Origin of the sequence: Streptomyces globisporus C-1027, assembly GCF_000261345.2 — a bacterium.
GTDB lineage: Bacteria > Actinomycetota > Actinomycetes > Streptomycetales > Streptomycetaceae > Streptomyces > Streptomyces pakalii.
Window position 1 is genome coordinate 2,333,849 of the sequence record NZ_CP013738.1, and the last position, 57,086, is coordinate 2,390,934.

Here is a 57,086-nt window from a genome sequence, read left to right on the forward strand (position 1 = left end):
CTCACTTGAAGACGGACATCTGATCGCGCCTCCGGCAGTCAGCACCCATCGCTTTTCCTGTCCCGTACCTCGAAAGGATCGCGTTGTCTCCCCGCAGATCTCTCCGGCGTCACCGGCTCATAGGCCGGGCCGTCTCCCTGACGGCCGCCGTCGCTCTCGCCGCCACCCTGTCGGCGTGCTCCGGCGACGAACCGCCCAAGAAGGCGTACACCGTGCCCACGTCCCTGTGCGGGATCACCGTGGACCCCGCCTTGGTCAAGGACGTCCTGCCCGGCGGGGACTCTCTCGCGACGGCCACCGTGAAGCCGAACGGGGGAACGGTGCGCTGCAACCTGTCCGTGGACGGCAAGGAGGCTCTCAGCCTCGCCCAGGCCTGGTGGGGGGATAGAGACAGCGCGGCGGGGGTCGCGCAGGCATACGCCCACACGGACAACGGAACGTTGTCGGAGGACGAACGCTTCGTCCACACCGGGAGGGCCGGCGTCGGCCAGACCGTTTCGTCCTGCGAGGTGTCGGAACACCCGGAGCAGGACCTCTACATCGTGGTCGAAACCCGCGACACGGGCATCGACGACCCCGAGGCCATCGAGAAGCTCCTCACCGCCTACACCAAGGCCGTCGAGGGATCAGCGGCCTGCCGGGAGCCTGCCGCCGGATCGTGATCTGAACGGATGAACGGGGGCCGCCACTCTGGAGTGGCGGCCCCCGTTTCACGTTCCCGCGGGTAGAAACGGTTCTCCACGAGACCGAACGGTGGGGCGGGTGGGACTCGAACCCACGGCCGACGGATTATGAGTCCGCTGCTCTAACCGGCTGAGCTACCGCCCCGTTTCGGCGTGGCGCGTACAAGTGTGCGCACCGTCTGCCGCAGCATAGCCGGTCATACGATCTCTCGCTTCGGTTGACCGACTTCAGCTGATCTTGAGGACGCCGCTGCGTGCTGCCCGGTTGCAGGGAAGATCGAGAAGACCCGAAAGAGTCACCCCGAGGCCCCGTCCTCCGCCCTGGAGGGGATCAGGCCGCACACGCGAAAGAGGACCCCGAAGGGTCCTCTCCCGTTCTGCTCCCCCGACTGGACTCGAACCAGTAACCCTCCGGTTAACAGCCGAATGCTCTGCCAATTGAGCTACAGGGGATCGCGCTCCCCCGACTGGACTCGAACCAGTAACCTGCCGGTTAACAGCCGGCTGCTCTGCCAATTGAGCTACAGGGGATTGCTGCGTTGCTTCGAAATCGTACCTGCCTGGCGGCTGCCGGGCGGCGCGCGTTCGCTGCGACACATACATTAGCGCAAGCAGGGGGGTGCTCCGCCAATCGGTATCGCCCGGGGTGATCTCGGGTGCTCGCGGGTAGGCGGGCTGCACACGTCGCACCAAGCGTAGGAAGGGTGGCAGCCATGCGGTACCGGCTCACGTTCATCGCCGGAGTGGCCCTCGGTTACGTGCTCGGCACACGAGCCGGGCGCGAGCGTTACGAGCAGTTGAAGAAGTCGGCCCAGCGGTTCACGGAGAACCCCGCCGTGCGCAACGCCGCCGAGAGCGCCGCCCACAGCGGGCGGGACATCGCCGGCAAGGCGTACCACTCGGTCAGCGACAAGGTCGGGGACAAGGTGCCCGCCTCCGTCGCCGAGCGCGTCCGGTCGCTGCGGGACCGCAGCAGCCAGAACGGCTTCGAGGACGACTGGGGGACGACCAACACCTGAGGGGCCCGTGGGGCGCCGGTGAGTTACGGGATGGTCCCGCGGTGCGGCAGAATCTCCCTATGGGCATAGTCGCGGGGCTGGACAGTTCTTCCGCCTTCACTCACATCGTCGTCTGCGACACGGATTCGGGCGCCGTGCTCCGGGAGGGGTACGCCGCCCATCCGGTCGAGGCCAAGGCCGCCGAGGTCGATCCGCAGGCCTGGCTGCTCTCGCTCGGCGAGGCGGCCTCCGGCGGGCTGCTCGAAGGCGTGCAGGCCATCGGGGTCTCCGCCCAGCAGCACGGGCTCGTCCCCCTGGACCAGCAGGGCAATCTCGTACGCCCGGCCCTGCTCGGCAACGACCGGCGGGCGCAGGTCGCCGCGGCCGATCTCGTCGACGGGCTGGGCGGGCGGCAGGCCTGGGCCGAAGCCGTCGGGGCCGTGCCGAGCGCCGCGCAGCCGGTGGCGAAGCTGCGCTGGCTGGCGCGGACCGAGCCGGAGAACGCCCAGCGGGTGGCCGCCGTGCTCCAGCCGCACGACTGGCTCGTGTGGCAGCTGCTGGGCCGGCCCGCCCGGCGGACCACGGACCGGGGCGCCGCCTCGGGCACCGGCTACTGGTCGGCCGGGTCCGGCTCCTATCGGCCCGATCTGGTCGAGCTGGCCCTCGGGCACTCCGCCGCGCTGCCCGAGGTGCTCGGGCCCGCGGACTCCGCCGGGATGACCCCGGAGGGGCTGCTGATCTCCGCGGGCACCGGCGAGACCATGGCCGCCGCCTTCGGGCTCGGGGTCGCCGTGGGCGACGCGGTGGTGTCGCTGGGGGCCTCCGGGTCCGTGATGGCGGTCCACCACGAGGCGCTCGCCGATCCGAGCGGGATGATCACCTCCTTCGCCGACGCCACCGGCATGCATCTGCCGGTCGTCCACCTCTCCAACGCCGTACGTGCCCTGCGCGGCACCGCCGAGATGCTGGGGCTGGACGGGCTGGAGGAGTTGTCCGCCCTCGCCCTGAAGTCGACGCCCGGAGCTTCCGGGCTCGTCCTGCTGCCGTATCTGGAAGGTGAGCGCACTCCTCAGCTTCCCCACACCGCCGGCACCCTCTGCGGGCTGCGGCGTGAGTCGATGAAGCCGGAGCATCTGGCGCGCGCCTCGTTCGAGGGCATGCTGTGCTCGCTCGCCGACGCCCTGGACGTGCTGCGCGGGCGGGGCGTGGAGGTGCGGCGGGTGTTCCTGCTGGGGGCCGCCGCCGAGCTCCCCGCCGTACAGGCGCTGGCTCCGGCGGTGTTCGGCACGCAGGTCGTGGTGCCGCAGCCCGCCCAGTACGCGGCGATCGGCGCGGCCCGGCAGGCGGCCTGGGCACTCGGGGTCTCGCAGGGCGCCCTCGATCCGCGCACTCCCCCGGCCTGGCAGGGTGCGGCCGCCCAGGTGCTGGAGCCCGGCGACGAGCTGGCGGTGGGCGGGGCGGTGCGGCAGCAGTACACGGCGACGCGGGACCAGATCCACCCCGGAGCCTTCGGCGGCCGGCCCCCGGCGTAGGGCCCGCTTCTCGGTCAGCGGCCCGCACCGCGCAGGTCCCGTTTCCCGCGCGGCGGCGCGCACCCGGCGCCGTCCTGACACCGGGTGCGCCTCGCCGTGAGCCCGGGCGCGGGGGCCTCCCCCGCGCTCCAGGTTTGACCCGGGCTTGGGGAAAACGGTTCGCTCGTGGAGTACGGCGTACGCGAAACTGGGTCGCCCTCTGCCTGCCGCCGATTCCGAGAGACCCGCGTGCTCATAAAACTCCTGCGGGCCCATCTGGGCCCGTACAAGAAACCCATCGTGCTGCTGGTGCTCCTGCAGCTGCTCCAGACCTGCGCCACCCTGTATCTGCCCAGCCTGAACGCCGACATCATTGACAACGGTGTCGTCACGGGCGACACCGGCTACATCCTGGAGTTCGGCGGTCTCATGATCGCCGTCAGCGTTCTGCAGGTGCTGTGCAATGTGGGGGCCGTGTATTACGGGGCCCGCACCGCCTCCGCCCTCGGGCGTGATGTGCGGGCCGCCGTCTTCGACCGGGTGCAGTCCTTCTCGGCCCGGGAGCTGGGGCGCTTCGGGGCGCCCTCGCTGATCACCCGGACCACCAACGACGTCCAGCAGGTCCAGATGCTGGTGCTGCTGGCGTTCACGCTGATGGTGTCGGCCCCGATCATGTGCGTCGGCGGGATCATCATGGCGCTCGGCCTCGATGTGCCGCTCTCCGCCGTGCTGCTGGCGGTCGTGCCGGTGCTCGGTGTCTCGGTCGGCCTGATCGTGCGGAGGATGGGACCGCTGTTCCGCACCATGCAGGAGCGGCTGGACGGTGTGAACCGGGTGCTGCGCGAGCAGATCACCGGCAACCGGGTCATCCGGGCGTTCGTCCGGGACGGGTACGAGGAGAAGCGCTTCCGGCACGCGAACACCGAGCTGACCGATGTGTCGGTGGCGACCGGGCGGCTGATGGCGCTGATGTTCCCGACCGTGATGACGGTGGTGAACCTGTCGTCGATCGCGGTGGTGTGGTTCGGCGCGCACCGCATCGACAGCGGCGGGATGCAGATCGGTGCGCTGACCGCGTTCCTCGCCTATCTGATGCAGATCGTGATGGCCGTGATGATGGCCACCTTCATGTTCATGATGGTGCCGCGCGCCGAGGTCTGCGCCGAGCGCATCGAGGAGGTCCTCGGGACCGATTCGAGTGTCGTGCCGCCCGTCGCGCCCGTCACCGAGCTGCGCCGGCACGGGCATCTGGAGGTGCGGGGCGCGGAGTTCCGGTACCCGGGTGCGGAGGAGCCGGTGCTGCGGAACGTCGATCTGGTGGCCCGGCCGGGTGAGACCACCGCGGTCATCGGGTCGACGGGCAGCGGGAAGTCCACGCTGCTCGGGCTCGTACCCCGGCTCTTCGACGTGACGGACGGCGAGGTGCTGGTCGACGGCGAGGACGTGCGGACGCTGGATCCGGCGCTGCTGGCGAAGACGGTGTCGCTGGTTCCGCAGAAGCCGTACCTCTTCTCGGGGACGGTGGCGACGAACCTGCGGTACGGGAATCCGGACGCCACCGACGAGGAGCTGTGGCACGCGCTGGAGGTGGCGCAGGCGAAGGAGTTCGTGGAGGCGCTGGAGCACGGGCTGGACGCGCCGATCGCGCAGGGCGGCACCAATGTGTCCGGCGGTCAGCGGCAGCGGCTCGCGATCGCGCGGACGCTGGTGCAGCGGCCGGAGATCTATCTCTTCGACGACTCGTTCTCCGCGCTGGACTACGCGACCGACGCGGCGCTGCGGGCGGCTCTGGGCCGGGAGACGGCCGGGGCGACCGTGGTGATCGTGGCGCAGCGGGTGTCCACCATCCGTGACGCGGACCGGATCCTGGTGCTGGACGAGGGCCGGCTCGTGGGCACCGGCACCCATCACGAGTTGATGGACGGCAATGAAACGTACCGGGAGATCGTGCTCTCCCAGCTGACGGAAGCGGAGGCCGCGTAATGGCCGGTCCGGGCGGACGGATGATGGCCGGGGGCGCGCCCACCGACCGGTCGATGGATTTCAAGGGGTCGAGCAAGCGGCTGCTGAAGCGGTTCGGGCGGGAGAAGACCACGCTCTGGCTGATGCTGGGTGCGGTGGCGGTGAGCGTCGCGCTGTCGGTGGCCGGGCCGAAGATCCTGGGCAGGGCGACCGACCTGATCTTCGCCGGCGTCGTCGGGCGGGAGATGGCCGAGGGCACGACGAAGGCGCAGGCGATCGAGGGGCTGCGGGAGAACGGCCGCGGGTCGATGGCCGACATGCTGTCGGCCGTGGACTTCACCCCGGGCGAGGGCATCGACTTCGGCGCGGTGGGGAACGTCCTGCTGCTGGCCCTGGTGGTCTACGTCGGGGCCGGGCTGCTGATGCTGGTGGCCACCCGTCTGTCGATCCGGGTGATCAACCGGATCGTGTTCCAGCTGCGTGAGGACCTGCAGACGAAGCTGGCGCGGCTGCCGCTGTCGTACTTCGACAAGGCCAAGCGCGGCGAGGTGCTGAGCCGGGCGACGAACGACATCGACAACATCTCGCAGACGCTCCAGCAGACGATGGGCCAGCTCATCAACTCCCTGCTGACGATCGTCGGCGTGCTGATCGTGATGTTCTGGATCTCGCCGCTGCTGGCGCTGGTCGCGCTGGTGACGATCCCGCTGTCGGTGGTCGTGGCCACCCAGGTCGGCAAGCGGTCCCAGCCGCAGTTCGTGCAGCAGTGGCGGGTGACGGGCACGCTCAACGCCCATATCGAGGAGATGTACACCGGGCACACCCTGGTGAAGGTCTTCGGCCGGCAGGAGGAGTCCGCGCGGGACTTCGCCGAGCAGAACGAGGCTCTGTACGAGGCGGGCTTCAAGGCCCAGTTCGCCAGCGGGATCATGCAGCCGCTGATGTTCTTCATCTCGAACATCAACTATGTGCTGGTCGCGGTGGTCGGCGGGCTCCGGGTCGCCTCGGGCGCGCTGTCGATCGGTGACGTGCAGGCGTTCATCCAGTACTCGCGGCAGTTCTCGATGCCGCTGACACAGGTCGCCTCGATGGCCAACCTGGTGCAGTCCGGTATCGCCTCGGCGGAGCGGGTCTTCGAGCTGCTGGACGCCGAGGAGCAGGACGCGGACCCGGAGCACGGGGAGCGCCCGGCGCGGCCGGAGGGCCGGGTCGCGCTGGAGAAGGTGTCCTTCCGCTACGAGCCGGACAAGCCGCTGATCGAGGGCCTGTCGCTGAGCGTGGAGCCGGGGCAGACCGTCGCGATCGTCGGTCCGACGGGTGCGGGCAAGACGACGCTGGTCAATCTGCTGATGCGGTTCTACGAGGTGACCGGCGGGCGGATCGCGCTCGACGGGGTCGACGTGGCGAGGATGTCCCGGGACGACCTGCGGTCCTCCATAGGGATGGTCCTCCAGGACACCTGGCTGTTCGGCGGGACGATCGCGGAGAACATCGCGTACGGCGCTTCGCGCGAGGTCACCCGTCAGGAGATCGAGGAGGCGGCGAAGGCGGCGCACGCGGACCGGTTCATCCGGACGCTGCCCGACGGGTACGACTCGGTGATCGACGACGAGGGGACCGGGGTCAGCGCGGGCGAGAAGCAGCTGATCACCATCGCGCGGGCGTTCCTGTCCGACCCGGTGATCCTGGTGCTCGACGAGGCGACCAGCTCGGTGGACACCCGGACCGAGGTGCTGATCCAGAAGGCGATGGCACGCCTGGCCCACGGGCGTACGTCGTTCGTGATCGCGCACCGGCTCTCCACGATCCGGGACGCGGACGTCATCCTGGTGATGGAGAACGGGTCGATCGTCGAACAGGGCACGCACGACGAGCTGTTGGCGGCCGGTGGCGCCTATGCCCGGCTGTACGCGGCCCAGTTCGCGGAGGCGCTGGCCGAGGTGGACTGACTCCGCTCGCGCGGATCAGTCGAGGTAGCCGCGGAGTTGGTCGGCGAAGGCGTGGTCCCGCAGCCTGCTGAGGGTCTTGGACTCGATCTGGCGGATACGTTCGCGTGTCACGCCGAAGATGCGTCCTATCTCCTCCAGGGTGCGGGGCCGCCCGTCGTCCAGGCCGTAGCGCAGTTGGACGACCTTGCGTTCGCGCTCGCCGAGGGTGGAGAGCACCGCCTCCAGGTGCTGGCGCAGCAGCAGGAAGGCGGCGGACTCGACGGGCGATGCGGCGTCGCCGTCCTCGATGAGGTCGCCGAAGGAGACGTCGTCCTCCTCGCCGACGGGGGCGTGCAGGGAGACCGGTTCCTGGGCCAGGCGCAGGACTTCGGTGACCCGCTCGGGCGTCAGGTCCAGCTCGACGGCGATGTCCTCGGCGGTCGGCTCGACACCGCGCTCCTGGAGGAGGCGGCGCTGGACGCGCACCACGCGGTTGATCAGCTCCACGACGTGGACGGGGACGCGGATGGTGCGGGCCTGGTCGGCCAGGGCGCGGGACATGGCCTGGCGGATCCACCAGGTGGCGTACGTGGAGAACTTGTAGCCCCGGGCGTAGTCGAACTTCTCCACCGCCCGGATCAGGCCGAGGTTGCCCTCCTGGACGAGGTCGAGCATGGTCAGCCCGCGGCCCACATACCGCTTGGCGACGGAGACCACGAGGCGGAGGTTGGCCTCGATGAGGCGGCGTTTGGCGGTGCGGCCCATCACCACCAGCCGGTCCAGGTCCACGGCGAGGCGGGAGTCGAGGTCCGGGGTGCCCGCGAGGCGCTCCTCGGCGAAGAGCCCGGCCTCGACGCGGCGGGCGAGCTCGACCTCCTCGGCGGCGGTGAGCAGCGGGATGCGGCCGATCTCGCGCAGATACTGCCGGAACAGGTCGGAGGTGGGGCCGCCGGAGTCCGCCCGGTTCCTGGGGTCCGGCGGTTCGGGGAGGTGCGTCGCTTCCACCATGACTGCCTCGGGTGCGTGTCCGGGCGGGCCGGCTGCGGTCTCCGGGTGGTGCAGGGCCCTGTTCTGCGCGGGGATGGCCGCCATGGGCGCGGTCGTGGTCGTCACGGTCCGGGTCTGCACGGGGGCGACCTCCAGGTGATCGCTGCCGGATGACGGGGTGGAAGCCTGTCCGGGCCCGGGTGTTCCCCTGCGGACCGGTGTGCTCCGATGACTCAGACATTCCCCAGTGTGGGGTACGACACACGGCTGTCACGAGGGGCGTGCGGGGACTTTCTGATTCCGGTCCGTCACCGGGCGGTTACCGGCCCGGCGGATCGGCGGGAGCTTCAGAGCGCGGCGGCGCCGTGGGCGCGCAGGGTCTGGGCGTACTGCTGGAGGACCCAGACCTCGTTCTGCGCGGCGGCCAGATCCTGGGGTGCGACGTGGTTGCCGAGGCGGGCGAGGCTGCTCTGTACGTCGGCGATGCGGCGGTCCACCGCGCGCAGCCGGACGTGGACGAGGTGCATGCCCGCGTAGGTCTCGTCGATGGTGCGGCCGTGGAAGACCTCGACGGCCAGTTCGGTGACGAGGTTGCGGACGGTGTTGTCGGGGGCGGCGTCCAGGACCGCGCCCAGATACGCCCGGTCGTCGGCGATCCCCTGCTCGGCGCCGCCCGCCTCCTCGATGCAGCGGCGCACGGCGGCGTAGGGCGGAGCGGTGAACTCGTCCACGCCGTACGCGTCGAAAGCCGGGGAGACCAGGGCGGGCTTCTGGAGGGCGAGCTTGAGCAGTTCGCGCTCGGTGCGGTGGGCGGGGCTGCGGAGGTTGAGCGCGGGGCCGGAGAAAGCGGGCGCCGGGGCGGGGGCGGTCTGCTGCGGGGCGCCGCCGCGCGGGCCCCGGCCCTGGGGTCCGCCCCGGCCGCCCCGGTCCCCGTGGTCGCCGCCCTTGTCGCGGGCCCAGCGGGCGAGCTGGGCGACGCGGCGGACGACGAACTCCTGGTCGAGGATGCCGACGAGACCCGCGAGCTGGACGGCGACCTCGCGCTGCACGCTGCTCGTCTTGATCTTGGCGACGACGGCGGCGGCCTCGTCGAGGGCGGCGGCGCGGCCGGCCGGGGTCTCCAGGTCGTAGCGGCCGACGATCTGGCGCAGCGCGAACTCGAAGAGCGGGGTGCGCGGCTCGACCAGGTCGCGCACGGCGTCGTCGCCCTTGACGAGCCGCAGGTCGCAGGGGTCCATGCCGTCCGGGGCGATGGCGATGTAGGTCTCGGCGGCGAACTTCTGGTCGTCCTCGAAGGCGCGCAGGGCGGCCTTCTGACCGGCCGAGTCGCCGTCGAAGGTGAAGATCACGCGGGCGCTGCCGTTGTCCATGAGGAGGCGGCGCAGGATCTTGATGTGGTCGTTGCCGAAGGCGGTGCCGCAGGTGGCGATGGCGGTGGTGACCCCGGCGAGATGGCAGGCCATGACGTCGGTGTAGCCCTCGACGACGACGGCGCGGCTGGCCTTGGCGATGTCCTTCTTCGCCAGGTCGATGCCGTACAGCACCTGGGACTTCTTGTAGACCGGGGTCTCGGGGGTGTTCAGGTACTTGGGGCCGTTGTCGTCGTCGCGGAGCTTGCGGGCGCCGAAGCCGACGATGTCGCCCGCGGTGTCGCTGATCGGCCACATGAGCCGGCCGCGGAAGCGGTCGATGGGGCCGCGTCGGCCGTCCTGGGAGAGGCCGGAGGTGATCAGCTCCTTGTCGCTGAAGCCCTTGCCGCGGAGATACCGGGTGAGGTGGTCCCAGCCGGCCGGGCTGTAGCCGACCCGGAAGTGGGTGGCGGCCTCCTGGTCGAAGCCGCGTTCGGCGAGGAACGTCCGGCCGATCTCGGCCTCGGGGCTCTCCAGCGCGCGGACGTAGAACTCGGCGGCGGCCTGGTGGGCCTCGATCAGCCGGATGCGTTCGCCGCGCTGGTGGGAGGGGTTGTAGCCGCCCTCCTCGTACCGCAGGGTGATGCCCGCCTTGGCGGCGAGGCGCTCGACCGTCTCCGAGAAGGAGAGGTGGTCGATCTTCATCACGAAGGCGATCGTGTCGCCGCCCTCCTGGCAGCCGAAGCAGTGGAACAGACCCTTGGAGGGGCTGACCTGGAAGGAGGGGGACTTCTCGTCGTGGAAGGGGCAGAGGCCTTTGAGATTCCCGCCGCCCGCGTTGCGCAGCTGGAGGTACTCGGACACGACGGCGTCGATCGGGACCGCGTCCCGTACCGCCTTCACATCGTCGTCATTGATCCTGCCAGCCACGTGTGAAGTCTACGGGTGGGCTCGGACAGCCCGGGTCGCGGCGGGCGGCCGGCCGGGGTGCGGGCGGTGCGGCCCGCGCCCCGGCCGTACGTCTCAGAGCAGGGAGTCCAGCGGGACCGACGGGTCGGCGAGGGCCTCCGGGTCGTGCTGCTGACGGGCCCGGATCAGCTCCTGGATGGTCTCGGTGACATCCCACACGTTGACGTTCATCCCGGCGAGGACGCGGCGGTCCTTGAGCCAGAACGCGATGAACTCCCGCTTCCCGGCGTCGCCCCGGATGATCACCTCGTCGTAGGAGCCGGGCGGGGCCCAGCCGGAGTATTCGAGGCCCAGGTCGTACTGGTCGGAGAAGAAGTACGGGATCCGGTCGTACGTCACGTCCTGGCCGAGCATGGCGCGGGCGGCGGCCGGGCCGCCGTTCAGGGCGTTGGCCCAGTGCTCGACGCGCAGCCGGGTGCCGAGCAGGGGGTGCTGCGCCGCGGCGACGTCCCCGGCGGCGTAGATGTGCGGGTCGGAGGTGCGCAGCGAGGCGTCCACGGCGATGCCGCCGCCGTGGGCCCGCTCGGCCAGCTCCAGGCCCGCGGCCTCGGCGAGGGCGGAGCGCGGGGCGGCGCCGATCGCGGCGAGCACGTCGTGGGCGGGGTGCTCCTCGCCGTCGTCGGTGCGGGCGGCGAGCACCATGCCGTCCTGGCCGGTGATCTCGGTGAGGCGGGCGCCGAAGTGGAAGCGGACGCCGTGCGAGCTGTGCAGCTCGGTGAAGATCTGGCCCAGCTCGGGGCCGATGACCTGGTGCAGCGGGGTGGGCTCGGCCTCGACGACGGTGACCTCGGCGCCGTAGCCCCGGGCGGCGGCGGCGACCTCCAGGCCGATCCAGCCGGCTCCGGCGATGACCAGGTGGCCGTTGTCGCGGCCGAGGGCGGCGAGCACGTTGCGCAGCCGGTCGGCGTGGGCGAGGCGGCGCAGGTGGTGGACGCCGGCGAGGTCGGTGCCGGGGATGTCGAGGCGGCGCGGTTCGGAGCCGGTGGCCAGCAGCAGCTTGTCGTAGTGGATGACGGTGTTGTCGCCGAGCTGCACGGTCTTCGCGTACCGGTCGAGCGCGGTGACCGGCTGGCCGAGGTGCAGCTCGACGTCCGCGCCCGCGTACCAGGGGCGTTCGTGGGTGAAGACGCTGTCCCGGTCGGCCTTGCCGTCCAGGTATCCCTTGGAGAGCGGCGGGCGTTCGTAGGGGTGGTCGCGCTCGTCGCCGATGAGGATCACCCGGCCGGTGAACCCCTCGGCCCGCAGTGTTTCGGCGGCCTTCGCCCCTGCGAGTCCTGCTCCGACGATGACGAACGTCTGGTGTGCGTCGACCACTTGATGCCTCCTCAGTGCTGTGCTGCGCGGCGCCCCCACAGCTGCGAGCGTCCCGCACGCAGCGTGATGGCGAAAGAGGGTGTGCCCCGGACAGGTCACACCCAGTGGTCAAAAAGTCCGGCCCCTTCCAGTCTGCCCCTCAGCCGTGGCGCGCTGTGAGCGCGGCGTGCAGGGATCGTGCGGAGGCGTCGGTGAGGGCGGCGATCTGGTCGATCAGGACCCGCTTGCGGGCGTGGTCGTCGGGGGCCTGGTCGAACAGGGCGCGGAAGTGCGGCTCCAGGCCCTCGGGGGCGCGGGCGGTGAGGGCGGCGGCCAGCTCGGCGATGACGATGCGCTGGTCGGCGCGGAGGGTCTCCTGCTCGGCGCGCTGCATCACGTAGCGGTCGGCGACCGCCTTGAGGACGGCGCACTCGTTGCGGACGGTGCGCGGGACGACCAGCTCCGCGCCGTACCGGCCGAGGCGGCCGGGGCCGTACACCGCGCGGGTGGCGGTCTCGGCCTCGGTGCAGAAGCGGCCGATGAGCTGGCTGGTGGCGTCCTTCAGGCGGGCCTGGGCCACGGCGGAGCCGTCGTAGCCGTGCGGCCACCAGTCCTGGTCGATCAGCCGGTCCAGGGCCTCGGCCAGCTCCTGCGGATCGGTGCCGGCGGGGACGTAACGGCCGATGGCGACCGCCCAGATCTCCTCGCGCTCCGGCTCCGCGTAGAGGCAGTTGGGGTCGATGTGCCCGGCGTGCAGCCCGTCCTCGAAGTCGTGGACGCTGTACGCCACGTCGTCGGACCAGTCCATGACCTGCGCCTCGAAGCAGGTGCGGTCCTCGGGGGCGCCCTCGCGGGCCCAGGCGAAGACCGGGAGGTCGTCGGCGTACACCCCGAACTTCACCGAGTGCGGGTCGGTGGGGTGCGCGCCGCGCGGCCAGGGGTACTTGGTGGCGGCGTCCAGGGCGGCCCGGGTGAGGTTGAGGCCGACGCTGACCAGCTCGCCGGTGCGCGGGTCGTGGACGAAGCGCTTGGGCTCCAGGCGGGTCAGCAGGCGCAGCGACTGGGCGTTGCCCTCGAAGCCGCCGCAGTCGGAGGCGAAGTCGTTGAGCGCCTGTTCGCCGTTGTGGCCGAACGGCGGGTGGCCCATGTCGTGCGAGAGGCAGGCCGTCTCCACCAGGTCGGGGTCGCACCCGAGGACCGCGCCGAGCTCGCGGCCGACCTGGGCGCACTCCAGGGAGTGGGTGAGCCGGGTACGGGGGCTGGCGTCCCAGACGAGGGAGCGGGTGCCGGGCGTCACCACCTGGGTCTTTCCGGCGAGCCGGCGCAGGGCGGCGGAGTGCAGGACCCGGGCGCGGTCGCGCTGGAAGGCGGTGCGGCCGGGCCGCTTGTCCTCCTCGGTGTCGAAGCGCTCGGTGTCGGCGGGGCCGTAGGGGCTCGCCCCCGTACCGCTCTGTGCGCTTCGTGTGCCGTGCGTGCCGTGTGCCGGTTCTGCCCCGTGTGCGCCCTGTGTGCCGTCCATGGTCCCGACAGTAGCGACCGGGACGGACAGCGGGCGTGAGCGGGCCGGGATGTCAGGCGGAAGCGAGCAAGCTCACGGCGTCGGCGGGGGCGACCGCTGCTCGTGCCTGGTCGTAGCGGTGCAGGACGAGGCGGGCCATCGCCGGGTGGGCGCCGAGCGGGGCGGCGGCCCGGTGCGGTACGGCGTCGGCGCAGGCGCTCGCGAAGCGGCCGGGGGCGGTGAAGTACGAGGCGACGAAGGCCCGGTGGCGTCCTCGGGCGGCCAGCGCGCGCAGGGCGGCCGGGACGGTGGGCGTGGTGGCGGAGGCGTACGCGGGCACGACGGGCACGCCGAGGCGCATCGCGAGCAGGCGGGCGGTGCGCCGGGTGTCCTGGGCGGAGTCGGGGTCGCGGGACCCGGCGGCGGCGAGAACCACGCCCGCGCGCCTGCTGTCCCGGTCGCCGGGGTCCCAGCCGGCCTCCACGAGCCGCCCGTACAGCGCCTCCACGAGCAGGGGGTGCGGGCCGAGGGGCGCGGCGATCCGGGTCCGTACGCCGGGGGCGGCGGCCGTCGCCGCGGGCAGGTCGCGCTTGACGTGGTGGCCGCGCCCCAGGAGCAGCGGTACGAGGACGGCTTCGGCCCCGCGCAGACCGTCCAGAGTGTCCGGGAGCAGCGGCGCGTTCAGCTCGATGTGGCCGAGCCGGACGTCGAGACCGGGCCGCAGCTCGCGGACCCGGTCCAGGAGGGCCAGCACGGTGCGCAGGGCCTGCGGGTCGCGGCTGCCGTGCGCCACGGCGACCAGGGCCGGGGCGGAGGTGCCGCCGTCCGCTGCGGGGCGGTCGGAGGGCCGGGTGCGGTGCATGGGTCTGCGGGTTCCGTTCCGGGAGACGAGGCTGAGCTGTGCGCCGAGCTGGTCGGTGATGCGGGCGAGGAGGTGCGCGGTGCTGTCGGTCAGCGGGGGTGACTGCTGGGGCTGTTCCGGGGCCGGCTCCGTCATGGACCGATGGTGCCGGGCGGAGGTTGCCGGGCCGTTGCGTGAGGGTCACCAGTGTTTTCCGCCGCCTCACGGCGGGGGCGGGGGCGGTGTGCGGTGCCTCGGAGGGCCGGGCCGGAGGTGGGTGTCGGGCGCGTGTCCGGCGCGGGCCGGCGTGCGCGGGTCCGGCGCGGGTGTCGGGCGCCACAAGCGGGGCCGCGGGCGAACCTTTGCGGCTTCTCGGTCGTCAGGTGAGGTGGGGGGCGCGGCGCGCGCACGGCGCGGCCGACGGACGGACGACGCGGGGACGAGTGGGGGTTGCGGTGCTCGGAAAGAGCGGGGAGAGACGGAAGCGGTCCGGTCGGTCGACGGGCTCGCGGCCTCCGGAGGGGCTCGGCCCGTGGCTCCGGGAGCGGCTCGCCGCCATGCGGCTGCCGGGGCGGCCCACGCTGCGGCTCCGGGGCCGGGTCGCCGGGCCGCGGCTGCCGGAACGGCCCACGCCACGGCTCCGCGAGCGATGCGCCGCCCTGCGGCTGCCGCGTACCCGGCGCGGGCAACGGCGGCTGGTGCAGGGGCTGATGGCCGCCTGCGTGCTGGCGCTCGTGCCCGCGACCTGGATGCGGCTCGCGGCCGGTGACCGGGTGGGTACGACGGCCGAGGCTCCGGCCCGGGAGGTCGCCGTGGTGTTCGGGGCCGGGCTGTGGAACGGCCGGCCGACCCCGTATCTCGCACACCGGCTGGACGCGGCGGCCGAGCTGTACCGGACCGGGAAGGTCAAGGTCGTCCTCGTCACCGGGGACAACAGCCGGGTGGAGTACGACGAGCCGGACGCGATGCGCACGTACCTCACCGGGCGCGGGGTGCCCGACGGGCGGATCGTGAGCGACTACGCCGGATTCGACTCCTGGGACTCCTGCGTCCGGGCCAAGAAGATCTTCGGGGTCGACCGGGCGGTACTGGTGAGCCAGGGCTTCCACATCCACCGCGCGGTCACCCTGTGCCGGTCCGCCGGGATCGACGCGTACGGTGTCGCGGTCGACGAACCCCGGGACGCCACCTGGTACTACGGCGGCGCCCGGGAGCTGGCCGCCTCGGGCAAGGCGGCCCTGGACGCCCTGTTCCGGCCCGACCCGCGCTTCCTGGGGCCCGAGGAGCCGGGCGTGGCGGAGGCGCTTGCGCCGACCGGGTGAACCCCCGGACCGGCTCTAGGAGTCGCCCGGTCCGCGTCCGGTGCCCCACCGCCCCTCGGGGATGAGCACGCCGCCGGTCCGCAGCGAGCGGGTGACGGCGGTCGCGGCGAGGTACACCCAGGCCCGCACCGAGCCCCCGTCGCCGGGCCCCGGCAGCTCGACCTCGCGGACGACGCGTTCGTACAGGTTGCGCGGGTGGCCGGGCCCGAGGAACTCCTCCAGGTGGTCCAGCAGCCCGAGCAGTTCCCCGTACACCCCGGGCGCGGCGACGAGCAGGGTGCCGTGGACGCGGCCGTGGCCCTCGATGGCGTACGGGTAGCCGGGGCCGTCGTAGAGGAGGGCCCGGGGCAGCACGGCCGGGCGCTCCCCCGCCGTACGGCCCCGGAGGAACAGGTCGTGGTTGGGTTCGCCCGGCAGCAGCGTCCCGTACACGAAGAAGGGCAGTTCGGCGTCGGCGGGGCCGCCGCCCGGGCCGGGGGTGGTCAAGGCCGCCGCCGTCACAGGGCTGCCGGAGGAGCCGTCTCCGCCGTCACCCAGCCGAGGTAGCGGGCGCTGCCCCGGATCACCGGCAGGGCGATGATCTCCGGCGTGTCGTAGTCGTGCTCGCGCTGGAGGTGCTCCTCCAGTTCGTCGTAGCGCTCCGCCGCCGTCTTGAAGAGCACCTGCCACTCCTCGCTCGTCTCGATGGCGTTCTGCCACCGGTAGACGGAGGTGACGGGGGCGGAGATCTGCGCGCAGGCCGCCAGCCTGGCCTCCACCGCCGACTGCGCCAGGGCGTGGGCCTTGTCCTCGCTGTCGGTCGTGGTCAGTACGGTCAGCCATGCCGGCGGCGCTGTCATCGTCGGTCTCCTCGGAATGCGGACTCGGCGGGCACCTTGCCCGTGGGCCTTCGATGCGATTGTCGGCCCACCGGGCGTCAGGCGCCGTACGGACGGGACTTTCTGGCGTCGCGCAGGGCCGTGCCCCACCACACCACCTGGTCCAGCAGCACCTTGGCGGCCGCGTCGGCGGGGCCCGGGTCCCGGTGGCGCCCTTCGTCGTCGAAGAGGGCGCCCGCATTGTGGAAGGACATGGTGTCGCGGACGGTGACGGTGTGCAGCTCGGCGAAGACCTGCCGCAGCTGCTCGACGGCGCGCAACCCGCCGGAGATGCCGCCGTACGACACGAAGGCGACGGGCTTGGCCTGCCATTCGGCGCTGTGCCAGTCGATGAGGGTCTTCAGCGGTGCGGGGAACGAGTGGTTGTACTCGGGGGTGAGGACGACGAAGGCGTCGGCCGCCGCGAGCCGTTCGGAGACCGCGGCGAGCCGGGCCGCCTCCTCCGGGCCGGGGCTGAAGGTGATCGCGGTGGGCAGGCCGGCCTCGGCGACGTCGATCAGGTCGGTCTCGATGCCGGGGTGCCGGGCCGCGCGGCCCAGGAACCATTCGGCGACGACGGGGCCGAAGCGGCCGTCGCGGTTGCTGCCGAGGATGACGGCGACCTTGAGGGGGGCCGCCTCGGCGGACGGGGTGGGTGACATGGATGACGTGGATGCGGCTGTGGTGTCCATGGCGTCGACCTTTCTCCCTCAACCAAGGTTGAGGTCAAGCCCCCGTCCCGACGTGTGCCGCCTACGGTGGCCGCATGACGACACAGCCTCCCCCGCCCCACATCGAGCTCGACGGCCGCCCGGCCACCGAGGAGACCCTGAGGATCCCCGCCCTGTACGGCTTCGGCCACTTCACCGCGCTTCAGGTGCGGGACGGCCGGGTGCGGGGCCTGGGCCTGCACCTCGCGCGGCTGGACGCCGCCAACCGGGAGCTGTTCGGCCTGCCGCTGGACGGCAGCCGGGTGCGGGAGCTGATCCGGCACGCCCTGGCCGGGGCGGGGCGGCGGGACGCCTCGGTGCGGGTGAACGGCTATCTGCCGCCCGGGGCGACGCGTACGACCCTGATGGTGACGGTCCGGGAGCCCGCCGTCATGCCGTCCGGGGCGCAGAGCCTGATGCCGGTGCCGTACGCACGCACCGCCCCGCACATCAAGCGGCCCGGCGAGTTCGGGCAGACGTACTACGGGGTGCTGGCCGGGCGGGCGGGGTTCGACGACGCGCTGCTGACCGCGCCGGGCGGTGTGGTGACCGAGGGGGCGATCACCAACATCGGCTTCTGGAACGGGACCTCGGTGGTGTGGCCCGACGCCCCGGCGCTCATCGGCATCACGATGGCCCTGCTGGAACAGGGCCTGGAGCGGGCCGGACGGCCTTCGGTCCGCCGTCCGGTGACGCTGGACGGGCCCGACGGGGTGGGCCGTTTCTCCGCCGCCTTCGTCTGCAACTCGCAGGGCATCGCACCGGTGCGGCGGATCGACGACACCGTGTTCCCGGTGGACGAGGAGCTCATGAAGGACCTGGGCGCGGTGTACGGCAGCACCCCGGAGGAGACCGTGTGAGGCTCCCCGTACGGAAAGAAGGGCGGGCGGCCCCGGCCGTGCCGGACCATGGGGGCATGCAGATCCACATCGAGGCCTCGGCCCTTCCCGGCCGCGCCTGCGGCCCGGACAGCGACTTCCCCGGCTACGAGAACATCCACGTCGGCGTCCAGCGCAAGGACCGGCCGGGCGAGCTGCTCGGCCTGCACCCCGGGGACGCCCCCTCCGCGTCATGGGTGCTCGACTGCGAGGCCACCGTGACGGAGGACGGGGTCGCGGTGTCGGGACCCTACGTCCAGAACCGGCTGGGCGGGCGGTTCATCTATCTGTCCTGGGGCACGGTGGACGACGCCGGGGCCTTCACCATGTTCCGGCGCGCGAAGCTGATGTTCAGCGACATCGATCCGGAGGTCCTCGCCGCCGCCGCGCGCTCCGGGCAGCTCACCGGGCGGCTCGGGCTCACCGACGCCAAGGGACAGCCGCTGTGCGCCCGGGTGCGTCCGCCGCAGATCGTCTGGAGCGCCGCGGGCGGGGCCTGATTACCCCGTACGCCGGCCGGAGGCGGATCCGACACCGCCCCCGCCGGTCCAGGGGGGAGTGGACCGGCGGGGGCGGGTGCCGTGGGGGGCGGGGATCCGTCCCGTGCGGGGGATGTCTTGCGTGTGCCCGGGGCCCACAACGTCATACATGTGACCTGCGTCACACTTCATGTGTCCGCCTCACCCGATCGGCACCCGGCCCGGCAGCTCGGACCGAACGGCCCAGCCGCACCGCTGCGACCTGCGGTGATCCATTTCGGCAAGGGTGCCGCGCCGGTCCGTACGGGTGAAAGCTGATCCTGCGTCAGAAGGCGTGGGCGGCCGTCCCCCCGTTGGCTCGGGGACAGGACACACCCGCTCGCGCCGTCTGCCCGGAGGATCCCCATGCGCAGTCCTGCCCGCCTCGTGACCGGCACCGTCGGTGCCGCGTTCACCGTCATCGCGTTCGGTCTCACCGCCGCCGCTCCGTCCGCGTACGCGGGTGACTTCGGCCGACTGGAGATCACCCCCGCGACCGCTCCCCCCGGCGCCACCATCACCGTGAACACCACCGCCTGCGGCAAGAAGGGCTCGGGCATCGGTGACGCGAACGAGCTGGACGCCGGCGACTTCGAGATGCGTCCCGGCACCCACAAGGAGGTCGTGGTCGGCCAGTTCACCGTGCCGCACGACACCCAGCCCGGTGTCTACGAGATCGTCGTATCCTGCGACAACGGCAAGGACGCGGTCGGCGACCTCAAGGTGATCGGCGGCGGCAAGCACGAGAAGCCCATCCACGACCGCCCGTCCGGCCATGTGCGGACCGGGGTCGGCGGCAGCGTCGAACCGAACTCCACGCAGGTCGCCCTGGGCGTCGGCGTGATCGGTCTGGCCGCCGTCGGCGGACTGTGGCTGCTCCGCCGCCGCTCCGGGGGCGCCGAAGGAAGCTGATCCGAGGGCGCCGCGGGGAGGCCTTCCGCAGGCGCCGACCGATCTGCGGGCGCCGCGGGAATGCCCCTCCGAAGGCGCCACAGGAAGCCGAACCGCCGCTTCCCCTCTGACCGGGCGGGGCGCGTCCCCGAGCGCGCCCCGCCCGTCCCGGACCACCGACCGAGGACGACGCCGTGTCACCGAGCGCGCAGAAGGCCAAGGGCTGGCTGGTGGGCATCGCCGTGCTGTGCGGCATCTGGCTCATCCAGAACGGGCCCGGCGGCCAGCTGATCCCGCCGCAGCCCTCCAGCGCCCAGGCCTTCGCCGCCGGCCCCCAGCTCCAGCCCGGCTCCCCGGTCGCCGAGCCGCTGAACCCGTCCGATCCGGTCCGCATCCGCATCCCGTCCGTCGAGGTGGACGCGCCGATGACACCGCTGGGACTGGCCGCCGACGGCAGCCTCGACGTACCACCGGACGAGGACCGCAACCTCGCGGGCTGGTACGAGGACGGCGTCCCGCCCGGCGCGAAGGGCACCGCGATCGTCGCGGGGCACGTGGACAACGCCGAGGGGCCGTCCGTCTTCTACGCCCTGGGCGCCCTGACCAAAGGGACCCGGGTCGAGGTGGACCGCCGGGACGGACGCACGGCCGTGTTCTCGATCGACGCCATCGAGGTCTACGACAACGACGACTTCCCCGACCAGCGCGTCTACGGCGACGCGCCGCACGCCGCGCTCCGGCTGATCACCTGCGGCGGCGGCTTCTCGAAGGAGACCGGCTACCAGGGCAACGTGGTGGCGTACGCGCACCTCACGGACGTGCGCTGACCACCTGGGGCGCTACGCGTTCCACTGGTCGAAGCCGAGCTTGGCGACCAGCGAGAACACCACCGTCAGCAGCACCGCCCGGACGAAGCCGCTCCCCCGGCTCAGCGCCATCCTCGCCCCGATCATTCCGCCCGCCAGGTTGAAGACGGCCATCACGGCCGCGAGCTGCCACAGCACGGTGCCCTGGTACGCGAACATCGCCAGCGCCCCCGCGTTGGTGCACACGTTGACGATCTTCGCGGTGGCGGACGCGGTGACGAGGTCGAGGTGGAGCACGGCGGTCAGGGCCAGCACCAGGAAGGTGCCGGTGCCCGGCCCGAACAGCCCGTCGTAGAAGCCGATCCCGCCGCCGACCAGCACGATCGCCGTGATGATCCGGGCCCGGGCGACCGGCCGGTCCGTGCCGTCGCCCGCCGCCGCCGTGCCGAAGGACGGGCGCAGCATCACGAAGGCCGCGACCCCCAGCAGCACGACCATGATGACCGGGCGGAGCACCTCGCTGCTGATCCCGGCGGCGAAGAACGCCCCCGTCATCGACCCGGCGAGCGCCATCAGCCCGATCCGCACCGCAAGACCCACCCGCACCGGGGCTTTCCGCAGGAAGGTCACCGCCGCACCCGAAGTGCCCACGATCGCGACGGCCTTGTTGGTCCCGAGGACATGGGCCGCCGGTACGTGCGGCAGGCCGAGCAGCAGCGCGGGCAGGAGCAGCAGTCCGCCGCCGCCCACCACCGCGTCGATCCAGCCCGCGGCGGCCGCGGCGAGGCAGAGGAGGATCAGGCTCGTCAGGGTTATGTCAGGCACGAACCGACACTAGACGCCTGTCGCACCCGCCTCCTCACCCGGTCCCTCACAGGGCCCCTGCCCGGTCGCTGAGCGCAAGGTTCCGCCCGGGAAACAGCCGGGATGCGGCCGGGTAACACCTCCCGGCCAGGCTCGGGGCATGAGGACAACCGACGGAGGCCACTGAGATGCCGGAGCCCACCTTCGAGCCGCGCACCACCGCCGCCGCCTCGAACACCACCCCGCACGCCCGGGCGCACACCGCCGTCCCGACGATCGTGGTCGTCGGGCACGGCATGGTCGGCCAGCGGTTCCTGGAGGCCCTGGCCGAGCGCGGGCTGACCCCGGCGGCCGGCGGCGCCCGCGTCGTCGTGCTCTGCGAGGAGCCCCGGCCCGCCTACGACCGGGTGCGGCTCACCTCGTACTTCGACGGGCGGAGCCCCGAGGACCTCTCGCTGGTGGAGCCGGAGTTCATGGCCCGGCACGGCGTCGAACTGTACGTCGGCGACCCGGCGACGGCCGTGGACCGGGCGGGGCGGACGGTGACCGCGCGGTCCGGGGCGGTGTTCCCGTACGACACGCTGGTGCTGGCCACGGGCTCGTACCCCTTCGTGCCGCCGGTGCCGGGGAAGGACGCCCGGGGCTGCTTCGTGTACCGGACGATCGAGGACCTGCTCGCGATCGAGGAGTACGCGAAGGGCGCGGCGACCGGTGCGGTGGTCGGCGGCGGGCTGCTGGGTCTGGAGGCGGCCGGGGCGCTGAAGGGGCTCGGGCTGGCCACCCATGTCGTGGAGTTCGCGCCCCGGCTGATGCCGGTCCAGGTGGACGAGGGCGGGGGCGCGGCGCTGCTGCGGACGATCCAGGACATGGGTCTGAGGGTGCACACGGGGGTCGGTACGCAGGAGGTCACCGCGGGCGAGGGCGGGTCGGTGACCGGGATGTCCCTCACCGACGGGTCCTCGCTCGCCGTCGATCTGGTCGTCTTCTCTGCGGGCGTACGGCCCCGGGACCAGCTGGCCCGGGAGTGCGGCCTCGCGGTCGGGGAGCGCGGCGGGATCGTCGTGGACGAGGAGTGCCGGACCTCCGACCCGGCGGTGTTCGCGATCGGCGAGTGCGCGCTGACCGCCGACGGCCGGGTGTACGGACTGGTCGCGCCGGGCTACGACATGGCCCGGACGGCGGCCGAGGTGATCGGGGGCGGACGGTCCGCGTTCACAGGGGCGGACCTGTCGACGAAGCTGAAGCTGCTCGGGGTCGACGTGGCCTCGTTCGGCGACGCGCACGGGGCGGCCGAGGGTTCGCTCGACGTCGTGTACTCCGACGCCCGGGCGGGGGTCTACAAGAAGCTGGTGATGGGCCCGGACGGGACCCTGCTGGGCGGGGTGCTGGTCGGGGACGCGGAGAGTTACGGCACGCTGCGGCCGCTGACGGGCACCGTACTGCCCGTCGCACCAGAGCAGTTGGTCCTGCCGGCCGGGTCGGGCGGCGGACCGGTGTCGCTCGGCCCCGGCGCGCTGCCGGACGAGGCGGTGATCTGCTCCTGCCACAACGTGACCAAGGGCGCGATCTGTGAGCACACCACACTGCCGGAGGTGAAGAAATGCACCAAGGCCGGTACGGGCTGCGGCAGTTGCCTCAAGGTGATCGGGCAGCTGATGCCGCCGCCGGAGGATTCGGGGCTGTGCGGCTGCTTCCCGTACAGCCGCAGCGAGCTGTACGAGATCGTGCGCACCCTGGAAGTCACCTCGTTCGCGGCGTTGCTCGACTCGCACGGCCGCGAGGAGGCGCGGGGCGGCGACGGCTGCGAGGTCTGCAAGCCGACGGTCGGCTCGGTCATCGCCTCGCTGGCGCCCACGGTCGGCGCGAGCGGCTATGTGCTGGACGGTGAGCAGGCGGCGCTCCAGGACACCAACGACCACTTCCTCGCCAACCTCCAGCGCAACGGGTCCTATTCGATCGTGCCGCGCATCCCGGGCGGCGAGATCACCCCGGAGAAGCTCATCGTCATCGGTGAGGTGGCCCGCGACTTCGGCCTCTACACGAAGATCACCGGCGGCCAGCGCATCGACCTCTTCGGCGCCCGGGTGGACCAACTGCCGCTGATCTGGACCCGACTGGTCGACGCGGGCTTCGAGTCCGGGCACGCGTACGGGAAGTCGCTGCGTACGGTCAAGTCCTGTGTGGGGCAGACCTGGTGCCGCTACGGCGTGCAGGACTCGGTGAAGATGGCAATCGATCTGGAGCTGCGCTACCGGGGCCTGCGTTCCCCGCACAAGCTGAAGTCGGCGGTCTCCGGCTGCGCCCGCGAGTGTGCGGAGGCCCGGGGCAAGGACTTCGGGATCATCGCGACCGCCCAGGGCTGGAATCTGTACGTCGGCGGCAACGGCGGGGCCACCCCGCGCCACGCGGACCTGCTGGCCCAGGACCTCTCCGACGCCGAACTGGTGCGGCTGATCGACCGGTTCCTGATGTTCTACATCCGCACCGCCGACCGCCTGGAGCGCACCTCCGCCTGGCTGGAGCGGATCGACGGCGGCCTGGACCACGTCCGGGACGTGGTCGTCCACGACTCGCTGGGGCTCTGCGAGGAGCTGGAGCGGCTGATGGCCGACCATGTCGCGGGCTACCGCGACGAGTGGGCGGAGACCATCAACGACCCGGACCGGCTGCGCCGGTTCGTCACCTTCGTCAACGCCCCCGACGCCCCCGACCCCTCGGTGAGGTTCATTCCGGAGAGGGACCAGATCAAGCCGGATCTGGAACTTCTCGCCGGACCCGTCCTCGCCGTCCGCACCCTCGAAGGGACCGCATCCTGATGGCTATCGCGACGATCACGACAGCGCGGGGCACCGGATCCGTCCGGCTCGCCCACGGCGAGGACTGGCTGACGGTCTGCGAACGGGGACTGCTGATCCCCGGCCGGGGGGTGGCGGTGCTGCTGCCGGACGGGGACCAGGCGGCCGTCTTCACGGACCGGTCCGGTCAGGTGTACGCGATCGGCAACCGGGACCCGTTCACCGGGGCGTACGTCCTCTCGCGCGGGCTGCTCGGCTCGGCGGGCGGGCGGCCGTTCGTGGCCTCACCGCTGCTGAAGCAGCGCTTCGACCTGGCGACGGGGGTGTGCCTGGACGACGAGGAGGTGTCGGTGCCGGTGTTCGCCGTACGGGCGGACTGATCCGGACAACGGGAAAGGCCCGGGCGGGAGGGCCCGGCCCCGGCCCGGAAGCCGGAGGGGAGGCCTGCGCAACCCCTCCGCCGCCCGTTCATCTGCACTTGACGTTCCGTCAACTCCACACTCCTACAGTCCTGACGCGCGACCCGCCGGTCCGTCCGGAGCGGCGGGGCCGCCCACACTCATGCGTGGAGTGATCGTGGAACGTCGGAACTTCTTGCGCACCGCGGTGATCGGCAGCTCGGCGGCGGCCTTCGGCGGCACCCTGTGGCGGGGCGCCGCCTTCGCCGACCCGGCCCAGCCGGCCCCCGGCCCGTACGGCGCGCTCCAGGCGGCCAACGGGGACGGGATCCAGCTGCCGAGCGGCTTCACCAGCCGCGTGATCGCCCGCTCCGGGCAGACCGTGCCCGGCACCTCCTACCGCTGGCACAGCGCGCCCGACGGCGGCGCGACCTACGCCGACGGCTCGGGCTGGATCTACGTCTCCAACGCCGAGGTGTCCCCGAGCAGCGGGGGCGGGGCGAGCGCGGTGCGGTTCAACGCCTCGGGGACGGTGACCTCCGCGTACCGGATCCTGGGCGACACCAACAACAACTGCGCGGGCGGTGCCACCCCGTGGAAGACCTGGCTCTCCTGCGAGGAGGTCACCCGGGGGTACGTCTACGAGACCGACCCGTGGGGCGTGAACGCGGCGGTGCGGCGCCCGGCGATGGGCCGCTTCAAGCACGAGGCGGCGGCGGCCGACCCGGACCATGGCTACGTCTATCTCACCGAGGACGAGAGCGACGGCCGTTTCTACCGCTTCCGGCCCACGACCTGGGGGAATCTGTCGAGCGGCACGTTGCAGGTGCTGGTCGCGGGTACGGGCACCTCGGGGCCGGTGAGCTGGGCGAACGTACCGGATCCGGCCGCCTCCTCCACGCAGACGCGGCACCAGGTGTCCGGGGCGAAGGTCTTCAACGGCGGCGAGGGCTGCTTCTACGCGGCGGGCACCTGCTGGTTCACCACCAAGGGCGACAACCGGGTGTGGGCGTACGACGCGGCCACCTCGTCGATCTCGCTCGCCTACGACGACTCGCTGGTGACGGGCGGCTCCGCCCCGCTGACCGGGGTGGACAACGTCACCCGGTCCGGGTCCGGCGACCTCTACGTCGCGGAGGACGGCGGGAACATGGAGATCTGCCTGATCACGCCGGACGACACGGTGGCCCCGTTCCTGCGGATCACCGGCCAGTCCGGTTCCGAGATCACCGGTCCCGCGTTCTCGCCGGACGGCAGCCGCCTCTACTTCTCCTCGCAGCGGGGGACGAGCGGCAGCTCCTCCGGCGGCATCACGTACGAGGTGAAGGGGCCGTTCCGCGGCTGACGCGGACGCCCGCGTGCGCCGGGGCTCCCCCGTGCCCCCGGCGCACGCCCTTGCTCTTCGGGCGGCTCAGCCCTGGGCGGCGGCCTCGTCCATCCACATGACCTCCCAGATGTGGTGGTCGGGGTCCTGGAACGAGCGGCCGTACATGAAGCCCATGTCCTGCGTCTCGCCCGCCGGGAACCCGCCGGAGGCCAGCGCGGCGTCGACGATCTCGTCGACCTTCTCGCGGCTGTCGGCGCTGAGCGCGAGGATGACCTCGGTCGCCTTCGAGGCGTCGACGATGTCCTTCTTGGTGAAGTCCTTGAAGCGCGGCTCCGTCATCAGCATGGCGAAGATCGTGTCACTGATCACCAGACACGCGGTCTTGTCGTCGCTGAACGCCGGGTTGGTCGTGAAGCCGAGCTTCCCGAAGAATCCCACCGTCGTCTCCAGGTTCCTCACCGGCAGGTTCACGAAGATCATCTGAGCCATGGTCGTTTCCTCTTCCTCTGTCCCGTGGCGCCTGCGGTGTTCCCTCCGGCGCTTTCGATGGTTACTGAGGTTGAACTTGTGGTGTCGTAGGGGCTGACGGCTCCTCGCCGGTGCGGTATCACCGGGGCATGCGGTATCCACAAGGGGGCGGGCTGACCGCCGAGCGGCAGCAGTTCCGCGAGGAGTTACGACTGAAGGCTGCCGAGAGGTTCGCCCAGGGCGAGGCGAGCTCGGTGATCGCCAGGGACCTGCGGGTCAGCGTCCGCTCGGTGCAGCGGTGGCGGCGGATGTGGGACGAGGGCGGGCCGCGGGCTCTGCGGTCACAGGGCCCGGCATCGCTGCCGAGGCTGAGCGAGAAGCAGTTCGCCCAGTTGGAGGCGGAGCTGGCCAAGGGACCGGCCGCGCATGGCTGGGAAGACCAGCGCTGGACCCTGAGCCGTGTGAAGACGGTGATCGGCCGACGCTTCCACCTGACCTACACGATCCAGGGCGTGCGCAAGCTCCTGGTGCGCAACGGCTGGTCCTGTCAGGTCCCGGCCCGACGCGCCATCGAGCGGGACGACGAGGCGGTGGCCGGGTGGGTCAAGGAGGTGTGGCCGTGCGCGGAAGACTCGCGGCGGCCCGTGGAGCCTGGCTCGTCTTCGAGGACGAAGCCGGTTTCTCCATGACGCCGCCGCAGGCCAGGACCTGGGCCCAGCGCGGCCGGACCCCGGTGGTGCGTGTCCGCGGCCGTTCCCGCAGACGCATCTCCATCGCCGCGCTGACCTGCTACAAGCCCGGCCACCGGTCCCGGCTGATCTACCGGCCACGCCGGGACGACGACCGACGCGACAGTCGCAAGAGCTTCTCCTGGCGCGACTACCGGGACCTGCTGATCGCCGCCCACCAGCAGCTCGGCGGGCCGATCGTGCTCATCTGGGACAACCTGAACGTCCACAAAGCCGCCGGGCTGCGGGAGTTCGCCGCCTCCCGGGACTGGCTGACGATCTACTACCTGCCGCCCTACGCACCCGACCTCAACCCCGTCGAAGGGATCTGGTCCCTCTTACGACGCGGCTGGCTCTCCAACGTCGCCTTCTCCACCCCCGAACACCTCGTCCAGCGCATCCGACACGGCCTACGCCACATCCAATACCGCAGCCACCTCATAGACGGCTGCCTCGCCGAGACCGGCCTGACCATCAGACCCACCTGAGCAACCCAGCGACATCACGAGTTCAACCTCAGTAGACGGCGGGGCCGCGCAGAACTCATCGCCGTCGGCGGAGAAGTTTTCCGGGACCTCGGGCGAGGCCCTAGGTGTGTAGTCCCGGGACGTTGGTGACACGCGTGCTGGGTTCTTGATATGGGTGAGGGCCTCCGGGTTCGGTGTGGATTGCGACATCTCCACCGAGATCAGGAGGCCCTCGTGGTCCACCGTAATGCCCCGCTGACCGAGACCGGGAGACTCCGCCTGGCCCGCTGCGTCGTCGAGGACGGATGGCCCGTACGGCGGGCGGCCGAGCGTTTCCAGGTCAGCCACACCACCGCCGCCCGCTGGGCGAGCCGCTACCGGCAGCTCGGCGTCACCGGAATGAGCGACCGCTCCAGCCGCCCGCACCACCAGCCCCGCAGGACCACGGTCACCGTCGAGGAACAGGTACTCCGGCTGCGACGCGAGCACCGGATCGGGCCGCTACGACTGGCCGCCCGATGCAACATCGCCGCCTCGACCGCCCACCGCATCCTGGTCCGGCACGGCCTGCCGCCACTGGCCGCCCTGGACCGGGCCACCGGCGAGCCCGTCCGCCGCTACGAACGCGCCCGACCCGGCGAACTGGTCCACATCGACGTCAAGAAGCTCGGCCGGATCCCCGACGGCGGCGGCCACAGGACTCTCGGCCGGGCCGACGGCCACCGCAGCCGGACCAACGGCGCCGGCTGGGCCTACCTGCACACCGCCCTCGACGACCACACCCGCATCGCCTATACCGAGGACCTGCCCGACGAGACCGCCCCGACCTGCGCAGGCTTCCTCGTCCGGGCCACGGCCCACTTCGCGTCCCTGGGCATCCGGATCGAACGGGTCCTGACCGACAACGCCTGGGCCTACAGCAAGAACACCTGGCGAAACACCTGCCGCGACCTGGACATCAGCCCCCGCTGGACCAGGCCCTGGCGACCCCAGACCAACGGCAAGGTCGAACGCTTCCACCGCACCCTGCTCGACGAATGGGCCTACCAGAAGCCCTACACCTCAGACCACGAACGCAGGGAAGCGTTCACCCACTGGCTGCACTGGTACAACTACCACCGACCCCACACCGGCATCGGCGGCCAAACACCCGCCAGCCGCGGCACCAACCTCTCCGAACAGCACACCTAGGGGGTGTCCGCAATGTCCGCGGGGAGCCAGAGTCGTAGGCAGGCGATGGTGACGAGAGCTTGGTAGTGGCGGGCGCGTTTGTCGTAGCGGGTGGCGAGGGCTTTGTTCTGCTTGAGCTTGTTGAAGCAGCGTTCGACGACGTTGCGGCGTCGGTAGGCGGTGCGGTCGAGGCGGCAGGGGGTCTCGCCGCGTCGTCGGCGGCCGCTGATCTGGTCGGTGCGTTCGGGGATGGTGCAGGCGATGCCGCGTCTGCGCAGGTAGGCCCGGATCTTTCGGGAGGAGTAGCCCTTGTCGCCGGCTACCCGGTCGGGCCGGGTGCGGGGCCGGCCGGGCCCGTCCCGCTTGATGGCGATGCGGGCCATGACCGGCTCGAACTGCGTGCAGTCGTTGACGTTTCCGCCTGTGATCGTGAAGGCGAGCGGTCGGCCCTGCCCGTCGCAGGCGAGGTGGATCTTCGTGCTCAGCCCGCCGCGGGACCGGCCCAGTGCCTCGCCGGTGCAGGGCCCCCTTTTCGGGCCCCGGCCGCGTGCTGGTGGGCCCGCACGATCGTCGAGTCGACGCAGACGATCGACCAGTCGACCTTCCCGACCGCATCCGAGTGCTGCTGGACATGAGCCAGGAGCCGGTCCCACGTCCCGTCCGCCGACCAGCGACGGAACCGTTCGTAGACTGTCTTCCACGGCCCGTACCGATCCGGCAGATCCCGCCAGGCCGCCCCCGTGGACAGCTTCCACAGGATCCCGTTGAGGACCTGCCGCCGGTCCCGCACCGGACGACCCATCCGAGGCGGAGCCAGCAACGGCCCGACCACTTCCCACGCTTGATCAGTCACTTCATGACGACGCACCACGAACGGCCCAACGACCAAACGACATTGCGGACACGCCCTAGTGGAGGGTGAGCGGAGCTCCGCCGCGCAGCAGGGAGCCGCCGAGCGGCGTCAGCGTGTGGAGGACCGAGCTGCCGTGGCGCAGCGTCAGGACGAGGCCCGCCTCGCGCAGCACGGAGGCGTGCTGGCTCGCGGACGCCAGCGACACCCCGGCCCTGCGGGCGAGTTCGCTGGTGGTGCAGCCCGTCCCTATGGAGGAGAGGACGGCCGAGCGGGTGTGTCCGACGAGCCGGCCGAGCCAGGGGCCCGGCTCGGCGAAGACGGGGGCGCCGGGGTTGGCCACCGGGTAGACGAGGACCGGCGGGAGGGAGGGGTTCCGGTAGACGACGGGCGCGCCCCGGCAGAAGAAGGACGGCTGGAGCAGCAGCCCGCGCCCGTCGAGATACAGATCGCGGTCGAAGGGGTAGTCGGCCTCCAGCACGGGGGAGCGCCATCGGATCGACGGCGGCAGGGTGGCCAGCAGCTCGTCCGTGCCGCCGTCCAGCAGGGCCCGGCCGCGCACGGCCCGGTCCGCCTCGACGCTGGCCCGGATGTGCGGCCAGTAGGGCTCGACGGCCGCCTGGTGGTAGCTGCGGAGCGCGCTGATGAGCCGGGTGAGCGGTTCGGCGTGGCCCTCCATGAGCGCGGCGGGCAGCGCCGCTACGGCCCGCCCCGCCCCGGCGGCCCGCTGACCGACCGACCGGTCTGCCCGCTGCCGGGTCCGGCCGGCGGCCAGCAGCTCCAGCTCGGTGTGGACCCGGTCGGCGGGGGTGTCGCGCAGGGCCTCGATGCCGGCGTCGAGCCCGAAGGGTTCGGCGGCCTCTTGGGAGGGCGTCAGGAAATCCGGGAAATAGCCGCGGGGCGGAACGACCGCCGCCAGCAGCTGCGCTTCACCATTCAACCGCGCCCGGGATTCCGTACGCCATTTTCCGAACACCGTCGAAGCACGCCGGTCCCTGAGCCGGTGGAAACTCAGAATGGTTTCCCACAAGGCGTCCGGTCTCGTGGCCATCCGCACCCGCGAAAGGTCCAGCCTGGACACATGGATCCGCAGCACTACTCCCCCACCTGTTGCATTCTGTTGCATCCGCAATTGCCCCCACCGAAGGGTATGCGGACCGTCACAGGAGGTCACCACGGGGTTTCGGCCAGAAGTGAAAGGCCTCGCCCCGTTCCGCTTCACCGATGAGGCTGTACGACGTCGGGTACGCATCCGGTGCCCACCGGATGAGCACGTGAAGGCCGTGGGGGGCTTTGTGTGTTCGGCGGCGGTGGGCGACGGTGCGGCTCCGTACCCGACGGGGGTAAGCCGGGTGCGGTCCATGGGTGGGGATCCATGGACCGCACCCCGGTCCGATCCTCCAAGCGTCACCCGAATTTCTTTGCGCATTAAACGAAGCAATGTGCTCTGCGCCACATTCTTCACGCTGCATTCGGTGCGCGCTCCTGACGACTTCTCCGTACCGCCGGTCATTTCCGCGCACACCCCTCCCGTACCGCCGGTCACCTCCGACGCCGCCGGCCCCCTTACCGCCGGTCACTTCCGGTCGGCGCAAAGCGAAGCGGCGGCACCCCCGCACAGGGTGCCGCCGCTTCTCGGTGCTCCGGGGCCGCCGCCGGGCCGGTGCGCCCGGTGAGGGCCGGGCTCGGCTTCCGGGGCGGTCCCGGAGGGGCAGGCCGCTCGGCGGCCTTGGTCGGTGGGCAGGGCTGTTCGTGCAGCCCTGCCCCTGAGGTCCGGGGTGTTCGTGCACCCCGGACCGTGAGTCCGGGTCAGCGGCTGTCGCTGCCCCGGGACTCGGCTGCGGCCCGGCCCGCCTCCAGGCGGGCTACGGGGATGCGGAACGGCGAGCAGGAGACGTAGTCCAGGCCCACCTCGTGGAAGAAGTGCACCGACTCCGGGTCTCCGCCGTGCTCACCGCAGACGCCGAGCTTGAGGTCCGGGCGGGTGGCCCGGCCGGCCTCGACGGCGCTGCGGACCAGCGAGCCGACACCGTCCTTGTCGATCGTCTCGAACGGCGAGACCCCGAAGATGCCCTTCTCCAGGTACGCGGTGAAGAACGAGGCCTCCACGTCGTCGCGGGAGAAGCCCCACACCGTCTGGGTCAGGTCGTTCGTGCCGAAGGAGAAGAACTGCGCGGCCTCGGCGATCTGGCCCGCCGTCAGCGCGGCGCGCGGCAGCTCGATCATGGTGCCGATGGTCAGCTTGAGGTCGGTGCCGGTGGCGGCCTGGACCTCCTCGATGACCCGGTCGGCCTCCTCGCGGACGATCTCCAGCTCCTGGACCGTACCCACGAGCGGAATCATGACCTCGGCGCGCGGGTCGCCCTTGGCGTTCTTGCGGTGGGCGGCGGCCTCGGCGATGGCCCGGACCTGCATGGCGAACAGGCCGGGGATGACCAGGCCGAGGCGCACGCCGCGCAGGCCCAGCATCGGGTTCTGCTCGTGCAGCTTGTGCACGGCCTGGAGGAGGCGCAGGTCGTTCTCGTTGGCGTCCTTGCGGGACTCCGCGAGCGCGACGCGCACCGACAGCTCGGTGATGTCGGGCAGGAACTCGTGGAGCGGCGGGTCCAGGAGGCGGACGGTGACGGGCAGTCCGTCCATCGACTCGAACAGCTCGATGAAGTCGGCCTTCTGGAGCGGCAGAAGAGCGGCGAGAGCGGTCTCACGCTCCTCGTCGGTGTCCGCGAGGATCAGCTTCTCGACCATCTCGCGGCGCTCGCCGAGGAACATGTGCTCGGTGCGGCACAGGCCGATGCCCTGGGCGCCGAAGCGGCGGGCCCGCAGGGCGTCCTCGGCGTTGTCGGCGTTGGCCCGTACACGCAGCCGGCGTACCCGGTCCGCGTAGGCCATGATCCGGTGCACGGCGGCGACCAGCTCGTCGGCGTCGTCGGCGCCCGCGTGCATGCGGCCCTCGAAGTACTCGACGACCGGGGACGGCACGACGGGGACCTCGCCCCGGTAGACCTTGCCGGTGGAGCCGTCGATCGAGACGAGGTCGCCCTCCTCGATCACGATGCCGCCGACCGTCATCCGGCGGCGCTTGGTGTCGACCTCCAGGTCCTCGGCGCCGCAGACACAGGTCTTGCCCATGCCGCGCGCCACGACCGCCGCGTGCGAGGTCTTGCCGCCGCGCGAGGTGAGGATGCCCTCGGCGGCGATCATGCCTTCGAGGTCGTCGGGGTTGGTCTCGCGGCGGATCAGGATGACCTTCTCGCCGGAGCGGGACCACTTGATCGCGGTGTAGGAGTCGAAGACGGCCTTGCCGACGGCGGCGCCGGGCGAGGCGGCGATGCCCCGGCCGAGCAGCTCGGTCTTCGCCTCGATGTCGAAGCGGGGGAACATCAGCTGGGCGAGCTGCGCGCCGTTGACCCGCTGGAGGGCCTCGGCCTCGTCGATCAGGCCCTGGTCCACGAGCTGGGTGGCGATGCGGAAGGCGGCGCCGGCGGTGCGCTTGCCGACCCGGGTCTGGAGCATCCAGAGCTGGCCGCGCTCGATGGTGAACTCGATGTCGCAGAGATCCTTGTAGTGGTTCTCCAGGGTCTCCATGATCTGCATGAGCTGGTCGTACGACTTCTTGTCGATCGACTCCAGGTCGGCGAGCGGCACCGTGTTGCGGATACCGGCGACGACGTCCTCGCCCTGCGCGTTCTGGAGGTAGTCGCCGTAGACGCCCTGGTGGCCGCTGGCCGGGTCGCGGGTGAAGGCGACGCCCGTACCGGAGTCGGGGCCCAGGTTGCCGAAGACCATCGAGCAGACGTTGACGGCCGTGCCGAGGTCGCCGGGGATGCGCTCCTGACGGCGGTAGAGCTTGGCCCGGTCGGTGTTCCACGAGTCGAAGACCGCGTTTATGGCGAGGTCCATCTGCTCGCGCGCGTCCTGCGGGAACTCGCGTCCGGCCTCGGACTCGACGATCTTCTTGAACTGCTTGACCAGCTTCTTCAGGTCGGCTGCGGCGAGGTCGGTGTCGACCGTGACCTTCTTCGCGTGCTTGGCGGCCTCCAGGGCCTCCTCGAAGAGCTCGCCGTCGACCCCGAGGACGGTCTTGCCGAACATCTGGATGAGGCGGCGGTAGGAGTCCCAGGCGAAGCGCTCGTCACCGGACTGGGTGGCGAGACCGGCCACCGAGGCGTCGGAGAGACCGATGTTCAGGACCGTGTCCATCATGCCCGGCATGGAGAACTTGGCGCCGGAACGGACGGAGACCAGCAGCGGGTCGTCGGCCTGGCCGAGCTGCTTGCCCATGCGCTCTTCCAGCGCCTTGAGGTGCGCACTCACCTCGTCGCGCAGCGCGGTCGGCGCGTCGCCGCTCTCCAGGTAGACCTTGCAGGCCTCGGTGGTGATCGTGAAGCCCGGAGGGACGGGCAACCCGAGGTTGGTCATCTCGGCGAGGTTGGCGCCCTTGCCGCCCAGAAGATCCTTCAGATCCTTGTTGCCCTCGGTGAAGTCGTAGACGAACTTCTGGGGATCTTTGTTTTCCGACACGGGTCTCGACTCCTCGAGGACGCGGTGGCTGCCCTGACGGCGAGGAACATACCCAGATCGAAGGTGTATGGGTACGTCCACTTGGTCGTCATGCGGCCGCAACCACCCGTCCGCCAGCAGATCGAAAGGGTCGCCCGGCCGAGGCGCAGGAATCCTTGCCTTCACCTCCTGAAGGCGGCATGGCCGAAACTTGACCATATCCGCTCACCTGAGCGGAGTGCGGAGCAAGTGAGTCCACTTCTCGAAGGCAAGAGGGTGGCACTGAGTGCCACGTCTTCCAGAAGTGCAGCCAGCCACTTTTCGCTCATCTGAGCGCAACCCCGATCAAGGGTGGCGTGAATCACGCCCGATTCGGACCCCGGATTTCAGGATCCGGACGCCTCGGGACGCCTCAGGCAGTCGCTGAACATCCCGAGATCCACCTCTTCCAGGCTACGGGCGAAGGTCCTCCCCCGCGCGGGATCGACCGGCAGCAGCGAGGGCACCACCAGCACGGCACACCCTGCGGCGTGCGCGGACGCGGTGCCGTCCGGGGAGTCCTCGACGGCCACACAGGCCGAGGCGGGGACCCCGAACCGGGTCGCCGCCGCCCTGTACGGATCGGGGTGCGGCTTGGTCCGTACGGTGTCGTCGGCCGAGAGGGTGAAGGCGAAGGGAGCCGCGCCCTTTCGCTTGTGGGGGAGGCGCTGACGAGGGCGAACGGCACCGGGGCACAGCGGGGCGCCCGCGTCGGCCTTGCGGTGGAAGGAGCCGGTGAGCTCGGCGGCGATGCCGGGCAGTGCGGCCGCCGTCCCGCCGGTCACCGCGATCAGATGAGCGGCGGGGTCGGCGACGGGCCGACCGGGGGCGCGTACGCACTCGGCCGCCGGGCTCGGGGCGCGTACCGCGAGCGGAACCGGCCGCAGGGGCGGGTACGGGCTCAGCCCCGGAGGCGCGCGGAAGCAGGGCCGGCCGCAGGAGGAGTCGGGCGGCGTGCGGGCTCAGCCTCGGAGAGTACGCCGGCGGGCCCGGCCGCAGGAGTCCCGCAGCGTACGGGCTCAGCCGCCGGAGGTGTCCAGCTCGGCGTCCGCGCTGACGCCGGCGCAGTCGTACGGGTCCTTGAGCCAGCCGTCCGGGAGGACGACCCGGTTGTTGCCGGAGGTCCGCCCGCGGGGCCCGTCGGCGCCGTCCGGCCAGGGCTGGTCGAGGTCCAGCTCGTGCAGCTGGCCGCCCAGCTCCTCCAGCGAGGAGGTGACGGCGAGCTTCTTGCGCATCTCGGAGCCGACCGCGAAGCCCTTGAGATACCAGGCCACGTGCTTGCGGAAGTCGATGACGCCGCGCGCCTCGTCGCCGATCCACTCCCCCAGCAGCGTCGCGTGGCGCACCATGACGTCCGCGACCTCGCGCAGGGTGGGCGCGTGCCGTTCGCCGCGCCCCTCCATGGCGTTGACCAGATCGGCGAAGAGCCAGGGCCGCCCGAGGCAGCCGCGCCCGACGACGACCCCGTCGCACCCGGTCTCGCGCATCATCCTCAGGGCGTCGTCGGCGCACCAGATGTCGCCGTTGCCGAGGACGGGGATCTCGGGGACGTGCTCCTTGAGCTGGGCGATGGCGTCCCAGTCGGCGGTGCCGCCGTAGTGCTGGGCGGTGGTGCGCCCGTGCAGGGCGACAGCGGTCACCCCCTCCTCGACGGCGATGCGCCCGGCGTCGAGGAACGTGAGGTGGTCGTCGTCGATGCCCTTGCGCATCTTGATGGTGACGGGGAGGTCCCCGGCGCCCGAGATGGCTTCCCGGAGGATGGCCCGCAGCAGGGGCCGCTTGTACGGAAGCGCGGAGCCGCCGCCCTTGCGGGTGACCTTGGGGACGGGGCAGCCGAAGTTCAGGTCGATGTGGTCGGCGAGGTTCTCTTCCACGATCATGCGGACGGCCTTGCCGACGGTGACCGGGTCCACTCCGTACAGCTGGATCGAACGCGGGGTCTCGGTCGCGTCGAAGTGGATGAGCTGCATGGTCTTCTCGTTGCGCTCGACCAGCGCCCGCGTGGTGATCATCTCGCTGACGAACAGCCCCTTGCCGCCGGAGAACTCCCGGCACAGCGTCCGGAACGGGGCGTTGGTGATACCGGCCATCGGGGCCAGCACGACCGGCGGCTGCACGGTGTGCGGGCCGATACGGAGCTGCGGGAGGGCGGGGGCGAGCGTGGTCATTGCTCCATTGTCGCGTACGCCGGAGGGTGGCGGACCGGGCTATGTTCGCGATGCCGTCATCGTGCGGCTGCCGCCTGTGCGCCGGACGTCGAGAATCGAGCGGCGGCTCCGTCCCAGAAGCAGAAGCAGAAACGGAAGCAGAAGCCGCAGCAGCGGACCGACTGCACGACCGAGAAGGAGTCCCCCGTGACCGTTCTTCGCATGGACAACGTGGCCGTCGTCGTCGACGACCTGGCGGCCGCCACCGCCTTCTTCATCGAGCTCGGCCTGGAGCTGGAGGGTGAAGCGCAGGTCGAGGGAGCCGTGCCGGACCGGATGACCGGCCTCGACGGGGTGCGCAGCGCCATCGCGATGATGCGCACCCCGGACGGCCACAGCAGGCTGGAGCTGACCAAGTTCCTCGCCCCGGCGGCGGTCGGCGGCGGGGCGGACGCCCCGGCGCCCAACACCCTGGGCCTGCACCGGGTGATGTTCGCGGTCGACGACCTGGACGACACGGTCGCCCGGCTGCGCGGCCACGGCGCCGAACTCCTCGGTGAGATCGTGCAGTACGAGGACGCCTACCGCCTCTGCGACCTCCGCGGCCCTTCGGGAATCATCGTCGCCCTGGCCCAGCGGCTCGGCTGACCGAAACCTCCCGACGGCGTCACCGGTCGCCGTCCACCGCGATGCGGTGCAGCCGTTCCAGCCGGCTCCGGGTCTCCTCGTCCACCGGCGGATAGCTCACCAGGCGCGGCCCGCTGGACGGGCCGAGCCAGAGGTTGGTGTGCTCGACGTGGAGCAGTCCCACCTGCGCGTTGCGGATGTACTTGGTGCGGCCGCGCTGGTCGACCACCTCGTGGCGGCCCCACACCTCGCGGAACTCCGGTGATCGCGTCTCCAGCCGGTGCAGCAGCGCCTTCCAGGCCGGCTCGGCGAGATGGCCCGCCATCGAAGCACGGAACTTGGCGGCCATCATGCGGGTGACCTCGGGCAGGTCGACGATCGAGGCACGCCAGTCGTCATGGGTGAAGGCCAGGAGCAGGCAGTTGCGGTCCTCGGGCGCCACCGCGTCCAGGTCGCAGAGCAGCCGGGCGTAGGTGCGGTTGTAGGCGAGAACGTCGTACCGGCTGTTCTGGACGCAGGCCGGAATGGGGTCCAGCTGCTCCAGCATGGTCCGCAGCGCCGGGGTGACGGTGGGGCACTCCGTGCCGGGTGCCGGGTCCGGGGCCGCGGCGAGGGCGAAGAGATGGGCGCGCTCGCTCGGGTCGAGCAGGAGGGCGCGGGCGAGGGCGTCCAGCACCTGGGCGGAGACCTGGATGTCCCGGGCCTGTTCGAGCCAGGTGTACCAGGTGACCCCGACCGCCGAGAGCTGGGCGACCTCTTCCCGGCGCAGCCCCGGGGTGCGGCGCCGCCGGCCCCGGACGAGGCCCACCTGCTCGGGGGTGATGCGCTCGCGGCGGCTGCGCAGGAAGGCGGCCAGCTCGTGCCGCCGGATGTCGGACGGGGACTCCGTGCTGTCCGGTGCGAGCAGGGGGTCGGCTGCCATGGTCGTCATGCCTCCAGCGTGCGGGGTCTCGCCGCCTGTTGCCAGGTACTCCTGGTACCAGGATAAGAAGACTCTGGTACCAGGCTGGGATCGGCGGGAGAGTCGACGGCGTGAGTGAATCATCCGTACACACCTCTCCTCGTGCGGCTTCCGGACCGGCCCGGGCGACCCCCGCCGGCCAGGAACCCGTCCGCCACCACGACCACCCCACGCCCGTGCTGGGCACGCTCGGCCTCTTCACCGTGCTGCTGGGCGCGGCACTGCCGCTCATCGACTTCTTCATCGTGAACGTCGCGCTGCCCACGATCGACCGCGATCTGGACGCGGGCCCGGCCATGCTCGAACTCGTCGTCGCGGGCTACGGTCTCGCCTACGCCGTACTGCTGGTCCTCGGCGGTCGGCTCGGCGACATGGTGGGCCGCAGGCGGCTGTTCCTCATCGGCATGGCCGCCTTCGGGATCACGTCGCTGGCCTGCGGGCTCGCCCCGGACGCCTGGACGCTGGTCGGCGCCCGGGTGGCGCAGGGCGCGGCCGCCGCGCTGATGCTGCCCCAGGTGCTGGCCACGATCCAGGCGGCGACGCGGGGACCCCGCCGGGCCCGGGCGATGAGCCTGTACGGGGCGACGGCCGGGCTGTCGATGGTCGCCGGCCAGATCCTGGGCGGGGTGCTGGTCGCCGCCGCCCCGATGGCCTCGGTGTTCGGTGAGAGCGCGGGCTGGCGGTCGGTGTTCCTGGTGAACGTCCCAGTGGTCGTGGTGGGTCTGATCCTGGCCGCCCGCGCGGTGCCGGAGACCCGCTCGGACCGCCCGGCCCCGGTCGACGTACCCGGAACGCTGCTGCTCGCCCTCTCCCTGATCACCCTCCTCGCCCCGCTGACGGAGGGCCGGGCGGCGGGCTGGCCGCTGTGGACCTGGCTCTCGCTGGCCCTGTTCCCGTTCTCCGCGTACGCCTTCTACCGGGTGGAGCGCCGGGCCGACCGGCTGGGCCGGGTGCCCCTGGTCCCGCCGAGCCTGCTGCGGCTGGACTCGCTCCGGCGGGGCCTGGCGCTGGTGGTGCCGTTCTCGATCGGCTTCGGCGGCTTCATGTTCGTGATCGCGGTGGCGCTCCAGCAGGGCCTGCGGCTGGGCCCGGCGGCGGCCGGACTCTCGCTGGCCCCGATGGCCCTGGCCTTCTTCGGCGCCTCCCTGGCGGGCCCCCGCCTGGTACGCCGGTACGGCACCCGGGTCGTCACGGCGGGCGGCCTGATCCAGGCGGTGGGCGTGGTGGGCCTGGCGCTGACGGCGCACTGCGCCTGGCAGGGCCTCGGCATCTGGGGCCTGCTCCCGGGGGTGGCGATCGCGGGCCTCGGCCAGGGTCTCCAGCTCCCCGTGCTGTTCCGGATCGTGCTCTCCGACGTACCGCCGGAGAAGGCCGGGGTGGGCGGCGGCGTGATGACGACGACCCAGCAGGCGGCACTGGCCCTCGGGGTGGCCACGCTGGGCACCCTGTTCCTGGCGCTGGTGCCGGCCCTCGGCATGCGGGACGCGCTGGTCGTGACCTTGCTGGCGCAGTTGGCGGCGGTGGCGCTGACGGTGGGGCTGAGCCTGCGGTTGCCGCGCACGGTGGGGTGAGCGGGCCGCGCCATGGGCTGTGTCCGGCTCAGGCGAGGCGCGAGGCGTCCCAGGCCGCCTCGATCATCCGGAAGACCTCGTCCACCGCGTCCCCCGGCTCGGCCGCCTCGCAGGCCAGCGCGTAGGCGTCGATCACGAACCTCGCGACGGTCCGGCATGCCGTCGACGTCTCCGGTACGCCGAGGCCGGCGGCGATCGCGGCGGCCAGCGCGTCCGCGTGGCGCAGCCGCATCGACTGTTCGTACTCCCGTAGCGCCGGTGAGGACATGATCAGGCTCCGGACCGGGGCGGCCTCGGGTGCCGTGCAGTGGCGCACCAGCGCGTGGATCTCCTGGCGCAGCGCCGGGATCAGCTGCTCCCCCGGCGCCCGGTCGGCGACCGCCCGTACGAGGCCGTGCTCGAACCCCTGGTCGCGCTCGAAGACCAGCGCCTCCTTCGCGGGGAAGTGCGAGAAGAGCGTGGTGACGGCCACATCGGCCTCGGCGGCCACGTCCCGGATGCCCACGTCGTCGTAGCCGCGTTCCAGGAAGAGGCGCAGAGCGGTGTCGGCGATCTTCTGGCGGGTCGCGGCCTTCTTGCGCTCGCGGCGCCCGGACGGCTCGATCATGCGCTGACACTACCAAGAACAAAACAACAACAGATCCAAAACCCTAACGGTTAGTGTTACGGTCGGCGCATGAAGAAAGTGAGCTTCGCCGAGTTCGGCGGCCCCGACGTCCTCCGCCTCATCGATGCCGAGGAGCCCCACGCGGGCCCCGGCGAGATACGCATCTCCGTACGCGCCGCGGGGGTGAACCCGGTCGACTGGCGCATCCGCGAAGGCCAGGTCCTCGGGGCGCATCCGACCGAACTGCCGTCAGGGGTGGGGCTCGACGCCGCCGGAGTGGTGGACGAGATCGGCGAGGGCGTCGGCGGAGTGGAGATCGGAGACCCCGTGTTCGGCGAAGGGGCCAGTACGTACGCCGAGTTCGCCGTGCTGGGGGCCTGGGCCCGGATGCCGGAGGGCCTGACGTTCGAGGAGGCGGCGGGGTATCCGTCGGTGGTGGAGACCGCGCTGCGCGTCATCCGCGAGGTCGGCGTACGGCCCGGCCAGACCCTGCTGGTCAGCGGCGCGTCCGGCGGCGTCGGTTCAGCGGTCCTGCAGATCGCGCGCGAGCGGGGCATCAAGGTCATCGGCACGGCCGGCGTCGCCAACCAGGACTACCTGCGCGGCCTGGGCGCGCTCGCCACGACGTACGGCGAGGGCTGGGCCGAGCGGGTGCGCGGCCTCGGCCGGGTCGACGCGGCGCTCGATCTGGCGGGCTCCGGCGTGATCCGCGAGCTCGTCGAACTGACCGGAGACCCCCAGAAGGTGGTCACCATCGCGGACCTGGACGCGCCGGAGTCCGGCGTCCGCTTCTCCGGCGTGGCGGGCAGCGTGCCGGACGCGCTGGCCGAGGCCGCCGCGCTCATCTCGCGCGGCAGGCTGCACATCCCGGTCGAGAAGTCCTACGCGCTGACGGAGGCCGCGGCCGCGCACGCCGACAGCCGGGCGGGCCACACCCGGGGCCGCCGCGTCATCGTCATCTGATACAGCCGGAGGCCGGCGCGTCAGAAGACGGACAGACCCGTGAGCGTGGTGAACCGGTCGAGCGCCGCCACGCCCGCCACCGAGTTGCCGCGCCGGTCGAGCCCCGGGCTCCACACGCACAGCGTGCACTCCCCGGGCACGATGGCGATGATCCCGCCCCCGACGCCGCTCTTGCCCGGCAGCCCCACCCGGTAGGCGAACTCCCCCGCCGCGTCGTACGTCCCGCAGGTGAGCATGACCGCGTTGACCTGCTTCGCCTGGCTGCGGGTCAGCAGTGCGGACCCGTCGGCCCGGACCCCGTGCCGGGCGAGGAACCCCGCGGAGAGGGCCAGATCCGCGCAGGACGCCTCGATCGAGCACTGGCGGAAGTAGGCGGCGAGCAGTTCGGGCACCGGGAGCGTGACGTTGCCGTAGGAGGCCATGAAGTGGGCCAGCGCGGCGTTGCGGTCGCCGTGGGCCGCCTCGGAGGCGGCGACGTCCGGGACGAAGTCGATGGCGGCGTTGCCGCTCTCCGTACGCAGCAGCTCCCGCACCTGCCCGGCGGCGTCCCCGGTCAGCGCCTGCAGCCGGTCGGTCACCACCAGAGCGCCAGCGTTGATGAACGGGTTGCGGGGGATGCCGTTCTCGTACTCCAGCTGCACCAGGGAGTTGAAGGGGTTGCCCGAAGGCTCGCGGCCCACCCCCCGCCATATCCGCTCGCCGTCCAGGGAGAGCGCCAGGGCCAGGGCGAAGACCTTGGAGATGGACTGCGTCGAGAACGGCTGCCGCCAGTCCCCGACCCCGTACACGGTCCCGTCCGGCTCCGCGACGGCCATGCCGAAGCGGTGGGGATCGACGCCCGCGAGCATCGGTATGTAGTCGGCGGGGGTGCCGTGGTCGTCGCGGGCGGCCATCTCCTCGGCTATGCGGCTGATGACGGCGCTGAAGCGGTGCGCACCGACAGACGGGGCGGCACTGCTCGCCGGGACGGCGGCGGAGGCGTGGGACACGGCGATTCCTGACGGGGAGCGGAGCGGGGCCCGGCGGCCGGAGCGGGGCCGGGGAGAGCGCCCACACTCTGCCCGCCCACCGGAAGCAGCCCAAATGTCCCGCGTGCCTCGCCCGCGCTCCCGCGTCCCCCTGACTCCACACCCGGCGCCCCGTACGGCTCGCGCCGCCGATTCCACGCCCCGCGCCCCGCGCGGCTCACCTCAGGGGCGCGCCCGTGAACGTCCGGTCCCCGGGCTTACATGCTCGCGAAGATCGCGCCCAGGACCATGCCGCCGACCAGTCCGACGGCGCTGACCACGATGGCGATGGTGGCGAGCCTCTCGTGCCGTACGGTCTTGGCGATGATGGCCATGATGAGCCCGCCCAGCGCGAAGACGATCGGCAGGAAGATGAACCCGATCACACCCAGGACGATCGCGATGATGCTGAAGACGTTGCCGGAGGCACCGGCCTTGGGCGCGCCGTAGTGCTGCTGTCCGGTCGGCTGATTGCTGTACTGCGTGGTCATCTCTCGCTCCTTCGGGTCGGTCGCTCCGGGATCCGGTCGCGAAGTGACCGGCCTGACGTTCGGGTGCCCCCAAGTCCCTTGTCCACACGCCTGTTTGCTCGCGGGAGCAGGTCCGACGCGGGCGCTGGTAGCTTGCAGCGATGAGTGAGCGACGACCGCCGGGCGGCGAAACGGGACGGCCTCTTCCCGCCGATGAGCGCCTACCCGACGGCGGCACGGAACTGTCGCCGGGCGAGATCGAGGCTCTTGACTCCCGGTGGGCGTCCTCCTGGACTCCGGACGAGGTGGCGCGGCGGCTGGCCGGGGTCCGGGCCCCGTGGTACGTGGCCGCGGGCTGGGCGCTGGACCTGTTCCGCGGCCGGCAGACCCGGGCGCACGGGGACATCGAGATCGCGGTCCCGGCCGGGCGGTTCCCCGAGGTGCGCCGCCGCTTCCCCGGCTACGTCTTCGACGCGGCGGGCAGCGGCCGGATCTGGGAGAACGCCGCGCCGAACGTGCTGGCCGCCGTGCACCAGACGTGGCTCCGCGATCCCGCCACCGGCGACTACCTGCTGGACGTGTTCCGCGAGCCGCACGACGGCGACACCTGGATCTGCCGCCGCGACGGGAGCATCCGGCGTCCCTACGACGAGATCGTCCACCACACCCGGGACGGCATCCCGTACCTGGCGCCCGAACTGGTCCTGCTGTTCAAGGCCAAGCACGCCCGGCCGAAGGATCAGGCGGACTTCGACGCGACGGTCCCGTACCTGAACCCGGAACAACGCACCTCCCTGGCACAGTTGTTGGACCGCGTCCACCCGGGACACCCCTGGTCGGCGGGCCTGTAGCCGGCGGGTCTGCGGTCCACGCGCCATCCACTCCCGCCGACCGCTCCCCTCCCCTCCCCTCCCCTCCCCTCCCCTCCCCTCAGCGCCCCTCCCCTCCCCGTCAGCTCAGGATCTCGACGTACCCGTCCGTTCCGTGCACGCGGATGCGCTGTCCGTCCCGGATCAGCCGGGTGGCCTGGTCCACGCCGACGACGGCGGGCAGTCCGTACTCGCGGGCGATCACCGCGCCGTGGGTCATCAGGCCGCCCACCTCCGTCACCAGCCCCGCGACGCCGAGGAACAGCGGGGACCAGCTGGGGTCGGTGAACCGCGTGACCAGGATGTCGCCCTCTGCCAGCTCGGCGTCGGCAAGGTCGAGAATGACGCGCGCCCGCCCCTCGACACTCCCGGTGGAGACCGCGAGACCGGCCAGTGCTCCCTCCGGCACGTCGTCACGCCGGTACGCGCCGTTGACGGCCTCGCCGTCCGAGGTCAGCACCCGGGGCGGGGTGAGCGCCTCGTACGACCGGAACGCTTCCTTGCGCCGCGCGATGAGCCGGGGATCGGCCCGGCGCGAACGGACGGCGTCCTCGAACTCCTGGAAGGTGAGGTGGAAGACGTCCTCCCGCTCGTCGAGCACGCCATCCCGCACGAGCCTCCCGGCCTCCTCCAACAAGGCCTGCTTGTACAGGAAGTAGCGGCAGACGATGCCGTACTTCGGGTACTCCCGGTATCCGGCGAAGGCCCGTACCTGGTCGATCATCCGCTGGGTCGCGTCGGCCTTCCGCTCCCCGTCCGGCAGGTCCCGCAGCCGGGACAGCACGTCCTGCTCGGTCCGGAGGGCCCGCAACCGGCCCTGCTCGAAGCGGCGTTCTGCCGCGCCGGGCCGGAAGTTCCGGATGTTGTCGAGGATCAGCGGGACCAGAGTGGCGGGGCGCTCGCTCCACCGGGGGCGCGTGATGTCGATCTCGGCGACGCAGCGCATGCCGTAGCGGCGCAGGTACGTCTCGATCGCCTCGCGTGCCGCGCTGCCGCCGGGCAGTTTCACGAGCCCGTCCAGGAAGCCGTCGCCGTGGGCGTCGTCCTGGACGTCGGTCAGGAACGCCACCACCTCAGGGTGCGGGCGGATCGCGTCGGCCACGTCGAGCAGGTCGAGGCCCATCTCGGACGTGATGTTGCCGGGGGCGGAGAGCGTGAGCGCGTCAGCCGCGTTCTTCTCGCCCAGCCACTCCCCCAGCTTCTCGTTGAGCCACCAGGTGGCCTCCATCCCCGCCATGATCGCCCGGATGCTCAGCGGGTCGCTGAGCACGCGCTTGTGCTCCTCGAAGGCCTCCGCCAGGAAGTCGAACAGCTCCGGACCGCTCTTCGTCCGGATGTCGCGTTCCAGGGCGGCGAGGGACGTCTCGCTGCGCTCGACCAGCTCCGCGACGATGGCGGGATCGGCCTCGGTCACCGACGCTTCGGAGGCGCCGCCCGCCCGAGGGTTGGCGGGGCCCGCTTGCCCCGCGTCGCCTGCGTGGTCCGTTTCGCCCGCGTCACCCGGGTCCGGAACCGGCAGCTCGAACTCGTCCCGCTCCAGAACTGTTTCCATGGCATCCCGGACCAGCGGATCGCCCTTCCCCATGACGTCCAGGAGGGCGGCGCGGGACGCGGGCGAGGCGAGCCGCGGGCTGACGTCCACGAAGAGCCGCCCGCCGGCCTCGTGCATCGGCACCATGGCGGTGCGCTGCCACATGGACCAGCCCAGCGGCTTCATGGCGTCGGTCATCATCTGCTGGTGGCCGACGGAGACGTAGACGCTCGGGGTCGGGCGCTCCACGGCCTCCGGTACGGGGTCGGGGACGGGTAGGGGTAACAGCGTCGTGATCGGCCGGCTCTGCACGATCCGGAAACCGTCGTCGGTCAGGCACCACTCGATGTCCTGCGGACACCCGAAGCGGTCCTCGATCCGCCGCCCGAGCCGTACGAGCTCCACGACCTGCGCGTCGGTCAGTGCCGGTCGCTCCTGCTGCCACGGTTCGACCGTCACCTCCCGCGTACCGCCACCCGGCAGAGCGTGAAGGGCGCGTTGTTTGACGGCGATCGCCTTGGCGACGACCGCGTCGTCCCGGACGGTGAAGACGTCGGGGTTCACCAGCCCGGAGACCAGCGCCTCGCCGAGCCCGAACCCGGCGTCCACGGTGGCGGTCCGCCGGTGGCCCGTGACGGGGTCGGCGGTGAACAGGACCCCGGACGCGTCCGGGAGGACCATGCGCTGGACGACCACGGCCATCCGGACCGTACGGTCGTCGATGCCGTTGCGCCGCCGGTAGATCACCGCCCGCTCGGTGAACAGCGAAGCCCAGCACCGGCGGACGTGCCGGAGGACCTCCGCAGGCCCCACGACGTTCAGGTACGTGTCCTGCTGCCCGGCGAACGAGGCCGTCGGCAGGTCCTCCGCCGTGGCGCTGGACCGCACGGCGTACGCGGCTCCCTCACCGAGCCGGGCGACCGCCCCGGTGATCTCGGCCGCGAGGCCGTCGGGGATCCCCGCCTCTTCGACGGCCCGCCGGACCTCCGCGCTCAGGGCCCGGACCGCCTGCCGGTCGTCCGGGTCGGCGCCCGCCAGCCGGTCGAGCAGCGCGTCGACCTCGGGAGCCCGCTCCACGACCCGCCGGAAGGCGTCCGTCGTCACGCAGAAGCCGTCCGGCACCCGGACACCGTCGAGCCGCGAGAGCTCACCGAGTTGGGCCCCCTTCCCGCCGACGAGCCCGGCCTGATCCTCGCCGACCTCGCCGAGACCCAGCACGGTCTCGCATCCTTCGTCGAACCTCGTGTCGCGCACGTCGTCCTTCCAGGTTTCTTCCGCAGGCTGTGGCATAGGCGGACATTCTGCGCCCCTCCCCGGGCCTTGCGGCAAGACCCCCTGTGCGCTATAAGTTGAGCATGGCGAGGAGAGGTTTCTCCTCGCCTTTGTGCTGCGTACGCGCGCTTGTGTCGTGTGCGGGCCTCAGCGCCCTCCGGCGGCTACTGCTGACCGCCGGCCGGTGCCCCGCTGGGCGGCTGTCCCCCCGGGCCTTCGCCGCTCCCGCCTTCCGGTCCTCCCCCGCCCGGGGCGTCGCCCCCGGTGGGTTCCGTGCTGGTGTCGATGGGCACGGTCAGGGTCGCGGTGTAGCCGGCTTCCGGGTTCCGTTGGTGGCGGCGAGCTGGTGGACACCGCCGTCGTCCCCGAAGACGTTGTCGGTCTTGAGGGTGAGCTGGGCGAGGTTCGCGACGGAGGACTCGTAACCGGCCGTCGCGAAGACGGTGTCGCAGGCCTTCTTGGGGACCGCCAGTTGCGAGGTCGACAGCCGTTTGTCGTAGTCGGTGACGGAGTCGAGGTCGGGGTAGACCTCGAAGTGCACGTGGGGCCAACGCCCCGGGTAGCAGGCGGGGAAGACACTGACGAACGTCACCCGGCCCTGGCTGTCCGCCACTTGGACGCCGCGCAGATAGTTCTCGCTCTCGACCCCTTCGGAGTACAGGGAGTACTTGCCGTCCCGGTCGCACTGCCAGGCGTAGACGGCCGCACCCGCCATCGGCTCGCCGCCGCCGACGATGTCCAGCACGGTGAGTTCGAAGGTGAAGGGGATTCCCTGGGCCGTTGTGCTGGAGTCCCCGAAGCTCGACCGGATGTCCTGGCGGACGATGCCGTCCTTGTCCAGGACGTTGACTCCGTTCGTTCCGTCGGCCGGGTAGGGGCCGTTGGTCTCGTCGGGGATCTCCGTCAGCGAGGAGGCCGCCGACGCGGAGGAAGAGGCCGAGGAAGAGGCGGAGGCACGGTTCGCGGACGTGGAGTCCGAGCCGCACGCCGCCAGAGCCGCCATGCCGCCGACCCCGCCGAGGAGTCCCAGGATTCTCCTGCGCGAGTGCAGCGTGCCCAGGTCGAAGCCCAGGCCCTGGTCGACGACCTCTTCCTCCGGGTGCGGCAGCAGACGCCCCTGGTAGGCGGGACCTTCGGGCGTCATGCGGGGTTTCGGCTTGCTCATCGCGTGGGTGCCTTCCGTCAGCGGTGCCGGCACGACGGGGTACGCCGTCCCTGCCGTCCACCATGGCCGCTGAACCCGTGACCGGCCTCGGCCTGGGCTATGAGCCTGCTGAGAAGGGTGACCGCCGGACGCGACGGGACCGCCCCGGGATCGGAGTCCGCATCGTGCGCGACGCAAGAATGACGCCCGACGGAAGTACGACGCTCCACGGAACGCTGACCCGCCTCGTCCCGACCACAGAGGCTGACCTGGACCTGCTGGCCGGGTGGTTCGCCTCCCCGGACTTCGTCGCGTACTGGGGCGGCGTACCCCTGTCACGTACCGAGGTGGCGGCGAAGTACGTCGGACGGCGTCGGCCGCGCGTGCAGTCCTACCTGGTGCTGGCCGAGGGCACCCCGGTGGGCTACGCCCAGTTCTGGTACGCCGACGAGGCCGAGGGCGGCATCGACCTGGTGCTTCAACCGGACGCTCAGGGACGGGGGTTGGGGCCGGACGCCACGCGGGCACTCCTGGCGCACCTGGGCGGCGAGCTGGGCTGGCGGCGCGTGACCGTCGATCCCGTACGCGAGAACGTACGGGCTGTACGCGCGTGGGAGAAGGCGGGATTCCGGCAGGTCACGAGCGGACCCGGGGAACTCCTGATGGAGTTCCGCTTCCCCTCATCGTGATGCACGGGTGCACAACCTTGGAGGGGTGCCGGGTGTCTGGTAAACGCTGGAGGGACGAGCCTCCGGCGCCCTTCCGTACGGAGAATCGGGGATCAGGTGGGGAAGCAGGTCTGGAGAGCCGTCGTGGCCGGTGGTGCGGCGACGGTGTTCACGGCCATGGCGGCGGCACCGGCCGGGGCGGCCGAGGGCGGGGCCTCGTTCAGCCGTATCCAGGTGAACGGCGGCAAGCCGATCGTGATCGGGACGACGAAGGAGGTCGCGGTGCCCGCGTCCTTCCGGATGACGACCACGAAGCAGTGGAAGGCGCCGGGGTTGATCTTCCTCCACCGCAACAAAGGGGAGGAGCAGTTGTGGCACTCGATCGAGACGAACGACTGCCCCAACCGCGTGGGCGCCTGCGACATCACGGAGACGATGTACTTCGACCCGAGCGTGTGGGACATGCGGAACAGCGAGGCCGGGGCCTGGCGGGTCGGGGCCCAGGTGCGCTTCAAGGACGGCAGCGGTGACACCGACGACAAGGGCATGGCGGTGTACGTCCAGCGCAACTCCCGCCTGACCGTCAACGCCTCGCCGGAACCGGTGGCCAAGGGGAAGACCATCACGGTGACCGGCAAGGTCACGCGGGCCAACTGGGAGACCAGGAAGTACGCCGCGTACGGGGGCCGCCACGTCAGCCTGCAGTTCAAGCCTTCCGGCTCCGCCTCCTACACGACGGTGAAGAAGGTGTACGCGAACGGCTCGGGCAACCTCAAGACGACCGTGAAGGCGTCCAAGACGGGTACGTGGCGCTGGGTGTACTACGGCAACACCACCACGGGGGCGTCGAAGTCGTCCGGGGACACCGTCGTGGTGAAGTGAGGCCCGTCGTGCCGACGGGCGGGTGGGGGCTGTTCACCGCCCCGCCGGACGGCACAAGGCGAAGGTGAAACCGGCGGCGGCTTCGCGGGGCGTGACCGACTGGCGGCGTCCCGGCACATCGTGGACGGCGGCCGCGCCCTCGGCCCGGAGCCGGTCGACACCGGCGTCACGGCTCATCACGGCCGCATAGGCGCGGACGTCCTCCTCGGTCAGGTCCGTACGGCCCCGCTCGGCGTACTGCTGGAGAAGGTCGGCGACGTCCGGAGCGAACCGCAGGACGGTCACCGGGGCGCCGAAGCGCCGGGCCAGGCCGATGAGCCGTTCCCGCGCCCGGGGCGTGACGTTCGTCGATTCGGCGATCACGCTGAGCCTGTCGGCGAGCCGGGCGACGATCCGGCGGTCGCGCTCCTCGAAGATCCGCGCGTCGGCGGCGTCCGCCGCGTCGGAGTCCGCCGGCTCGGCCGAAGCGCCGAACAGCTCCGTACGAATCTCGTCGCTGGACACCACGGCGTCCGCCTCGACCTGCCGCCCCTCGACCAGCGCCCGGACGAAGCTCGTCTTGCCGGAGGCGGGCGGTCCGACGAGGACGACGAGTCCGGCGGGAATCCGGATCGGCGGGGTGAGGTCGTGGGGGCGAGGGTGACCGCCTGCGCGGTCCGGTGAGTTCTCCGGCACGGGCCCATCCTCCCGGGTGCGGCCCAGGCCCGTGCTGGCCGGTGCCCGGGAGGGCACCGCGGACCTCGGTGCGACGATCGGATCACTCCGTGACGACATGCTCCCGGTCAGCAGAGCGACGACGTGACGACCCGTCTCCGGGGAGGCCGCGCCGCCGGTCCCGTGGCCGACGGCTCCGGTCCGGACGAGATCGGCCCGTGGCTCGAAGACAACACGTCGGACCTGGCGTGCCCGATTTGTCGCAGCCTGGCTTCAGGCGCGCGGCCTGTCAGATCCCCAGGCCCTGCGCCGCCGCCTCCAGGCGCCGCTCTCGGCGCCGCAGCGAGACGAGCTGGACGAGAACCAGTCCCATCATGACGAAAGCGTAGAGCGCCCATCCGTACGCGTCATCGGCGATGAAGACCACCCCGGCCGCACCCCACAACACTCCGCCGCCGATGAGCAGCCGGGGTGCCCAGCGGTGAGACACCGACCCCGGCCCTCGCCGCATGCGGCTGACCAGGTCGGCCGCAGCCGCGCGCTCGACGGGGTCGTCCGGTGCCTCACCCCGCCGGACGCTGCGGGCCACCCGCAGGTATCTGCTCGTACTGATCCCGAGCCGCGCCGCGTGCCGCCGGTTCAGCCGCCACACGCCGACGGTCGCGCCCGCGGCGAGCAGACCTACGGCGAGGGCGACGACCAGTCCGCGCACAGCGTCTGCAGTCCCCGTGCCGAAGCCCCCTCCCGCCAGGAAGCCCGCCGCCGCTGCCACCACCAGAACGGCGAGGACTACTCCCACCACGCGCAGGCGCTCCCTGCTCACCCCGGCGTCCGTACCCGTACCGACCGGACGAGCCATGTCCTCCACCTCCCCCCGTGCCGAGTTCCCCGCGGGGCGCCTCAGACCTCCTGAGGGTGGCCGCCGTCGCCCTCGACGACGAGCCGGTCCGTGCCGGGCTCCTCCGCGCCCTCGACGACCGTCACGTCGACCGTGCCGTCGCCCGTGGTGTCGAACTGGTAGAGATCCGCTCTGCCGTCGCCGGTCGTATCCGTCATCCACACGTCCGGCTTGCCGTCGCCGTTGGTGTCGGCGCTGAGGAGGAGGTGGTTCTCCTCGCCCTGGGTCGGAGCCACTTCTTCGGTACCCGCGTTGATGCCCGTGTTGGTGTCCATGGCGGCCGGTTGCCCCCGGGCAACCGTTCGAAACCGCTCAAGGACCCGGACCGGTTCGACGCGCGCGGCCTACTTCTTGTGCCACTCGGCGACCGGCAGACCGTCGGGGACCTTGAGCTCGAACGCGCCGCCGATGGCCGTGTCCAGCGCGGAAGCCGGGTCGTTGCCGGCACCGAAGGCGCTGATCGCCAGCAGTTCCTTGAGCTGGGCGCCGGTGCCGCGGAAGGCCTTGGCCCCTTGCATCGCCGTTCGCGCCCCGTCCGCGTCCATCGGCTTGTTCATCCGCTCCAGCAGGTCCGGGGAGACCCAGCACTCCGGGATCCGGTCGAGGTCCCACTCGGCGTACCAGTGCGTGTTGTTGAGCCAATTGCGCGGGGGGATCTGGCCGTCCACGGCCACCAGGTAGAAGGTGAACTTGATGTTGCCGAGGGAGCGCCAGTCCGCGACGTTGGTGTGCTCGCTCGCCCTGCCGGCGGCCGCGTTGTCGTAGGTCGACGCGATCTGCTGGAAACTCGGAGGCGTGTTCGGGTCGCTGCCGGTGTAGTGGCGGATCGTCCACCGCTTGGCCATCAGCGGCGCCGCCATCTTCCGGCGAACGGCCTTGACCTTCTGCAGTGCCTCGGAGGCGTCCTTGATGCTGCCGAGCATGTCGAAATCGACCTGTCCCTCGCCGGCCGGGAACTGCTGGGACGTCATGTACTGCATGAGTTCCCAGGCGTCGTCCTCGGAGTGCCCCGACTTCTTGAGCGCGGCGACGATCTGCTCGGGCGTCTTCGCCTCCCGCAGTTCCTTGTCCGCGGTCCGCTGGATGTGCACAGCCCCGGATCCCTGGTGCGCACCGTCGGCCGGCGCGGCCGCGTGGCCGGACTCTCCGTGCTCCTCCTGCCGCTCCCGGGCGATGGCGCGGGCGACGGCCGTGTTGCCCGCCGCCCGTGGCAGGTGGTGGTGCGGTCCGGCGAGGGGCTCAGTGCCCACGAAACTCGCCGACCGCCCCTGCGGGGACCTCTGTTCGGCCTCTTCCTTCTCGCTGCTGCGTGCGCGCACGGGCACTCATCCCTGGTCGTGGACTACACCTCGGACCACAGCGTGCAGCGGAACGCCGGTCCTTGGAAGGGACATGGGGGCAGACCGCGGGTAGCGCGAGTGCCCTCGGAGCCGCGGTCCATGGCCGGCCGCCGTTCATCGCAAGGAGCCGGTACGGAGCAGACGCCGGCGCGAGGAGAGACCGGCGTCGTCAAGGAACAGGCCGAACGTCGCGGGCCCCACGCCCCCTCCTGGCAACCCAGAGCCTGACCGCGGCGACGGCTGTCGCCCCCGCCATGACGAGGGCGAGTCCTCGTTCGCCCCGGACGAGGAGCAGGCAGGTCAGTACGGCGTCGATCGGAATGATGGCGAGCATCAACCGCTCGTCCCGCTTGCTCCTGATGCGGAACACCTGGGAGATCCGCCCATCGGGAGCGGCTTTCGCAACGGTGAGGACAGCGGTCAGCAGGAGGAGTACGGCCACAAGGAACCATGCCGACGGAGTGCGGTGGGCGAGAGCCACCGCGAGAGACACGAGGAGTGCCGAGACCACGACGACGAGGGCGACATCAACTCTGCCGTACCGGCTGGGCATCAAACCTCCCACGGGTACGGCCTCAGTCGGCCAGGGCGTAGCCGCGCCACGCGGCGAGGCCGAGCAGGACGACGTACAGGAGAACCTTCCCGTTCAGCCCCGCCATGCCGGTACCGGAGATACAGGTACCGGCCGTCTGCCGCAGGGGGTGCTTTCAACTGCGGCCCTTGCGCGAGAGGAACCAATAGAGGAGGGGGATGGCGACAATGACAAAAATGAGAATGGCCGAGGTCCGCGAAGCTCCGGCAATGCCGACTACCAGCCCGATCGCGAGGAAGGTAAGTATGACAGAGGTAAGGAGAAATAGTTGCCTTTTATCCATTTTGTTCCTCAGTGGCTTGACGGAGGGAGGCGTTCTGCGCGCCTCCCTCCGTGCGGTCTGCATCTAGCGTCAGAGTCGAGACCCAATCACGAACCCGACGCCGAATCCGGTTCCGGCCAGTCCGCCGACCAGGGTCCCGGCTGCAGTTCCAGCGCCGGGAATGATCGAACCGATTCCGCCTCCTACGAATCCGCCAATCGTTGCTGTAGATCCGATAAACCCTATGTCCGACTTGAAATCGTCAACAGAGTAGAGGCCTGTGGGGTCGATGCGGTTGACGGGGTCGCCTGCGGCGTAGAGGTAGGGGTTCTGTTCCTGGCCGGACGGATCGGCTTGAGTGAAGCGGCCGAGGTTCGGGTCGTAGTAGCGGGCCCCCATCTTGTACAGCCCTGACGGATCGAGATAGGTGCTGGTGTAGCGGAACGGCTGGTTGGTGCCCGTGCTGGTGCGAGTCTCGCCATAGGGGCCGTAGGAGTAGGTGGCGGTCCTCTTACCGGACGCGTCGACCAGGCCGATGACGGAGTTCTGGGCGTCGGTGAGGTAGTACTGGCTGCTGCCGCCGCTCCTCATGGCGACCAACGTGCCCGAGGGCTCGCGAACGAAACCGGTAGCGGCGCCGGAGACACTCTGCCCAGTGACGCCGACGGCAGTGTTGGTGAACGCCGTGGAACCGGCCGTCAAGCGCTGTGTGTTGTCGGTGCCCGCATAGGTCTGGCTCGTGGTGATGCCGGACTGGGTGTAGGTGCCGAGCTGGGAGTAGGGCGTCCAGGTTTCGTCGGTGCGGGTGCCGGTGGGGCTGGCGGCCGAGGTCTCGTTGCCGACACCGTCGTAGCTGAAGTTGTCGTTGCCGTCGAGCGAGGTCAGCTGGCTGGCGCCGTTGTAGACCGCCTTCTGCTCGGCGTCGTCGCAGGAGGAGGGCAGCGACGTTCCGGTGGAGCGGCCGGTGCGGTTCCCGGCCTTGTCGTAGCAGTAGGACCAGCCTGCCGTCGTCGAGCCCGACTTGGTCTCGACGGCCTTTGTCAGGCGGCCCAGAGTGTCGTAGGTGTAGGCGAGCGCCGCGCCGTCGGTGGTGCGCTTGCGGACCTTGTCGGTGTCCACGCCTGAGTTGGCGTAGTCGTAGGAGATCGAGGACACCGTGGTAGAGCCGGACTTGACCTCGATCTTCGTGGGGCGGCCGGAGTCGTCCGGAGTGACGTTCTGAGTGGTTCCGCCAGGGAAGGTGGTTCTGGTGCGTTCACCGTTGTTGTTGTACGTGAAGCTGGTCTTCGCGCCGCCGGGCTCGGTGACGGAGGTCAGCATGTTGGCGTCATCGTAGCCGTAGGTGACGGTCCCTGCTGAGTCGGTGGCGGTGGCGACGTTGCCGGTGGAGTCGTAGGTGATGGACGTGGCGGGGGTGGCGGGCAGGGTGCGGGTGCGCTCGCGGTTCTGCTCGTCGTAGGTGAACGTCGAGGTGCCGCCGGGGGTTGTTCGGGTCTTGAGGTTGCCGTCCGCGTCGTAGGTGAATGCCGCCTTCGCCGAGCCGGCGTTCTGGGTCTTGATCCGGTCGCGGTTGTCGTAGGAGTAGGTCGTGGTGACCTCTCGACCGTCGGTCATCGTTTTCTGACGGCCGAGGTCGTCGTAGGTGAAGGTGATCGGCTTCAGCGGGGACGGCGGGGTGACCTTGGTCAGGTTGCCCTGGGAGTCGTAGGTGTAGCTGGTCTTCTTCTCCCGCGGGTCGGTGGCGCTGCAGCGCTGGCCGGGCAGCCCGCCGCACTTCATCGTCCCGGACTTGGGGTTGTAGTCGTAGCTCCACTTGGCGGCGGTTCCGCCGGAGGTGGAGTCGGTGGAGGTGAGCAGGTTGCCTGAGGTGTCGTAGCCGTTGGAGGTCTTCTGCGCCGAGGCCGTGGTGGCGGTCTCGGGGAAGTAGCCGCTGCCCTTCTTCACCCAGGTCGCCGTCGCTGACGCCCCCGTGGGGATGGTCGCTGTGGTGGGGTTGAAGGCGCTGTCGTACTTGTAGCTGGTGACGTTGCCGTCCTCCGGGGCTGCGCCCATCGCGTCGGTGGCGGTGGCGATGTCGTTGTCCGGGCCCCAGGACTTCGAGCGGGTGTGACCGAGCGGGTCTTCCGTCTTCTTGGTGCGCCAGTAGCCGTCGACCGTCTTGATGGTGTTCTTGCCCCGCGGGTCGGTGACGCGCACCACGCCCTCGGCGTTGGGGTTGTTGTTGGGGGGCAGGATCCAGCGGAAGGCCGTGGTGTTGCCGTCGCCGGTGGAGTTGGTGACCACCCGGTTGACGGAGGCGACCCGGTCGCTGTCCCAGGTGAACTTCGTCTGCCGGCCCTCGGCTGTCGTGACCTTGGCAAGGCGGTTCGAGGTGTCGTAGTCGAATACGGTGGTCTTGCCGTCGGTATCGGTGAACGTCCTGATCAGATCACCGGAGTAGGTGTAGCTGATCGACCGGCCCGTGTTGTCCGTGACCTTGGTGATGTGCTTGCCGTCGTTGGTGAACGTCAGCGCGCGTCCGGACGCCGAGGTGATCTTCGACGTGAAGTTGCCGGAGTAGGTGATGGTGGTGGCGTTGCCGTTCTTGTCCTCCACCTTCGACACGCGCGCGACACCGGTGGTGCCGGAGCGGGAGAAGGTGTTCTTCTCACCGGTGCGGCGGCTGGTGAGAGTGAAGGACTTCTTGTCCGACGCCTCGGTCAGGTCCTGCTTGTAGCCCTTGGCCGGGGTGAGGGACGAGCCGGAGCGGGCGAAGACGCCGACCGTGCCGGTGGGGCCCTGCACGGACACACCGTCGGCGGTGGGCTCCTCGATCCGGTAGTCGGCGCCGGAGGTGGCATTCCAGCCGACACCGTTGAGGCTGTTGAAGGTGTTGCCGTAGGCCAGGCCCGGGCCGGAGTCGGCTATGTCGAAGCCGTCGACGGTCAGCAGCAGGTTGCCGTTGCCGTAGTTGACCTGGGCGCTGACGCCGTCCGAGAGCTGCGCGGTGAAGAACTCCGACCACGGCACCTGCCCGATGCCGAGGGCGTAGAAGCCGGGGTCGGCCGCGGCCGACTGGACCACCGGCCGGCCGACCTTGCCTGTCGCCTTGAACGCCGTGCTCGCCGGGGCCGTCGTCGTGCCCAAGGGCGAGGGGGACGTCTTGGCCGCCGCGGCGGTGGAGGGGGCCGTCGCGGGCTGTGCGGATGCCGGAACGGCGGTGGCCATGGTCGCGGTCGCGGTGGCCGCCGCCAGGATCGACAGCGGCAGCCAGTGTCTGCGCCGACGGAACGCGGGCATGCGAGGATTCACGAAGGTCTCTCCGATGCGTTGAATGAATGCGGAGTGAGCAGGGCCTACGGGGCGGCACCCCTGCACGGGTGCCGCCCCCTCCCGCCCGGGGGTACGTTTCACAAGGCCGTCGGCATGGCGCCGACGCTCGGGCCTGAGTCAGCAGCGCTTGGACGTGCGAGTGTGCAGCGGCTGCGGGTCTCCCGGGATGCTCATCGTCCCGTCGCCCGAGGTGCACTCGTCCACCGTCTTGGCCGCGTTCCCCCAGAACTCCTGCGCGTGGGTGCCGAACACGTCCTTGCGGCCTACCAGCGCGTTGCGCTCGTAGGACCACACTCCGACCGTCAGGTCGAAATTGATCTTCTGGTCCAGGAACGACTTCCACGCCCACACATAGCCGTAGTTCTCGTCGCACTTCGCCGAGTAGAACTGCTTCACCGAGGCGATCTTCTCGGTGCCCCGGTAGATGTACTCCGTCGTGCCGATCTGTGCAGCGTCCGAGCACACCCCTGCGGCCGTCGCCACGCTGCTGAGCGGATTGCCGGCCTCGGTGCCTGCCGCCCCCGCTGCCTCGTTCGCCGCTTGCTCCCGCGCGGTCTGGCCTGGGCCGGTCGCCGCCGAGGCAACTCCTGGACCCAGAACTGACAACGCTGTCGCAACAACCGCAGCGAGACCCGTTATGCGCGCACGTCTCACGTGCACTACCCCCCTTGAAAAAGCGCGCAGCCACCCGAAGCGGACTCGGGCTTCCACGCGCGTTGGAAGACGCACCCACCGGCACGCCTCCCCATCCTCATCACATTTCCCCACCGGAGTGGCATATTCCGCGGGCGTAAGTACACACGGTGATCACATGACCGTGTGTCAGGGCAAGGATTTTGATCGCCCAAACCTTTGAAAGAGAGGCCAGAGTCCGGTATTAACAGGCGAATCGAGGTTGGGGCGCGCAAGTCATGTGGACCCCGAGGAAAGCGCTATCCATGTGACGTGCGCTACACGCATAGAAGCCAAGTGCTGGGGCACCAGCGCCGGTTGAGACCATGTCCTATGCGGCGAGTCGGAGGGGTCGTTCGTAGCAGCAGAGGGTTGCGACGAGGCCGAGGAAGGCCAGGTAGTCGCGGGGGGGGTGGCGTTCGTAGCGGTGGTTGAGCCGGCCCCAGACACCGGCTCTCGACCAGATCAGGAACCTACGGTGGGCTGTTGACTTCGATATCCCGAAGCACGGCGGCATTGCCCGCCAGGAGCATCCGCTGACCAGGACGTAGATGATCGCGGCGAACAACGTCTCATCAGGCGTGTCCTGCGTCCCACCACCCTGCGGCCGCACCTTCGACGGCGGGATCAGCGGCTCCGCGATCTCCCACAACCCATCGGGAACAATCCAAGTCCACATACCCCGCCCCATGGTGAACCCAGCGATCGACTCACCACGCAGGACACGGTCCAAGCGCCCGCTTAACAGCGGATGCGCGAGCAATCAACCGCCGCCTACGAGAAGTTCAGGACGTTCGTGCTGCGAAGCTCAGCGAGGAGGACCTCGTGCAGTCGGGGCTGAACGCGGCAGGCAGCTTCAACCGGCCGACGCAAGGCCGGCCTCCAGGGGGCTGCATGCACTACGGAGCGTTCCTCAAGAAGGTCGTGAAGGACAAGAAGCTCAGCCCCGGCTCGTGCTATCAGACCAGGCTGACCCCGAAGAACGGCAAACTCACGGAGGTCAGCGCAGGAAACTGCAAATGAGTCACTGCTGACCTGCGGCCCTTTCCGAAATCTCTCTGACAGGAATCCATGGACAGAACTGCATCAC

Annotated in this window: 49 protein-coding genes, 3 tRNA genes and 3 pseudogenes (1 of these 55 cut by a window edge); 23 read left to right on the forward strand and 32 right to left on the reverse strand. The window is 71.1% G+C overall.

Annotated elements, in window-relative coordinates; translation table 11 throughout:
- Nucleotides 1-23, forward strand: partial view of a hypothetical protein gene (locus WQO_RS10045; protein WP_010064353.1) — the final stretch only. The gene continues 2,278 nt to the left of window position 1, outside the view; the window shows 23 of its 2,301 coding nt (coding positions 2,279-2,301); its start codon lies beyond the left edge, outside the window; its stop codon occupies nt 21-23.
- A 60-nt stretch (nt 24-83) separates the two neighbouring features.
- Complete coding sequence (locus tag WQO_RS10050; RefSeq protein ID WP_010064352.1) at nt 84-662, forward strand: hypothetical protein; 579 nt, start codon at nt 84-86, stop codon at nt 660-662.
- 92 nt (nt 663-754) lie between these two features.
- Here WQO_RS10050 and WQO_RS10055 read toward each other — a convergent pair.
- From WQO_RS10055 to WQO_RS10065, 3 genes are all read right to left on the reverse strand, one after another.
- Nucleotides 755-828 (reverse strand) — tRNA-Ile (locus WQO_RS10055).
- Nucleotides 829-1,063: 235 nt separating this feature from the next.
- A tRNA-Asn gene (locus WQO_RS10060) sits at nt 1,064-1,136 on the reverse strand.
- Between the two features lie 5 nt (nt 1,137-1,141).
- Nucleotides 1,142-1,214, reverse strand: a tRNA-Asn gene (locus tag WQO_RS10065).
- A 182-nt stretch (nt 1,215-1,396) separates the two neighbouring features.
- Between WQO_RS10065 and WQO_RS10070 the strand changes: the two genes are divergently transcribed.
- The 4 genes from WQO_RS10070 to WQO_RS10085 all read left to right on the forward strand — a co-directional run bounded on the left by WQO_RS10070 (nt 1,397) and on the right by WQO_RS10085 (nt 7,103).
- Nucleotides 1,397-1,702, forward strand: a complete 306-nt coding sequence (locus WQO_RS10070) for a YtxH domain-containing protein (protein WP_010064351.1) — start codon at nt 1,397-1,399, stop codon at nt 1,700-1,702.
- Between the two features lie 59 nt (nt 1,703-1,761).
- A complete protein-coding gene (locus WQO_RS10075; protein WP_010064349.1) occupies nt 1,762-3,213 on the forward strand; it encodes an FGGY family carbohydrate kinase in 1,452 nt (483 codons plus the stop codon).
- 228 nt (nt 3,214-3,441) lie between these two features.
- Nucleotides 3,442-5,175 (forward strand): ABC transporter ATP-binding protein, encoded by a 1,734-nt coding sequence (locus tag WQO_RS10080; protein ID WP_010064347.1) that lies wholly within the window; start codon nt 3,442-3,444, stop codon nt 5,173-5,175.
- Nucleotides 5,175-7,103 (forward strand): ABC transporter ATP-binding protein, encoded by a 1,929-nt coding sequence (locus WQO_RS10085; protein WP_010064346.1) that lies wholly within the window; start codon nt 5,175-5,177, stop codon nt 7,101-7,103. Before WQO_RS10080 ends, WQO_RS10085 begins: the two co-directional genes overlap by 1 nt.
- A gap of 15 nt (nt 7,104-7,118) precedes the next feature.
- Here the strand turns inward: WQO_RS10085 and WQO_RS10090 are convergent, their stop codons facing one another.
- The 5 genes from WQO_RS10090 to WQO_RS10110 all read right to left on the reverse strand — a co-directional run bounded on the left by WQO_RS10090 (nt 7,119) and on the right by WQO_RS10110 (nt 14,175).
- Nucleotides 7,119-8,210: an RNA polymerase sigma factor gene (locus WQO_RS10090; protein WP_010064345.1), complete on the reverse strand. Its 1,092-nt coding sequence runs from the start codon at nt 8,208-8,210 to the stop codon at nt 7,119-7,121.
- A gap of 206 nt (nt 8,211-8,416) precedes the next feature.
- Nucleotides 8,417-10,348, reverse strand: coding sequence for a DNA primase (dnaG, locus tag WQO_RS10095; protein ID WP_010064344.1), 1,932 nt, complete (start codon nt 10,346-10,348; stop codon nt 8,417-8,419).
- A 93-nt stretch (nt 10,349-10,441) separates the two neighbouring features.
- Complete coding sequence (locus WQO_RS10100; protein ID WP_010064343.1) at nt 10,442-11,701, reverse strand: NAD(P)/FAD-dependent oxidoreductase; 1,260 nt, start codon at nt 11,699-11,701, stop codon at nt 10,442-10,444.
- Nucleotides 11,702-11,840: 139 nt separating this feature from the next.
- Nucleotides 11,841-13,199: a deoxyguanosinetriphosphate triphosphohydrolase gene (locus WQO_RS10105; RefSeq protein ID WP_010064341.1), complete on the reverse strand. Its 1,359-nt coding sequence runs from the start codon at nt 13,197-13,199 to the stop codon at nt 11,841-11,843.
- Between the two features lie 52 nt (nt 13,200-13,251).
- The gene (locus tag WQO_RS10110) at nt 13,252-14,175 is read right to left on the reverse strand and encodes a sirohydrochlorin chelatase (protein WP_010064340.1); all 924 of its coding nucleotides are present in this window, start codon (nt 14,173-14,175) and stop codon (nt 13,252-13,254) included.
- 401 nt (nt 14,176-14,576) lie between these two features.
- Between WQO_RS10110 and WQO_RS10115 the strand changes: the two genes are divergently transcribed.
- Nucleotides 14,577-15,341: a SanA/YdcF family protein gene (locus tag WQO_RS10115; RefSeq protein ID WP_010064339.1), complete on the forward strand. Its 765-nt coding sequence runs from the start codon at nt 14,577-14,579 to the stop codon at nt 15,339-15,341.
- Nucleotides 15,342-15,356: 15 nt separating this feature from the next.
- Here WQO_RS10115 and WQO_RS10120 read toward each other — a convergent pair whose 3' ends face one another.
- From WQO_RS10120 to WQO_RS10130, 3 genes are all read right to left on the reverse strand, one after another.
- Nucleotides 15,357-15,842 carry a gamma-glutamylcyclotransferase family protein gene (locus WQO_RS10120; RefSeq protein ID WP_010064338.1) on the reverse strand — a complete coding sequence of 162 codons (486 nt, stop codon included), beginning with the start codon at nt 15,840-15,842 and terminating at the stop codon, nt 15,357-15,359.
- Entirely contained in the window at nt 15,839-16,180 is a 342-nt protein-coding gene (cutA, locus tag WQO_RS10125; RefSeq protein WP_030708109.1) for a divalent-cation tolerance protein CutA, read from the reverse strand. The genes WQO_RS10120 and cutA overlap by 4 nt, the downstream gene beginning before the upstream one ends.
- 77 nt (nt 16,181-16,257) lie before the next feature.
- A complete protein-coding gene (locus WQO_RS10130; protein ID WP_010064336.1) occupies nt 16,258-16,890 on the reverse strand; it encodes an NADPH-dependent FMN reductase in 633 nt (210 codons plus the stop codon).
- A gap of 74 nt (nt 16,891-16,964) precedes the next feature.
- On the opposite strand from WQO_RS10130, the gene WQO_RS10135 reads away from it, so the two are divergent.
- The 4 genes from WQO_RS10135 (at nt 16,965) to WQO_RS10150 (ending at nt 20,022) form a co-directional block, all read left to right on the forward strand.
- Nucleotides 16,965-17,768, forward strand: a complete 804-nt coding sequence (locus WQO_RS10135; RefSeq protein ID WP_010064335.1) for an aminotransferase class IV family protein — start codon at nt 16,965-16,967, stop codon at nt 17,766-17,768.
- Between the two features lie 56 nt (nt 17,769-17,824).
- Complete coding sequence (locus WQO_RS10140) at nt 17,825-18,286, forward strand: DUF5990 family protein (protein ID WP_010064334.1); 462 nt, start codon at nt 17,825-17,827, stop codon at nt 18,284-18,286.
- 384 nt (nt 18,287-18,670) lie between these two features.
- Nucleotides 18,671-19,216: a hypothetical protein gene (locus tag WQO_RS10145; RefSeq protein WP_010064332.1), complete on the forward strand. Its 546-nt coding sequence runs from the start codon at nt 18,671-18,673 to the stop codon at nt 19,214-19,216.
- Nucleotides 19,217-19,389: 173 nt separating this feature from the next.
- Nucleotides 19,390-20,022 carry a class F sortase gene (locus WQO_RS10150; RefSeq protein WP_010064331.1) on the forward strand — a complete coding sequence of 211 codons (633 nt, stop codon included), beginning with the start codon at nt 19,390-19,392 and terminating at the stop codon, nt 20,020-20,022.
- Nucleotides 20,023-20,034: 12 nt separating this feature from the next.
- Here the strand turns inward: WQO_RS10150 and WQO_RS10155 are convergent, their stop codons facing one another.
- Complete coding sequence (locus WQO_RS10155; protein ID WP_010064330.1) at nt 20,035-20,826, reverse strand: TSUP family transporter; 792 nt, start codon at nt 20,824-20,826, stop codon at nt 20,035-20,037.
- 167 nt (nt 20,827-20,993) lie between these two features.
- Here WQO_RS10155 and nirB point away from each other — a divergent pair, with 167 nt between their 5' ends.
- The 3 genes from nirB to WQO_RS10170 all read left to right on the forward strand — a co-directional run bounded on the left by nirB (nt 20,994) and on the right by WQO_RS10170 (nt 25,343).
- Nucleotides 20,994-23,621 (forward strand): nitrite reductase large subunit NirB, encoded by a 2,628-nt coding sequence (gene nirB, locus WQO_RS10160; protein ID WP_010064329.1) that lies wholly within the window; start codon nt 20,994-20,996, stop codon nt 23,619-23,621.
- Nucleotides 23,621-23,980 carry a nitrite reductase small subunit NirD gene (nirD, locus tag WQO_RS10165; RefSeq protein WP_010064328.1) on the forward strand — a complete coding sequence of 120 codons (360 nt, stop codon included), beginning with the start codon at nt 23,621-23,623 and terminating at the stop codon, nt 23,978-23,980. The genes nirB and nirD overlap by 1 nt, the downstream gene beginning before the upstream one ends.
- Nucleotides 23,981-24,176: 196 nt before the next feature.
- Nucleotides 24,177-25,343 carry an alkaline phosphatase PhoX gene (locus WQO_RS10170; protein ID WP_010064327.1) on the forward strand — a complete coding sequence of 389 codons (1,167 nt, stop codon included), beginning with the start codon at nt 24,177-24,179 and terminating at the stop codon, nt 25,341-25,343.
- Nucleotides 25,344-25,409: 66 nt separating this feature from the next.
- Here WQO_RS10170 and WQO_RS10175 read toward each other — a convergent pair whose 3' ends face one another.
- On the reverse strand, nt 25,410-25,814 hold the full coding sequence (locus WQO_RS10175; protein ID WP_029182720.1) for a VOC family protein: 405 nt from the start codon (nt 25,812-25,814) through the stop codon (nt 25,410-25,412).
- Nucleotides 25,815-25,942: 128 nt separating this feature from the next.
- On the opposite strand from WQO_RS10175, the gene WQO_RS37455 reads away from it, so the two are divergent.
- Both WQO_RS37455 and WQO_RS10190 read left to right on the forward strand, forming a co-directional pair.
- Nucleotides 25,943-27,009 (forward strand): IS630 family transposase gene (locus tag WQO_RS37455; RefSeq protein WP_470433552.1). Its coding sequence is split into 2 segments (ribosomal slippage): nt 25,943-26,386 and nt 26,389-27,009, totalling 1,065 coding nucleotides; the frame shifts between segments, so codons are not numbered across the junction.
- Between the two features lie 213 nt (nt 27,010-27,222).
- On the forward strand, nt 27,223-28,179 hold the full coding sequence (locus WQO_RS10190) for an IS481 family transposase (protein WP_058953910.1): 957 nt from the start codon (nt 27,223-27,225) through the stop codon (nt 28,177-28,179).
- Here WQO_RS10190 and WQO_RS34895 read toward each other — a convergent pair.
- The 5 genes and pseudogenes from WQO_RS34895 to dusB all read right to left on the reverse strand — a co-directional run bounded on the left by WQO_RS34895 (nt 28,176) and on the right by dusB (nt 35,715).
- Nucleotides 28,176-29,026, reverse strand: a pseudogene (locus WQO_RS34895) (IS5 family transposase). The gene WQO_RS10190 and the pseudogene WQO_RS34895 sit on opposite strands and share 4 nt — an antisense overlap.
- 40 nt (nt 29,027-29,066) lie before the next feature.
- The gene (locus WQO_RS10205; protein WP_029182708.1) at nt 29,067-30,104 is read right to left on the reverse strand and encodes an ArsR/SmtB family transcription factor; all 1,038 of its coding nucleotides are present in this window, start codon (nt 30,102-30,104) and stop codon (nt 29,067-29,069) included.
- Nucleotides 30,105-30,817: 713 nt separating this feature from the next.
- Nucleotides 30,818-33,529 (reverse strand): pyruvate, phosphate dikinase, encoded by a 2,712-nt coding sequence (ppdK, locus tag WQO_RS10210; RefSeq protein ID WP_010064227.1) that lies wholly within the window; start codon nt 33,527-33,529, stop codon nt 30,818-30,820.
- 365 nt (nt 33,530-33,894) lie between these two features.
- Complete coding sequence (locus tag WQO_RS10215; RefSeq protein ID WP_010064226.1) at nt 33,895-34,332, reverse strand: HAD-IA family hydrolase; 438 nt, start codon at nt 34,330-34,332, stop codon at nt 33,895-33,897.
- Nucleotides 34,333-34,566: 234 nt separating this feature from the next.
- On the reverse strand, nt 34,567-35,715 hold the full coding sequence (gene dusB / locus WQO_RS10220; protein WP_010064225.1) for a tRNA dihydrouridine synthase DusB: 1,149 nt from the start codon (nt 35,713-35,715) through the stop codon (nt 34,567-34,569).
- A 201-nt stretch (nt 35,716-35,916) separates the two neighbouring features.
- On the opposite strand from dusB, the gene WQO_RS10225 reads away from it, so the two are divergent.
- Nucleotides 35,917-36,342, forward strand: a complete 426-nt coding sequence (locus WQO_RS10225) for a VOC family protein (RefSeq protein ID WP_010064224.1) — start codon at nt 35,917-35,919, stop codon at nt 36,340-36,342.
- A gap of 19 nt (nt 36,343-36,361) precedes the next feature.
- Here WQO_RS10225 and WQO_RS10230 read toward each other — a convergent pair whose 3' ends face one another.
- Nucleotides 36,362-37,252 carry an MmyB family transcriptional regulator gene (locus tag WQO_RS10230; protein WP_010064223.1) on the reverse strand — a complete coding sequence of 297 codons (891 nt, stop codon included), beginning with the start codon at nt 37,250-37,252 and terminating at the stop codon, nt 36,362-36,364.
- Between the two features lie 101 nt (nt 37,253-37,353).
- On the opposite strand from WQO_RS10230, the gene WQO_RS10235 reads away from it, so the two are divergent.
- A complete protein-coding gene (locus tag WQO_RS10235; protein ID WP_418082098.1) occupies nt 37,354-38,853 on the forward strand; it encodes an MFS transporter in 1,500 nt (499 codons plus the stop codon).
- Between the two features lie 28 nt (nt 38,854-38,881).
- Here WQO_RS10235 and WQO_RS10240 read toward each other — a convergent pair whose 3' ends face one another.
- The gene (locus WQO_RS10240) at nt 38,882-39,460 is read right to left on the reverse strand and encodes a TetR/AcrR family transcriptional regulator (RefSeq protein ID WP_010064221.1); all 579 of its coding nucleotides are present in this window, start codon (nt 39,458-39,460) and stop codon (nt 38,882-38,884) included.
- A gap of 69 nt (nt 39,461-39,529) precedes the next feature.
- Here WQO_RS10240 and WQO_RS10245 point away from each other — a divergent pair, with 69 nt between their 5' ends.
- Nucleotides 39,530-40,423: an NADP-dependent oxidoreductase gene (locus WQO_RS10245; RefSeq protein ID WP_029182707.1), complete on the forward strand. Its 894-nt coding sequence runs from the start codon at nt 39,530-39,532 to the stop codon at nt 40,421-40,423.
- Nucleotides 40,424-40,443: 20 nt separating this feature from the next.
- Here the strand turns inward: WQO_RS10245 and WQO_RS10250 are convergent, their stop codons facing one another.
- Both WQO_RS10250 and WQO_RS10255 read right to left on the reverse strand, forming a co-directional pair.
- Nucleotides 40,444-41,412 (reverse strand): glutaminase, encoded by a 969-nt coding sequence (locus WQO_RS10250; protein WP_058953937.1) that lies wholly within the window; start codon nt 41,410-41,412, stop codon nt 40,444-40,446.
- Nucleotides 41,413-41,648: 236 nt separating this feature from the next.
- A complete protein-coding gene (locus tag WQO_RS10255) occupies nt 41,649-41,921 on the reverse strand; it encodes a hypothetical protein (RefSeq protein WP_010064217.1) in 273 nt (90 codons plus the stop codon).
- A gap of 140 nt (nt 41,922-42,061) precedes the next feature.
- On the opposite strand from WQO_RS10255, the gene WQO_RS10260 reads away from it, so the two are divergent.
- Nucleotides 42,062-42,751 (forward strand): nucleotidyltransferase domain-containing protein, encoded by a 690-nt coding sequence (locus WQO_RS10260; RefSeq protein ID WP_050992371.1) that lies wholly within the window; start codon nt 42,062-42,064, stop codon nt 42,749-42,751.
- A 100-nt stretch (nt 42,752-42,851) separates the two neighbouring features.
- On the opposite strand, the gene rph is transcribed toward WQO_RS10260, so the two are convergent.
- Entirely contained in the window at nt 42,852-45,554 is a 2,703-nt protein-coding gene (gene rph / locus WQO_RS10265; RefSeq protein ID WP_010064215.1) for a rifamycin-inactivating phosphotransferase, read from the reverse strand.
- 182 nt (nt 45,555-45,736) lie between these two features.
- Nucleotides 45,737-46,716 (reverse strand): annotated as a pseudogene (locus WQO_RS10270) (dioxygenase family protein).
- Nucleotides 46,717-46,916: 200 nt separating this feature from the next.
- Here WQO_RS10270 and WQO_RS10275 point away from each other — a divergent pair.
- The gene (locus WQO_RS10275; protein ID WP_010064213.1) at nt 46,917-47,405 is read left to right on the forward strand and encodes a GNAT family N-acetyltransferase; all 489 of its coding nucleotides are present in this window, start codon (nt 46,917-46,919) and stop codon (nt 47,403-47,405) included.
- 96 nt (nt 47,406-47,501) lie between these two features.
- Complete coding sequence (locus tag WQO_RS10280; protein WP_029182705.1) at nt 47,502-48,266, forward strand: hypothetical protein; 765 nt, start codon at nt 47,502-47,504, stop codon at nt 48,264-48,266.
- Between the two features lie 33 nt (nt 48,267-48,299).
- Here WQO_RS10280 and WQO_RS10285 read toward each other — a convergent pair whose 3' ends face one another.
- The 8 genes and pseudogenes from WQO_RS10285 to WQO_RS10320 all read right to left on the reverse strand — a co-directional run.
- Nucleotides 48,300-48,941 (reverse strand): ATP-binding protein, encoded by a 642-nt coding sequence (locus WQO_RS10285; RefSeq protein ID WP_010064210.1) that lies wholly within the window; start codon nt 48,939-48,941, stop codon nt 48,300-48,302.
- A 268-nt stretch (nt 48,942-49,209) separates the two neighbouring features.
- On the reverse strand, nt 49,210-49,779 hold the full coding sequence (locus WQO_RS10290; RefSeq protein ID WP_010064209.1) for a hypothetical protein: 570 nt from the start codon (nt 49,777-49,779) through the stop codon (nt 49,210-49,212).
- A gap of 41 nt (nt 49,780-49,820) precedes the next feature.
- Nucleotides 49,821-50,093, reverse strand: coding sequence for a hypothetical protein (locus WQO_RS10295; protein WP_010064208.1), 273 nt, complete (start codon nt 50,091-50,093; stop codon nt 49,821-49,823).
- A 69-nt stretch (nt 50,094-50,162) separates the two neighbouring features.
- Nucleotides 50,163-51,137, reverse strand: a complete 975-nt coding sequence (locus WQO_RS10300; RefSeq protein WP_010064207.1) for a hypothetical protein — start codon at nt 51,135-51,137, stop codon at nt 50,163-50,165.
- Nucleotides 51,138-51,327: 190 nt separating this feature from the next.
- Nucleotides 51,328-51,711 carry a hypothetical protein gene (locus WQO_RS10305; RefSeq protein WP_010064206.1) on the reverse strand — a complete coding sequence of 128 codons (384 nt, stop codon included), beginning with the start codon at nt 51,709-51,711 and terminating at the stop codon, nt 51,328-51,330.
- Between the two features lie 391 nt (nt 51,712-52,102).
- Nucleotides 52,103-55,291 (reverse strand): RHS repeat-associated core domain-containing protein, encoded by a 3,189-nt coding sequence (locus WQO_RS10310; RefSeq protein WP_010064205.1) that lies wholly within the window; start codon nt 55,289-55,291, stop codon nt 52,103-52,105.
- A 150-nt stretch (nt 55,292-55,441) separates the two neighbouring features.
- Nucleotides 55,442-55,807, reverse strand: coding sequence for a hypothetical protein (locus WQO_RS10315; protein ID WP_237274115.1), 366 nt, complete (start codon nt 55,805-55,807; stop codon nt 55,442-55,444).
- 619 nt (nt 55,808-56,426) lie between these two features.
- Nucleotides 56,427-56,687 (reverse strand): annotated as a pseudogene (locus WQO_RS10320) (transposase); the annotation flags it as partial.
- 203 nt (nt 56,688-56,890) lie between these two features.
- Here WQO_RS10320 and WQO_RS37125 point away from each other — a divergent pair.
- Nucleotides 56,891-57,019, forward strand: a complete 129-nt coding sequence (locus tag WQO_RS37125) for a hypothetical protein (protein ID WP_257721841.1) — start codon at nt 56,891-56,893, stop codon at nt 57,017-57,019.
- Nucleotides 57,020-57,086: the final 67 nt, after the last annotated feature.

Coding starts and splice junctions, on each gene's coding strand:
- WQO_RS10070 (WP_010064351.1), top strand. CDS start 1,397: ATGCGGTACCGGCTCACGTTCATCGCCGGAGTGGCCCTCGGTTACGTG.
- WQO_RS10075 (WP_010064349.1), top strand. CDS start 1,762: ATGGGCATAGTCGCGGGGCTGGACAGTTCTTCCGCCTTCACTCACATC.
- WQO_RS10085 (WP_010064346.1), top strand. CDS start 5,175: ATGGCCGGTCCGGGCGGACGGATGATGGCCGGGGGCGCGCCCACCGAC.
- WQO_RS10105 (WP_010064341.1), bottom strand. CDS start 13,199: ATGGACGGCACACAGGGCGCACACGGGGCAGAACCGGCACACGGCACG.
- WQO_RS10110 (WP_010064340.1), bottom strand. CDS start 14,175: ATGACGGAGCCGGCCCCGGAACAGCCCCAGCAGTCACCCCCGCTGACC.
- WQO_RS10115 (WP_010064339.1), top strand. CDS start 14,577: ATGCGGCTGCCGGGGCGGCCCACGCTGCGGCTCCGGGGCCGGGTCGCC.
- cutA (WP_030708109.1), bottom strand. CDS start 16,180: ATGACAGCGCCGCCGGCATGGCTGACCGTACTGACCACGACCGACAGC.
- WQO_RS10130 (WP_010064336.1), bottom strand. CDS start 16,890: ATGGACACCACAGCCGCATCCACGTCATCCATGTCACCCACCCCGTCC.
- WQO_RS10135 (WP_010064335.1), top strand. CDS start 16,965: ATGACGACACAGCCTCCCCCGCCCCACATCGAGCTCGACGGCCGCCCG.
- WQO_RS10140 (WP_010064334.1), top strand. CDS start 17,825: ATGCAGATCCACATCGAGGCCTCGGCCCTTCCCGGCCGCGCCTGCGGC.
- WQO_RS10145 (WP_010064332.1), top strand. CDS start 18,671: ATGCGCAGTCCTGCCCGCCTCGTGACCGGCACCGTCGGTGCCGCGTTC.
- nirB (WP_010064329.1), top strand. CDS start 20,994: ATGCCGGAGCCCACCTTCGAGCCGCGCACCACCGCCGCCGCCTCGAAC.
- nirD (WP_010064328.1), top strand. CDS start 23,621: ATGGCTATCGCGACGATCACGACAGCGCGGGGCACCGGATCCGTCCGG.
- WQO_RS10175 (WP_029182720.1), bottom strand. CDS start 25,814: ATGGCTCAGATGATCTTCGTGAACCTGCCGGTGAGGAACCTGGAGACG.
- dusB (WP_010064225.1), bottom strand. CDS start 35,715: ATGACCACGCTCGCCCCCGCCCTCCCGCAGCTCCGTATCGGCCCGCAC.
- WQO_RS10225 (WP_010064224.1), top strand. CDS start 35,917: ATGGACAACGTGGCCGTCGTCGTCGACGACCTGGCGGCCGCCACCGCC.
- WQO_RS10230 (WP_010064223.1), bottom strand. CDS start 37,252: ATGACGACCATGGCAGCCGACCCCCTGCTCGCACCGGACAGCACGGAG.
- WQO_RS10240 (WP_010064221.1), bottom strand. CDS start 39,460: ATGATCGAGCCGTCCGGGCGCCGCGAGCGCAAGAAGGCCGCGACCCGC.
- WQO_RS10245 (WP_029182707.1), top strand. CDS start 39,530: ATGAAGAAAGTGAGCTTCGCCGAGTTCGGCGGCCCCGACGTCCTCCGC.
- WQO_RS10255 (WP_010064217.1), bottom strand. CDS start 41,921: ATGACCACGCAGTACAGCAATCAGCCGACCGGACAGCAGCACTACGGC.
- WQO_RS10260 (WP_050992371.1), top strand. CDS start 42,062: ATGAGTGAGCGACGACCGCCGGGCGGCGAAACGGGACGGCCTCTTCCC.
- WQO_RS10275 (WP_010064213.1), top strand. CDS start 46,917: ATGACGCCCGACGGAAGTACGACGCTCCACGGAACGCTGACCCGCCTC.
- WQO_RS10290 (WP_010064209.1), bottom strand. CDS start 49,779: ATGGCTCGTCCGGTCGGTACGGGTACGGACGCCGGGGTGAGCAGGGAG.
- WQO_RS10295 (WP_010064208.1), bottom strand. CDS start 50,093: ATGGACACCAACACGGGCATCAACGCGGGTACCGAAGAAGTGGCTCCG.
- WQO_RS10305 (WP_010064206.1), bottom strand. CDS start 51,711: ATGCCCAGCCGGTACGGCAGAGTTGATGTCGCCCTCGTCGTCGTGGTC.
- WQO_RS10310 (WP_010064205.1), bottom strand. CDS start 55,291: ATGCCCGCGTTCCGTCGGCGCAGACACTGGCTGCCGCTGTCGATCCTG.
- WQO_RS37125 (WP_257721841.1), top strand. CDS start 56,891: ATGCACTACGGAGCGTTCCTCAAGAAGGTCGTGAAGGACAAGAAGCTC.